We start from the raw sequence: 51,927 nt of genomic DNA on the forward strand, positions 1-51,927 counted from the left end.
GATCGGACCAGAGGATATTGGCATCGAACTGACGGATGGTTGCATGATGGAACCGGAAGCATCGGTATCCGCCATTGTATTCGCCCATCCGGAGGCAAGATATTTTAACGTATTATAAACAATAATTCTTATGCCTGCTGACTACTTTATCAGTAGGCTTTTTTCTTGTAAGCATGCTATATTGAAAATGTACAGAAAAATAAGAATTTTAACGAGGAGGCTTTAACAATGAATGTAAAAGAAGTGTTTCTCGAGCAGTTAAGCGCATGCCACAACCAGAACGCGTGGTTCGTTTCCCTGCACCACGCCATCAAAGACCTATCAACCGAACAAGCATCATGGAAACTGAATGATTCCTCTAACTCCATCTGGGAGATTGTCAATCACTTAAACTACTACAACGAAAGATACCTCTTACGATTACAGGGAGAAGACATTCCAAAAGGAGTCCACACGAACGATTATACTTTTCAACCAATAGAAACCGATTGGAAAACAGCTGTCGACCGCATGAACACCATCCTTTCAGATTGGAGCCGAGCCCTTGAGAACTGTGATGAGGCAGCACTGAACAAATGGGTCGGGGACATCACCCAGCTTACCATCCATAACGCCTACCATATCGGGCAGATTGTCCATATCAGGAAGCAGCAGGAAGCGTGGGATCCGAGTCAGGGTGTGCATTGATTGTTTTGGTTTGAGGAGGGCTTTGCTGATAGAACAATGGAATCAACACGCCTAGCATGGCACTCTTCCCCAGAAAAAAAGGCAGTGCAAAATCCACTGCCTTTATCATCAAAATCAATCCGCCCTCCGCTCCATCAGATTCAGCCCTATCCCCATGAACAGCACTCCCATGCAGAACAGCACCGATGCAGGAAGAAGGAATTGACCCAAGGACCAATCCAGGATGGTCGCGCCTTTCAGCATATCCATCCCGTACTTGATCGGGACAAGTTTGGACAGGGTGATCAGTATCTCGGATTGTACAATCTCCAGCGGCCAATAGGCTCCCCCGATCATCGCCATGCTGACGGCGATAAGCGGAATGATGGCATCGAGCTGGCGGGGGTTGGTCACGAGCCCACTGATCAATACTCCCAATGACACAAGCGCAAACAGATAAGGTATCACCGCAATCAGTACAAACGGATAGCCTCCGTACAAATCCACTCCTATTACAAATTCAAAGAAAGTGTAAATCAGAACAAGCTGCGCATACCCCAGCAGGAAACTGAATGCGAGATGCCCCAAATAAATCTGTGACTTGGAAAGCGGGGAAAGAATCAACCTGTTCCACAATCCATTCTGTTTTTGCTGTAAGATTGTGCTTACGGTAAAAGAAACCGTAAAGATGACGAAGAACAGGGAAAATCCGAATAAGGACTGAATGGAAGAATCATAGATAAAATCATCCTCCTGGAAGGACTTCGTGCTCACCGCATAGAGATCCTTATTGGAAGCGACCAGCTCCTTTAACTCCCCTACACTTTTTTCAAACGCCACTGAAGTCTCTTTCAACACCGCTTCTGTTTGCAAAACATTCCTGACATGTGCCTCCACAATCGAGATGTTCGCTGATTCTGCGGCAGTATAGATGGTATACTCCCCCTCTTCCAATTGAACGGCCATGTCTATTGCATTTCGTTCTATTTTTTCCACCAATTGCTTCTGGTCTTCTAGTTGGAAAACCATGCTTTCCTCTTTATTTAATTCCTCCAAGAGTGAGTTTGCCTCCTCTTGGGAGAGATTTTCCGTAAAAACCGGGACTTCCATTACAGAGGTCCGATTAACCTGGCCGGTTGCCACCGCAAATATCACTGTCAATACGATCATCCCAAGTACCGCGAATGGCTGACGCAGAAGATGGCGAATATGAAGCCATAGTATCGAGCGCATTTATCCTAACCTCCTTTTCGGGAACAGGGACACTGCAAGAACCAATAACAGTACTGCAGTCACACCTAAAGTGAGGAGCGGGTTCATGAGATCTCCAAGTGTTGCACCTTGCATAGCTTGAAGGTAACCCTGCAGTGCAGCACCATTTGGTGTGTAAGACCCTATTTTCCACATAACTTCCGATACATCATGCCACGGGATGAAACTGCCTCCCAAAAAAGCAAGGATGCTGACTAGAAAACCTGAAAACATGGTGGAGATCCGCTCTGTTTCAAAACGATAGTTCAGGGCCGTGATCAGGACCGCGAACGAGCCGATCACACAGCTGAACAAAAGCGTAATCAGCAGAAAATGAGCCACGTTCGGCCAATAAACCTTATACAAGAGTGCACTCAAACCAAAAAGCACACAAAGCTGAAAAAATACTACGAGTACCGCAGAAATCCATTTACTTGCCCCATACAACCATGGGGGCGCGTTTGCCAACAAGATCCGATCATACACAAAGGTCCTCTTTTCATGATAAGCATAACCTGCAACAAAGGAGACGACATACAGAGCAAACATCACACTCATCCCTACCGCAAAATAATCGAAGGAACCTATAGGCTCTTTCCCATCCAAGGTAACCTTTTCACCTTGGATTTCCTCCGCAAAAGTTGCAAAATCAGGCGGAATTTGACCTGACATTTGCGCATCCTTATTCAGCGCCGTAAACAAGCGCATCTGACTAGTGAAATTTTCTATCAGGTCGGAAATCACATTTGCTTCCAGGCCACGTTCCTCATTCAGAAAAAGCTCAAACTCTCTGTTTGCTTCTTCTTCGGCATCGAAAAATTGCCTCTTCCACATTTCATAGCGATAATTTTTTGGAAAAGACAGCACGGCCGCATATTTCTCCTTCTCGAGTGTTTCGGAGAGCGATTTTTCTTTCGTGACGCTCAAAAGCTCCGTCAGTTCCTCTTTCATGACCTTATCTACCAGAATCTCCGGCAGCGACGACTGCTTCGCCGCCTCTTTTATCTGCATTTGCGCCGCTTCCGGTATGTTCTGACCGGTCATCCATTCCCCGAGCAGCTGAAGATCTTCAGCTACATCCCCCTGGTCCACCACAGCCACCGCAATATCAAGCTTCGTTTCTTGGTTCGTCACCCCTCCAAGTGCAAAGCCGAGGATCGTGATCAGGATAAACGGCATCGCCACCAGGATCAACACTTCTTTTTTATCCCTTAATAGATGCAGGAGGTCTTTTTTAATAAAAGCTAACAGCATTGTCCATCCCTCCTAATCCCTTAATGTTCTGCCTGTCAGATGAAGAAACACGTCCTCGAGCGATGGAGCCTGGATCTGTATCCCTTTTAAGGTGGTTCCGCTTTGGTTCGCTATCGAAAATACGTCCTCAAGCAGATTGATTTCCTTTGGAGCAAGCAGGATGACTTTATGTTCCGTCGTGGTGACCCTCGATATGGCCGGGTGCGCCTGCAGCCTCTGAAGGAAATTCTCCTTCACCACTTCCACCTCGACTTCAATCGAGTGCTCGGAGGAGAGGATATTCTTCACTTCCTCATTCGACCCGGAAGCAATCACTTCCCCGCGGTCCATGATGTACAGCCGTCTGCAGAGGAACTCCACCTCTTCCATGTAATGACTGGTATAAAGCACGGTAATGCCTTTTTCCTCATTCAGTTTTTTGACTGTCTCTAGGATGTAGTTGCGTGACTGCGGGTCGATTCCCACCGTCGGTTCATCCATAATGAGCAGCTCCGGTTCATGCAACAGGGCAACGGCAATATTCAGCCTTCTTTTCATCCCGCCGGAAAAGTTTTTGACAAGCTCCTTTTGGCGATGCTCCAGGCCGACAAGTGTCAGCACCTCTTCTATCCGATTCTTTAGCTCCCGCTTAGGTAGCTTATATACCTTCCCGAAAAACTCCATATTCTCCCTTGCCGTCAGGTCCGGAAAAACCGCAATATCCTGCGGCACCACACCAAGTATCTCCCGCAAATGCTTCGGCTGCTCTTTCACACTTTCCCCTTTGAGCAGCACATCCCCTGTCGTCGGCTTAACCAGGGACGACAACATCGAGATTGTCGTCGATTTTCCTGCTCCATTCGGGCCAAGCAGTCCCACCGTCTCGCCTTTTTCCAAATATAAGTTCACGCCCTTGACCGCCTGCGTGTTTTTAAAGGTTTTTGTTAAATTGATCGCTTCTAACATCTGATAGCCCCCTTTGATACTCTTATCTTACTATCGGCTGATGGCGTGCTAACCTGTAAAAAGTCATTAGATGCTGCTTGCGGGGGTGACTTAAGTCATTTTTTATGTAATTGTTTGTTTTGGGCTTGATGGAAGCAGGTAATCAGGGGTTTTCTTTTTACTGCGGCGGCGGGTGCGCGGGAATCGGTCCAAAACAAGCATTAATCTGTCCAAATGGTGCATTTATCGATCCAAAAATGGAAGTTATCGGTCCAAAACGTTGCATAATCGATCCAAAACCTCTACCAATCGATCAACTTTACATTTCCTTCCAATAACCACGCCTAATTCAACGCCGATGCACAAAGTATCAAGCGCAAAAAAACACCGGAGTGCAACACATCACACTACACTCCGGTGTTCCCATATGAGCCGCCAACCGTACACGAGACACCCATCATACCAATCCATTACGAATCGCATAAATGGCCAGCTGGGTCCGATCTCGTAACCCGAGCTTCTGCAAAATGACGGTCACATGATTTTTCACGGTTCCTATCGATAGATGCAGCATTTCCGCTATTTCCTGATTGTTCTTCCCATCTCCGACCAGCTGCAGGATCGAGCGCTCCCGACTTGTCAGTTGCGTCAAGTCCTCCTGCGGCACCTTTGGCCTGATCAACCTTGGCACCACTTTTCCTGCAACCGAAGCATCAATGGAAATCCCACCATCCAGCACGCTTTCAATCGAAGCTATCAAGCTCGCCGCATCCGCATCCTTCAACAGATAGCCCATTGCCCCAAGCTTCAGTGCCTCCATCGCATACTCTTCATCCGCAAACGTGGTAAGAATAAGGATTTTCGCATGAGGATTTCTGCTTTTTATCCGCTTGGTCGCCTCGATTCCCGTCATCCCCGGCATCCTTACATCCATCAGCACCAAATCGATGACATGCTTGTCAAACGCCTCCACAGCTTCCTTGCCATTTGCAGCCTCTGCAGCCACTTTGAAATCGGCGTGCTGCTCGATCATCATTTTGATGCCTTGTCTGACAAGCGCCTGATCCTCTGCCAGTAAAATATGTATCATTTATGTATCCCCCTTCAGAGGAAAAATCCCTTTGATCGTAAAATCCCCATCTGTGACTACACGCACTATCCGGCCTTGGAGCGCCTCCAATCGTTTGCGCATATTCTTGATCCCGAAACCTTCCACAATTTGAAGCGGTCCATCGATTTTATTCACGACAGCAATCTGAAGGCTATGCTCCCCGATAATCTCCAATGTCACGGCAATTTCCCGCGAGCTCCCATGCCGCATCGCATTGGTCAATCCTTCCTGGACAAACCGGTAGATGGCAATATTCTGTTCATTTGTCAGCGGAACAGACAGCACGCCAGTTTTGGTTGTCAGCTGGACCCGCATCCGGCTTTCCGCCTCAAGCTTACGGATCAGGTGAATCACAGACGCAATCCCCTTCTCCTCTTCACCCTGCAATGCCTTCACCGCTTTTCTCATACCGTCCAGGCTTTCCCTAGCCAACTGCTTGGACTGTGCAAGAATTCCGCTCACATCCTCCGACTCCTTGGCAGACTGCTCCGCCACAGCAAGCTGCATCATCAGCGCCGTCAGCTGGTGCCCGACCGAATCATGAATATCCCTCGCAATCCGGTTCCGCTCCTCGACCCTTGCCACTTCCTCGTTCTCCGCCACCTGTCTTTTCAATAAGCGGTATTCCACCAAGAGGGCCTTCCACTCTTTATCTATTTTTTCGTTATCACTATAATAGGCTTGTAAAAGAGCCCCCAGCCCTATTAAAAGCAAGCTCAACATCGCATGAAATAGGCCCAGATCAGGCTGATCCAAATGGAAAAACACTGTTGAAAAAGGAAGCAGAACCGCAAGCAGGCCACTTATTTTGGATCTCGCAACCATGCCATCTACGATTAAAAAATAGAAGAGGAGCCAAGGGAGGAAAGCGGAAGGCTCCAGAACAAATATCTGCAAAACCGCAAGCAATGAGCTGCCAAGCGCATAGGCGGCCCATCTCCATTTCCATAATGGCAAAGTGAAATAGATTGCCAGAAAAGCCCCGGCTATAACGAGATAAGCAGGTAATGTCTCTTGGGAAAGAGTTTGATAGATCGGGATAAGCAGCAAGCACGTACAGATGAATGCAAGCTTCGCCCATAAAAGGATGCTACGCATAGGATTCACCTATAACCATCTCTATTCTCCCCTTTTAAACAAACGTTTGATTAACCGATCGCCCTCTTTATTTTTTTCATCGCCTGGTCGCTGGCTCTGTTGGAAAAGTGTTCTTCAAGTTCCCGCTTTGCCGCTTCCTTTTCCATCTTCAGCACTTCAATATTGTGCTTCTTCATCCATGCACCCATCGTTTCATAGGACGTGCTGCTCCAGCCGTTCTTCTCACCATTCCCATCATGCTTTTCCTTTGTACCTGACACCACAATATCCAGGCTTCCCTGCAGCTCCAATAAAGCCTGATCAAATGCCTTCTTTTTCTCCTTGTCCTTCATGCCCGCCTTCACCCGCAGCACCCTTGTATCGATTCCTTCCTCTTCTGAAATGATGGAATTTAGAATCAGCGCTTCCTTTGAGATGTTACCAGATTCATATCTATCCTTTACCGATCGGCTACTGCCAAGCGTCGCCACCATCAAAGGCAAAAGCCCCCTTGAGATAAACACTGCCTTCTTTTTCATGAACTTCCCGTAGGCAGCCACTCCCTCTGCAGCGAATCGGGTGCGCCATTTCCATGGATCTTGCGCTGTATCCGTGTACCAATTCTCTTTTTCCGTCACCCCACCTAAGGAAGGATAATCTTCAAACAGTCGTGCAAGCGGCAGTAATCCCCACTCATTTATTACGTCCACGGCTTCTTCATATGTATGAATAATAGGTTGTCCCATTCTAACGCCTCCTTTATTTTCCTTTTCCCTATAGACATATTTCTACAAAAAGAAGGGAGAGTCCTGCCACAGTCTTAATCAACGTTTGTTTAAGCGTTTAATGATGATGATTCTCTTCTGATGCAGGCCTCTTCCCTATGTCATCACTTAAGTGTAATCCGTAAACCAAATATCCTCCAAAAAGAAGCAGAGCCACGATCGGCTTCCATATCCACGCCACCTTTACTTTTTCTTTTTCCGAACGCAGAACGAAACCCAACATTATTGAACAGCAACACAACATCAGGAGTACCATCAGCATCGTCGCAGCTTCAGAAACGGCGAGCATCTCCCCAAGCATCGCTCCCATCATTCCGCCCATCAGCCCGGACATTGCCCCCTCCACTGTCGCGAGCAAACCGAAAAAGGCACCACAAAGTATGCCGGCCGTTACTCCGAGCAGCATGGAAATAATGGTCGATTCAAATAAATTACCTTTAAAAACGGCACCAGCAAGCACTCCAATCGTCAGCCCAATGGACATAGCTGACCCCATCGCCAGCACCATCCGCTGCATCGACCCCATTCTTCCTTTCTCTTTTATTGAAAAGACTAGGACCATCACGATAAACATACAGATGGAAAAAAGTATATATAGAAAAAAACCGTCCACGTTATCCCTCCTTACTTCACTTTATTCGGTACGCATATTGGACATGCATGTCAGGGTTTCTTTTTCCAATCTATTGTAAAAAGTACGTTTTATCTGATTGGTGAGGGGTAGAGGTATTAGGAAAGCAACTAACAAAGGAGAGATTTTTGATGAGCAAAGAACAATACGAAGCATGTATCCAAGCATGCCTGGAATGTCTGGAAGCATGTAATTCCTGTTTTGATGCTTGCTTGAATGAAGACGATGTAAAAATGATGGCAGGCTGTATCCGCTTGGACCGGGAGTGTGCGGATATATGCAGCCTTGCAGTGAAAGCGATGCAGACCAACAGCCCTTTTGTCAGTCAGATCTGCCAGCTTTGCGCGGAAATCTGTGAAGCGTGCGGGAATGAATGCAAGCAGCATGATCATGATCACTGCCAGAAGTGTGCAGAGACTTGCTTCAGATGTGCCGATGCTTGTAGAGGGATGGCTTCATAATCTCATCTTTAGAAGGAGCCTGAATGAATAGGCTCTTTTTCTTCCCCAAACTCCTGTAAATATCACTACCTCTGTATCTCATTCCGTATCGTTAGAACTTTTTCGCAAAGATTGCGGAATTTCCTACTGACACCATACCCGCTCTAAAAATATATATTTTTCCATTTATACCTTGCATTACAAGATAGCTCCGCATATAATAATGGTATCAGGCAATGCAAGGTAGCTGATACATGCAGGGTAGTACCTTGCAATTTACCGAATTTTTTTACGCAGCTACCTTGCATAACAAAGTACCAATGATGAGGTGAAAATATGGCAGCAAGAAGCCAGCTATTAAAAGGGATTTTGGATGCATGTGTGATGTCCATCGTCGAGGAGCAGGCCGTATATGGATACGAGCTATCACAGAGACTCCAGAAAGTCGGGCTGCCGGATATCAGCGAGGGGACCATCTACCCTGTTCTGCTCAGGCTGCAGAAAAACGGCTTCATACGAGGGGAAATGCAGCCTTCCGCATCCGGTCCCAACAGAAAATACTACTATCTGACAGACAGCGGAAAAGAAGAGCTCGACAGAATAGCTAACGAATGGATGTTGATTGCGGGGCCAGTAAGCAAACTACTGCAAAGAGGGGAAAACGATGCTTAAAACAAACACTACTAAATCCTATATTGAGGAAAACAATGAAAAACGAGAGCTTTTGAACAAAGAAAATCTAAAGCTGTATGAAGACTTCTTACTGTACATCCGAACAGACCTCCGAATTGCAGAACGCGAAGGAGAAGAGCTGTTGCTTGAGCTACTTGATCATCTCTTGATAGCTCAGCAGGAAGGAAAATCCGCATCCATCCTTTTCGGCGACGACCCTAAGGCTTATGCGGAAGAACTGATATCAGGCCTTCCAAGCGAGAAGAAACGCAAGGCCATCCCTTTCATTCTTTCCCAGGTTGCAAGCTCCTTAGCCTGGTTCGGTCTCATCCTTGGGTTGATTCATTTGATTTTGCCAAGATTTGTTGAGGTTCGGGATGCAATCTCCCTTGGTAATATGATGATTCTTGCTGTGGCAGTCATCATGTTTTCCGGTCTTGGTGTCAATGTCATTTTCAAGCTTTTGCGTTCCACTCTATTCAAAGAGAAAAAAGAAAAGCGCAGTGCATACTGGAAGGCCGGACTTTTTGGAGCTGCGGGAATGGCCTTTATTATGCTGGTTACCTGGCTCGCTCCTGACTTCGGGCCAAACCTTGACTTGGAATGGTGGGTGTACCTTGGGATGGGTGGAGTGTTCTTTCTGATAAGTAAATTGCTTCAACGGATATCAAATTAATCTATTATCTATAGCGCAAAAGAGCTATCGCCCAGTTGGCCAATAGCTCTTTCTTTTATTACAGTTTCATCGCTTCTGCTTCCACCCTATCCATGTATTCCTGCACGACCTTATTGTTTGCTTTCTCACTTCCAAGCTTCAGCATGGCCCGTCCGACAAAATTCACCCCTTTATTGTAGCCGGAATAAATGAACCTTGTGTTCGTTTCGTCGACTTTTTGCAGCTCAAAGGTCAGGTTGATTTCAAACGCTTTTCCGAGGGTGAAGCTGATCTGCTTGAGCTTTTTGTCTTCTTGGTCCTCATAGGCTAGGGTCTCTACTATATACGTTTCCACCCTTTTACCCTCGCGATATTTCTGCTGATGCTTCGCTCCGACTTCACCTTCTGTCTTCTCAATCAAAATATGCTCTTCCACTTTCGGCATCGTTTTCGTGATATTTTTATCCAAAAACAACTCCCATAGCTTTTCAATATCGACCGGGATCACCCGCTCCTCTTTCCACTGAATCATTCCTTTTCCTCCTTCCCAGATTCCAGGAACTCCTCAATCTCTTCTAATTTCAATTGAAGGTCCTCCATCTGCATCTGTATGTTATTTTTCTTTTGCTGAATCAACTCTTCCAAGTGAGCGAAGGACTCGTCCTCCATCACTGAAATCATTTCCTGTATCGTAAAACCGAACCGCCTCAACTTCCCCAAAAGAACTGCCAGAAAAAAGCTGCCATCATCGTAATAACGATAATTATTCTTCGGGTCGATGTAGGCGGGCTCGAGCAATTTCACCTCTGCATAATACCGGAGCGTCTCCTTGCTCAGCCCCGTCATCTCCGAAAACTCACTGACCTTATACATTCCTTCCCTCCCCCTCCTATCATAAACCGTGGGGTACACCACAGGGTCAACTATTATTTTATTATTTCTTTATTTTTGGGTGGGAAACCTTTAAAATTGATGATTATGTGTGATGGGTTTTACCCTATTCTCACTCTACTCGGACTTATTTTCATGTAACTCCGTTCTATCCTCACGTAACTGCCCCGGATTCTCACGTAAATCCGTCTGATCCTCACGCAATCCGCCTGCATTCTCACACTTCCCTTTTCCTCAAAAAAACAGGCAGCACATTACGCGCCGCCTGCCACACTATTACCTCAGTCCTTCTCCATTCCCGTATAAACAAACACCGCATCCCGTAAAAACGCTGCGCTACCAGGTTTTTTCTTGTCATAGTAAGCAGTGAATCGCTCATCATCCACATACATCTGAGCCAACCCTGCATGCGCCTCCTTGGAGTAGCTGTCCCAATATAGACCCAGCCACTTGTGATGCAGCGCAGCCGCTTTTTGTCCGAGATCTCCAGCAGGATCGCCCATCTGCATCGCCTCCTCCAGGACATCCAGGATCTCTTGCCCGAGTCTCTCCCCTTCAGCATGCTGATCCTTACTCATGCCTTTGAATTTTGCATTGGATTTTTCGACAGCCTCTTCCCCGTACTTCTCACGGATTTCCTTGCCATATTTCTTTTCATTTTCATCTATCTGCTTCTGCTTGAATGCTTCAAATTTTTCTTTATCACTCATTGTGACTCTCCCTTCCTGTGCGGCCAAAGTTTTATCAACATTAGCGATCAGTAGATTCAATTGCTCCCGTTTTGTCAGAAGTTTTTCACGGTGCTCTTTCAATGCATGCGCTGGGTCAAAGGTCGGAGAGGTCATGATTTTCTTGATGCTCAAAAGATCCACCTCCAGCTCCCTGTAAAAAAGGATTTGCTGCAGGCGGTCCACTTCCTTTTGACCGTATATGCGGTATCCGGATGAATTGATTCTTGCCGGCTTAAGAATCCCAATTTCATCATAATAGCGCAAGGTTCGACCCGTAACCCCTGCCATTTTTGCTAGTTTCTGCACGGTATATTCCATGTGCTCACCTCCTGACAATTTCACTATACACCTTGACGTAGCGTAAAGGTAAATAGGTTTTTTAAATAAATTATTTCGAATCTCGAATTAGTCCCAAATGACTATGCACCTGCATCAAAACTACTAAGAAACACAAGTTTGAATATTCAGTATTTTGCTCCTTTGGCTCTATATACCATTTTTGTCATTACTTTTATAATAATAACAGAAATAATATTTCAACTTTTCTGTCATTTACTGAAATATTATTTCAACAGTTTTGTAAGCGTTTACTAAAACAAAATTAGAAAGCGAGGGGCTACACATGAAATTTGGACAAGCATGTAAGTACATAATGATTACGGCATTATTGTTTTCCTTCACTCTCCCTCTTTTTACCGCGAAAGGGAGTGCAGAAATGGCTTACCAACCTAAACATGAGATGAGGGCAGCATGGATTGCCACCGTTCAGAACATCGACGTAAAAGCTGGCATGAATGAAGCGGATTATACCGCTTGGGTTGAGCAGACACTTGATTTCCTTAAGGGTAAGAATTTCAACACGATCATCTATCAGGTCAAACCTACCGCAGATGCATTTTATCCGTCTGAAATTGATCCTTGGTCCAAGTATGTGACCGGCAAGGCACAGGGAACGGATCCTGGCTATGACCCGCTTCAGATCATGATTGATGAATCCCATGCACGCGGGATCGAAGTGCACGCTTGGGTAAATCCATACCGTGTGACCATGCCGTTTGAAACATTGGACAGCCTGTCACCCGACAGTGTCGCAAAGGAGCATCCGGAGTGGATTGTAAAATATGGTTTCCAATATTACTTGAACCCTGGTATCCAGGAAGTACAAAACTATCTGCTTGATACTGTGGAAGAGCTTGTAAGCAATTACGACATTGAAGCGGTGCATATGGACGATTACTTTTATCCATATCGCAGAGCAGGAGAGGAATTCCCAGACAGAGCACAATTCGAGGCGGACCCGCGCGGATTTGATAACATCGATGACTGGAGACGCGATAACGTCAATACTCTAGTTGCAGCGATCAACTCCACCATCAAGGACACAAAGAGCTGGGTGCAGTTCGGTATCTCCCCGTTCGGAGTATGGAGAAATATCGCGATGGACCCGACTGGAAGCAACACCACGGCTGGACAAACAAACTATGATGACCTTTATGCCGATACAAGACAATGGATCAAGGACGGTAGCATCGACTATATCACCCCTCAGATTTATTGGTCTCGCGGATTTGCAGCAGCCGACTACTCCATCCTGCTTGACTGGTGGAGCAACGAGGTCGAGGAATATGCAAATAACCATCCTGTGAACCTGTATATTGGAACAGCGGATTATAAGGTTGGCGACAACTTCGATCAGAATTGGCATAATCCAAACGAGCTTCCTGGACAGATCCTGGACAACCGCCAGGACGTGAACACACAAGGACAGATGCATTTCTCCTTAAGACAAATCATTAAAAACAATCTAGGCTACGCAGACATTCTCACCAATGAAATCTATACGGAGCCTGCACTTGTACCTGCTACAGCATGGAATGGCGAGGAGCTTCCTAAGAAGCCGAACACGGTAATAGCGGAAAAGACCGAAGAAGGTATCACCCTGACCATTGATGATAAAAAGCATTCCGATGCAAGAAAATATGTCATCTACCGTTTCGACGGGCTTCAAGAGGGGGATTACAACAATCCAGCGAATATCGTGGATGTCGTCTATTCAGCAGAAGGTGTTACCACTTTTGTAGACAGCACAGTTGAAGAAGGCAAGCAGTACACGTATGGCGTGACCTCGCTTTCCAATACTGGTGTGGAAAGCAAGGATGCGAAGATTGTAAAAGTGGTAAAATAGTAGATTCATAGAAATAAGAGGCATTCCATATGGAGGCAATAGTCTTCCTGGGGTGTCTCTTTTTCCCTTTTCCAACAATATTTCTGACCTCCTACTTAAATAAATTGGGCAAAATGGTTACTCTAGACCTACCCATTATAGAGTTGGTATGATTATCAAGGACTTTAAGGGGGACACGAGAAAGAGGAAAAGTATCGGACTTTGAAGCTGGTGAACGGGGAGCAATAATCAGTATCCTTGCTTACTTGTTCCTTTCAATAATAAAGCCAGGAGAATTCCCCTAGCTTTATTGTTATTTTCCCGCCATTGCAAAAGTTTCCCTTGGCCGTGTCGCGTTATACCAATGTAAACAGAGGAAGACTATTAAAATAAGGTCCACAGCATCACCCCCATAATACATGAGCATCGCACCGGATTCTGCCTGGTCCTTCGGCACTCCCACTGGTGGATTCGCGTAGATGAATTTCGACAGGATACCGTGGGCTGCCAAAGCAGTTAATAGAATGATGGAACGGTAGATAAAACTTCTTCTATGTGGTGCTGGATCTATATAGATTATTGAAATGGTGAAAAGATAGCCTGCTAGAAAGACATGAAGATGGATTACTATATGAAGAAACATATTCTGATGCATCAATTCGTACAAGTCAGTCGTATAGAGAACCCACAGGCCGCCAACATTTAATAGGGTGGCCGTAACAGGATCACTTAGGATGAGTCCAAATCTGCTTTTCAATATACCGGTGAGCCCCCTTGCTCCTCTGACTGATATGGTCCTAAGCAAAAGTGTCATCGGGGTTGCTAATGCCATCAGCAGTGGAGCAAGCATCCCAAGAAGTAGATGGCCCAGCATATGGGCAGTAAAATCATTGTGCGCGCGATCTGCAACAGGGCCAAGCACGGTCAGGATTGCCAGCATGGCGCCAATAAAAAATAAAACCGTCCGGTAGATCGGCCATCTTTTATAGTGGCGGTTTGACAGAAGGACGCCAACTCCATAAAGAATGAGGATCACCACAAAAGGGAAAGCCAGAATCAGCTGTGGGACCATTTCTGATATTTGATTGATGGAATCACCATTTACATGATGATGATGCTCATCCATGTTCATAGGCAGACGTTCCCTCCGAAGTGTTCTCCGCTCGTGTGCGAACGGTTAAAATAGCACCAGCAATAGCCAGGACAACCGCGATAACAAGCCATATCAAATCATAGATCAGAACATTTTCAACGTAGCGAATCTGGTGGATCCTCATCAACTTGTGCTGTATCGTTCCATCATAAAATTGGAAACCACCCGCTCCAAGCAGCACACCTCCCATCCACCGTTTCACCCATAGGGCATGGCGCCTGCGAAGGTCGGCGAATAAAAACAAGCCACCAACGGTCGCAAACCAACTGAAAGCATGAAATATTCCATCAGAGACAAGGCCAATATCGGTAGTCGATTTATCGTAGAAATGATGCCAATGCAGCAGTTGATGGAAAATGGCCTCATCCAAAAAAGCCACTAGTCCGATGCCGAATAAAATCCCCGACAATAGATTGCGTTTCGAATATAGATTAGATTCTTTCATTTCATTTGTTCTCCCCTAGGGTTCGTCTTTACTTCTAGCTTTACCCTAGCAAAAGAACGGTAAACTATCTGAAAAAATGAAAAGACCAGAAAAATTTCTGGTCTTCCCCTAACTACTATTCCACCACAACCGCTGTTCCATAAGCTATTATCTCAGATGCATTTGCCATGATACTGGACGTCTCTAGGCGGACACAGATAATGGCGTTCGCATCTTTGGATTTTGCATCCTCGACCATTCTGGCAATTGCCTTCTGGCGTGCTTCTGTCATCATTTCCGTATATTCTTTGATCTCTCCGCCAACGATAGTTTTCAAGCCTGCGAGCAGGTCCTTGCCGATATGCTTGGACTGGACGGTATTCCCCCGTACAAATCCCTTCAATTCTTTGATTTCCTTGCCGGGTACCGATTCAGTAGTCACTATAATCATTCTTGTCATCCTCCTCTTTTTCCTTGTCCCGCTCCATGATCAACACAATAAAGAGCGCAACAATGGCTATTCCGTATAATATGTAAAAAATCACTGCAAGCAGCACACTAAAGAATAGCAGCACGATTCCCACAACCTGCCCTATCAACGCAACTGCCAATAATAGCTTTTTGAGATTCTCCACGTCTTCCATTTCCTCCCACTACTTTTAATGTAACATGAATCGGAATAGCGCTCTTCTTTTATTTGTCGACAAAATTGGAGTATTTCTGATTACCAGTTTCTGCGTCTTCGAAGTTCCGTTATATGTGCAAGATGATGCTTGCCGTGCCAGGCGTAAAGTCCAATGCTCCTAGCGAGGTTCATCTCGCCGGAATCAGGGTGATAGAAAGTTCTCGCCAAATCTTTCTCATCTAGCCTACGCAATAAGGCCACCCACCTTTCATGTAATGCATCCAAGAGCTGCAAGGAGACATCAATAGGCAGCCTAGAGTCTGTCAGTTCCGCCCATCTATCCTCCTGATAAGGCTTGATTGTCGGATTTTCTTCTGTAAGTGCAAGCTTGAATCGGATATAGCTGTTCAGATGGCTGTCGGGAAGGTGATGTACCACCTGACGGACCGTCCATCCTCCAGAGCGGTAGGCAGTGTCCAACTGTTGATCGCTTAGCTCAGCAACCGCTTTTCTCAGTTGCTGTGGTGCATCCTCTATTTCCTTGATCCACAATTCCAGTTTCTCTTTATCTGGCTCTGCATCCCATTCAAAAATACCGATCGGGTACCTTTCTTTCATTTTCCCATCCCCTTTTCAAGTCTATGAAAGCTCTACATCCCAGCGCTCCTCCACCAATCGTGAGCCGGTCCACTGATCATTCTCCTTTTCCTCTGTCAGGACAAACCCATATTTTCCGTACAGGTGGCGTGCTGCATTCAAAATATTGACCGTCCACAGGAATATCCTATGATACTCTTGATCCTTGCTGAACTTTATGGCTGTCTCCATCAATTTTTTTCCGATCCCCAATCCGTGATAGCTTTCATCAAGGACAAACCAACGAAGCTGAGCTGTTTTTTCATCGAATCTAGTGATAGCAATAGAGCCAGCTACTACTCCATCAACCTCTGCGACCCAAAGTTCACCGCCATCATGATCCATCATAAATTCAGAAAGGCCCTTCATCACATAATATTCAAAGAGCGGTCCGAAATTATAAGTATTTTTATAGAGTTTTCCATGGAGATGGGCGACATACCCTATATCACCAGCTTGATAGGAACGAATGATCACTTCAGGCTGTACGGTTTCTTTTTTCAATAAAATGGATTCTATCGTTTGCATGGACGTTGTCAGCCTTGAAAGATCGCTGTCTGGAATCATATGAAGCATCCTCTCTACTCCCTGATATGCTTGTTCCACCAACTCGGAGTAGATTTTCTTCCCGTAATCGGTCAAGTAGAGAAGAAATTGGCGTTTATCCTCTGGAGCCTGTTTTTTCAAAATGATATGTTCTTTCTCCAAACGCTGAATCATTCTGCTCATATAGCCACGGTCAATCCCCAAATCATCTCTTATCTCCGTTGCTGTACATTCAATCCTAGAGCTGATTTCAGTAATTACACGCGCCTCGGTAAGAGAGAAAGGCTGATTGTATATTTCCTGATCGATCCGCCCGAGAACTTTCGCATACTCCCTGTTGAATTTCCTAACCTTATCCACATATTGCTTTTTCACACTCTCGCCTCCATTTATCATGAATATTCTTTCTTTTTAGTATACAAAAAATAGTTGACTTAATCAACAATAATAAGTCAATTACGCCTTTTGCCTACACTGCGAGGTCTGCTTATTGGCACAAACATTGGGGAAAGCGGCTGGTTAACTTCGTCCTCGCAAACCTTATCTTCATTCGGAGGGGCAGAACGGGCTAATTTTAGCTTCACTTACATGAAAAATGCTTTGCCGGTTCAAGATAAGCTGGTATGAAACTTCTATTGGAGGGAATAACGATGCAAAATCAAATGAATCAGCAAGGCCAACCTCAGAACCAGATGCCCCCTGCCCAGCCGGTAAACCAAATGGGCGTCAGCACCAATCATGGTGGCCATGAATTGTATGATGCCCATGAGGTTATTGCCGGCATCATCAGTATGCTCGATCAGTACCAGATGTACGACCAGCATACAAAGGACCCTGAACTGAAGGATATCCTGCACCGCCAATCCGCATTCGTGACGCAGATGTACAATACAATTGTTGAAAGCTTTAACACCGGCCAGAAGCCATCTGTTTCCACACAGGTTTATAACATGACACAAAACCATGATCAGGTGGTATACGGTATTAAGCCCTCACAGCCGAAAACGCCAAACACGTCTGTACAGGACCTCTCAGACAATGGCCTATCCGCCTATATGCTCGGCCATACAAAAGGCTTGGCCACCCTGCTGGCTATGACTGCACTTGAAATGACCAATCCCGTATTGCGTCGCGTTATTGCCGACAGCGTGCCGAACTTTATTGAAATGAGCTATGAGATATTCCTCTATCAGAACAAGCACGGGTACTATCAGGTCCCGCAACTGAATATGCAGGATATGAATGCAATGCTGCAGAGCTATACGACGGTGCCGAATCAAGGAAATCTGCCACATTAAAAAAAGAGGTATCCGGAAATTGTGCTTTCCGGACACCTCTTTTTTTGTAGTACAGCATTATTTACTCTGTCTCCGGTACAAATCCATCGACTTGTAACCTTCCCCAATAATCGTTTCCATTTCCAGCAGGCGCTTCTCCTGCGTCTCTTTTCGTTTGGCACTGTATACATAGCGTGCCCAGTCCTTCTGATAACCGTAGGTGAGTTCATTGTATGCCTTTAATATATCCTCATTGTTTTTCAGATGTGCACGGATATCATCAATATGTACAATGTAGTCGTCCACACACTGGCTCTTCTTCGTGCTCTCTGCCTTTTTTGTTTTCTTCGGAGCCGCCTTTAGACCCACTACCGTAAATACCTCATTCAAGCTGACCATTCTGGAAAACTTCAGGATGCTCCAAGTAACATAGCCCTCTTCATCCATATTTGCTCCTTCGATAAAACGGTCTCGCTCGATGTAATCCTCGTATTTCGGATTGTTCTTTTTCGGATAGGCAAAAAAGACATAGCCATTATCCATTACGAGCTCCCGCTCCGCCAAAAGCTTGATGTAGCCGGCGAACTCCTCCATCGAATAGATAAAGAGAAAAATTAGATCGTACTTATCCTTTTGAATGGAAGCATCATGTTCATATTCCTTGAAATCTTCCAAGTCCTTCGGTGCTTCCAGTATAAGACGGCTGGAATATTTATTAAGATTCAATTTTTCGATTATCGTTTTGGTTGAATTCATCGTCAAAAGCCCCTTTGACCCCATATTATATTTTTATTCATTTTATCATGTTGAACAACTTGATTGCCGGAAATTTGGGTATTTTGCAGAAAAACAAAACGGTTGATTCTTGATCATCGAATTGAAATCAAGGATAGCCTTTTTTCTAATACCGGCAAATCGATCCCAAATAATGATTAATGCTCCTTTTCATCACCTCTGCATTCACCTGATTCGGCTGCATGATACCGTGAAGTGCAAGGCCGTCGACAAGCGCGTACAGGATTTCGATTTGTGCGTCCCTATCTATTTCTTCTTTTGCAAGACTTTTCTCTATCAGGGTATCAATGATAAGGGTTATGGCCATTTTCATTTCTTCATAGACTCGTGAACTTAATTCTTTAAGAGTGGAATCCGAAAGTGCTTTAATTGTGAATGCCATCCACACCTCCATTTCCGCACTTTTTTCTTCGTCCAGCGGCAAAAATTCATAAAGCAGTTTTTGTGCATCTTCCATGGAATCACCAGTAAATGTAAGTCCAGAGATTCTGTCTTTCACCTTTTGCGAAACAAAGCCCATCGAAAAAGCAAGCAGCTCCGACTGTGACCCGAAGTAATGCCGAAGCGAGCCGGCAGATACACCCGCTTCCTCGGCAATCTTTCGTACAGTGGCTCCCTCCATCCCTTCCTTTCGGATGATTCTCCATACTGCTTCTGCAACTAATTGTTTTTGTTTTTCATGATCTACTATTTTAGGCATGTATATATTATACCACATATTACCTTTTTTAATACAGTTGTGTTATTATCTTTTTAATACACTTGTATTAAAAAGGAGCGGTTAGAAATGATCGGTTGGCTTATCATTGCATGTGAAATTGGATTCTGGGTATTTATTCTTCTTGGTTTGGTTTCGAGATACATCTTAGTATGGAGAAAAACAGGTATCGTGCTGTTGGCAGGTACCCCAGTCATAGACCTTGTCCTGATTGTGGCCACCATCATCGATTTGAAAAACGGCCAGCAAGCCTCTTCCATCCACGGGTTAGCGGCCATTTACATCGGAATAACCGTTGCATTCGGGAAAAGAATGATTCGCTGGGCGGATGAACGCTTTGCCTACCGATTTTCAAACGGTCCAAAACCGCAAAAGAAGATCAACCACGGACCTATACATGCTAAAAAGGAACGCAATGGCTGGTTTCGCCACCTTCTCGGCTGGATAGTCGGAAATGCCTTTTTATTTGGGATGATTCTGTTTGTAGGAGATGCAGAGCGTACAGAGGAATTAGTCAATGTAATGAGAATATGGGCTTTGATTCTCGGGGCAGATTTCCTTTACAGCTTCAGCTATACCCTTTTCCCGAAGAAAGAGCCGGTAAACTCGGATAGAAGTTGACAGAATGCCTCCTTATAAGCTTTTGCGCCTCCCATATCTTGTGTTACAATATTGACTATCATAAGTGTGGGGGAAATAGTGAAACGCTTCCCCAACATCCAAATAAGGAAGGTTGAAAAACTTGGAACATTCTAACTTCATTAAAAATATCATAAAAGAGGATCTGGAATCAGGTAAACGGAACCATGTGATCACCCGCTTCCCGCCGGAGCCGAATGGTTACTTACATATCGGACATGCCAAGAGCATCGTCATCAACTTCGATCTTGCAGATGAATTCAACGGAAAAACGAATCTGCGTTTTGATGACACCAATCCTTTAAAAGAAGATACGGAATACGTTAAAGCGATCAAAGAGGACGTAAAATGGCTTGGATATGATTGGGACGGGCTATTCTTCGCGTCGGATTACTTTGAGGAAATGTACAACAGAGCAGTCCTACTCATTAATAAAGGAAAAGCCTATGTTGATGACCTTTCTCCGGACGAAATCCGTTCATACCGCGGAACATTAAAAGAGCCTGGTAAGGACAGCCCTTACCGCACACGTACGGTCGAAGAGAATCTGGACCTTTTCGAGCGCATGCGCAACGGTGAATTCGGAAACGGCGAAAAGGTGCTGCGTGCAAAAATTGACATGAAATCCCCAAACATCAACTTGCGTGACCCGGTCATTTACCGTATTTCTCACGCAACACATCATAATACGGGAGATAAGTGGTGCATCTATCCGATGTATGCGTTCGCTCATCCGATTGAAGATGCAATTGAGGACGTGACCCATTCCATCTGTACGATTGAGTTTGAAGACCAACGACCGCTTTACAACTGGGTGGTGGAAGAGACGGAAATGACAGCCTCGCCGCAACAGATCGAATTCGGCCGTTTGAATGTTACAAATGCGGTAATGAGTAAGCGTAAACTAAAGAAGCTTGTCGATGAAGGCTTCGTTGATGGCTGGGATGACCCGCGTATGCCGACAATCTCCGGCCTGCGCCGAAAAGGCTACACACCGGAAGCGATCCGCGCATTCGTCCGTGAAACAGGCGTTTCCAAAGGGTCCGGCTTTGTCGATTCTCAAATGCTCGATTTCTTCATTCGTGAGGACTTGAAGCTGAAGGCCCCGCGTACCATGGGAATACTTCGTCCTTTAAAAGTGGTGATCACCAACTACCCGGAAGGCCAAGTGGAAATGCTGGATGCGGAAATCAACCCGGAAAATCCGGAAATGGGCTCAAGACAGATTCCATTCGGAAAAGAAATCTACATCGAGCAGGATGATTTCATGGAAGATCCGCCAAAGAAATATTTCCGCCTCTTCCCTGGTAACGAGGTTCGCCTGAAACATGCTTATTTCATCAAGTGCGAGGATTTCATTAAAGATGAAGACGGCAATGTAGTGGAAATCCACTGTACGTATGACCCTGAAACAAAGAGCGGCACAGGCTTCACCGGACGAAAAGTAAAAGGCACCCTGCACTGGGTCGAAGCATCACAGGCAGTACCCGCAGAATTCCGCCTGTTTGAGCCGTTGCTTCTAAATGAAGAGCCGGAAGAAGCGGAAGTGAAGGATATAGCAGATGTAGAAGCAAATGATGATGCAGCTGTGGAAACGGAAAAATCCTTCCTTGACCATGTCAACCCGAACTCCCTTCAAGTGATGAACGGCTTTGTGGAACCAAACATGAAAGATGTCGAACCTCAAGACAAGTTCCAATTCTTCAGACACGGCTACTTTAATGTGGATCCTAAGCATACAACTAAGGACCAAATCGTGTTTAATGAGATTGTGTCGTTGAAGAGTTCATTTAAGTTATAGAATGAAAGGCCCCTGTTCAAAAAACAGGGGCCTTTTTGTGTTGCGGTTGTATGAGAGTCACACAATCCATTTTATATAAATGAAAAAGCCGACAATGATAATTATAAATAGCGCCATATAAATGAGGGTAAGGCGGGTAACATTCCCCTTGGTTTCATTTTGATATTCTTTATCCCCTTTTCCAGCTACCTGAATCGTGGCAAACAGCCCACCCAATAAAACTAGTACACTTAAAATCCCCAAAGCTAACATCATGTGCTCTCTCTCCATTCAGATATTGTTTCTATCTAAAACGTTAGCTTATTTGTGGTGGCTTTTCAATAAAACGCGCTTGGATTTTATCAAAAGTTAGCCGAGCATGTTGGAAGGAATATTTGTTTAACGAAAAAACAGAAACATTTGACCTACCAAGATAAGGTTAGGAATAAAAATATCCTCCAGTACAAAAAGTCTGGGGGCTATTTATTTCAATCCTTCATTAACTATTATGGTATAAACACCCAATTTTAAGTTATCTTATTATTAGTAGTAGCTCAACCACTTTTTGTAATTCCATGGCAATTTATTAAAAATATTCTGTATATTTCTTTTTATTTTGATGATTATTTAATATAATTACAATGTAAGAATTGATGTTGTCTCTATTTGCAGTTTCGTACGTTGAAAGGCATGAATGTTTGCTGTTTACTCTTCTCAAAACAGAAAGGGGAAAAATGTATGAGCAATGAGAACGTTGGAAAGTGCCCATTTACGGGTGAAAGTGGTTCAGAGAAACCGATTAGAGGAACGAAAAACAAGGACTGGTGGCCGAATCAGCTTGATCTGAATGTGCTTCACCAGCATGACACGAAGACAAACCCACTTGGGGAAGATTTTAATTATGCAGAGGAATTTCAAAAGCTGGATTATGCTGCCCTGAAGCAGGACTTGCATAATCTGATGACAGACAGCCAGGATTGGTGGCCAGCAGACTACGGACATTACGGCCCGTTCTTCATCCGTATGTCTTGGCACGCTGCAGGTACATACCGCCAAGTGGACGGTCGCGGGGGCGGGGGAAGCGGCTCCCAGCGTTTTGCACCACTTAACAGCTGGCCGGATAACGGGAACCTCGACAAGGCCCGTCGCTTGCTTTGGCCAATTAAAAAGAAATATGGAAATAAGCTCTCCTGGGCTGACCTGCTCGTTTTCGCCGGGAATGTGGCAATCGAATCCATGGGAGGAAAGACGATCGGATTTGGCGGTGGCCGTGAAGATATTTGGCACCCTGAAGAGGACGTGAACTGGGGGCCGGAAAAAGAATGGCTCGGTGATAACCGCTATTCCGGCGAGCGTGATCTCGAGAATCCGCTTGCTGCCGTACAAATGGGCTTGATCTACGTAAATCCTGAAGGTCCGAACGGAAAGCCTGATCCTGTTGCAAGTGCCCGCGATATCCGTGATACCTTTAAACGCATGGGAATGAATGATGAGGAAACCGTGGCACTCACTGCCGGCGGTCACACCTTCGGAAAAGCACATGGAGCCGGCGATCCATCTCATGTGACAGAAGAGCCTGAAGGAGCAGGCCTTGAACATCAGGGGTTCGGTTGGAAAAGCACACACGAAACCGGACATGGCGCTTTCACGATAACAAGTGGAATTGAAGGTGCCTGGACGCCGACACCGACTCAATGGGATATGAGCTATTTTGAAATGCTGTTCGGCTATGAATGGGAGCTGACGAAGAGCCCGGCTGGCGCTTACCAATGGGCACCGATTGATCCGGATGAAGATCACCTGGCACCAGACGCCCACGATTCGTCCAAAAAAGTGAAAACGATGATGACCACTGCAGACATGGCGATGCGCATGGACCCGGAATATGAAAAAATTTCTCGCCGCTTCTACGAAAATCCGGACGAGTTTGCCAATGCTTTTGCTCGTGCATGGTTCAAGCTCCTTCACCGTGATATGGGACCGCGCGACAGATATTTAGGACCTGAAGTGCCTGAAGAGGAATTCATTTGGCAGGATCCCGTTCCAAAGGTTGACTACACATTAACCAATGCTGAAATTGAAGATCTCAAAGGGAAACTTCTGAACTGCGGACTCTCTGTTAGCGAGCTTGTGAAAACGGCTTGGGCTTCTGCCAGCACCTATCGCCATTCAGACAAGCGTGGCGGCGCAAATGGTGCCCGTGTACGTCTTTCCCCACAAAAGGACTGGGAAGCAAACGAGCCAGAACAGCTTGGAAAGGCCATTAATGTCTTAGAAGACCTACAGAAGAGCCTAGATAAGAACATCAGCCTTGCCGATTTAATCGTCCTTGGCGGAAGTGCAGCCATTGAGAAAGCTGCAAAGGATGCCGGCTTTGATATTAAAGTTCCGTTTACTCCAGGTCGCGGTGATGCCACTCAGGATCAAACGGACGAAGAGAATTTTGAAGTGCTAGAGCCTGTATCGGACGCATTCCGCAACTACCATAAGAAAGACTATTCCTTAAAACCTGAAGAGTTCATGGTAGACAAAGCTCAACTCATGGACCTTTCTGCAAAAGATATGACCGTTCTTATCGGAGGGTTGCGTGTGCTGGGTGCCAACCACGGCGATACCAAACACGGCGTCTTCACCGAACGGGTAGGTACGCTCACAAATGATTTCTTTGTGACTTTACTTGATATGGGCGTTGAGTGGAAGCCAGTTGAAGGTGAAGGCTACTACGAAGCACGTGACCGCCGTACAGGCGAACTCGTCCGTACCGCTTCAAGAGTAGATCTCGTATTCGGTTCCCACTCCGTCCTCCGCGCACTCGTCGAAGTTTACGCGCAAGACGATAGCCAGGAGAAGTTTGTGAATGACTTTGTGGCTGCCTGGGTGAAAGTAATGGATGCAGATCGTTATGATGTGAAAGTGAAAAAATAATGCAAAAAAATTCGGATGGGGTTAAGAACCTTCATCCGGATTTTCTGTTTTTAAAAACAAAAAACGCCCCCACTAAAAGTAGAAACGTTTGTACTTAATTATTTCTATTCCCCACTGTCTTTATGTTCCGCATAATACTCATCAATCGCACGCAGCCAATTAGTGCGGGCTATTTTAGCAGCTGTTTCTTTATCCCGATTCTCAAATGCTTTTAGAATGCTCTCATGTTCTTCTATAGAGGTATCCGTAAGAATGATGGACTGATAAAAATAGAGACGCAGAACATGTGCCTGAAGATTTGACACTGAATTAGCGAGATACGGGTTTTGTGCATTATCTACAATAATATTATGAAACTGTTCATCCTGCTTTAAAGCCGAATAAAAATCACCTTTTTTAATGGCTTGAGCGAATGTAGCATTTATCTCACGCAATGCATCAATCGTATGTTGACTAATGATGGGTGTTGCAAGTTCAGCGGCCAGGGCCTGCAGAGCCCCTAATGGAGGCAGGATTTTCGTTATGTCTTCCTTTTTAACAGAGGTGACCTGAGTGCCTACCCCTGGAAACATTTCCACTAAACCTTGAACATTAAGTAATTGCAGCGCTTCCCTTATAGGCGTTCTGCTCACACCTAAAGCTTGTGCAAGTTCCGCATCATTCAGCTTTTCTTTCGGTTGAAGCGTTCCATCAATAATCCATTCTTGAATTTGAGCAAAGGCGCGCTTTTTTGCAGAAACACGAGTGGGGGAAGAATAGTTTGAAGGTATGGGCATTCTGAACAACCACCTTTATAAATTTCACAAAAAGATTAATGAATTTTAAGTTAGATATGTTAAAAGTGTATAGTATTCTGCTTTTAAATACAATATATTGCATGTAGCAAATCTACGTAATATATTGCATAAATATTTTGCATGTGATATCTTGTGTTATGCAATATATTACCTCGGTTAAATTAATTTTCTATATATTTACGTAGGAACAACTAGATCACTAGACCGCCAGGAGGACTTTAGATGAATAATAGAATGCCATTTTCATTTGTACTAGCTATTGGTTTTATGCTTTTTGCTTTATTCTTTGGTGCGGGGAATTTAATTTTTCCAGCCATGCTCGGTCAATCTGCAGGAACAAATATTTGGTCTGCTAATGCCGGCTTTATTGTAACTGGAGTTGGATTACCTTTACTCGGTGTATTAGCGTTAGGATATTCGGGGAAAAGTGATCTACAGTCTTTAGCAAGTAGGGTACATCCCGTTTTCGGACTTATCTTTACCGTTATATTATATCTAGCCATTGGACCTCTCTTTGCAATCCCAAGAACGGGGACTGCTTCCTTTGAAATGGGTATTAGACCATTTTTATCCGAAGAGAGCAGTAACCTTGGTCTATTAATCTTTACCCTTCTATTTTTTGGCGTTACCGTATTCTTTTCTTTGAAGTCTTCGAAAATAGTCGATATTGTAGGAAAAGTTTTAACGCCACTATTATTAATTTTCATAGGAATTTTAATTGCAACGGCATTTATATTTCCTATCGGTAGCTTCCAAGCACCTACAGAAAGTTATATAGATAGCTCCTTTTTCACTGGATTTCAAGAAGGATACCTTACCATGGATGCCCTTGCTGCCTTTGTATTCGGGATTGTTGTCATCAACGCCGTTAAAGAAAAAGGTGCGACAACTAAAAAGGAAATTATGATCGCTGTAACAAAAGCAGGCAGTATTGCTGCAGGACTTCTTGCCATCATTTATACTTCTCTATCTTATATTGGCGCTTCAAGTGTCGAAGCACTGGGGTTATTAGAAAATGGTGGAGCGGTGCTATCTGGTGCATCTAATCACTTTTTCGGAGCTTACGGTGGACTATTACTAAGCCTGATCGTTATTGGCGCTTGTTTAACCACAAGTATCGGTCTTATCATTTCTTGTTCTTCTTATTTCCATAGGCTATTGCCAAGTATTTCTTACAAAACTTTTGTCATTCTTTTATCCACAATCAGTGCCGTATTTGCAAACGTCGGCTTAACACAATTAATCGCCGTATCCGTACCGGTGTTAGTCGCTATTTATCCATTTGTCGTCTGTTTAATGGCCTTAACATTCTTACATTCATTCTTTGACGGAAGAAAAGAAGTGTATCAGGGAAGCATGATTTTCACGTCTATCGTAGCAATATCTGATGCATTAAAGGCTGCGGGTATGAGCATTGTGCCTGTAGAAAACCTTTTTAATACGATCCTTCCTTTATATGAAGTAGGCTTAGGCTGGATCTTCCCAGCGATTATAGGTGCTGTGTTAGGGTATGTTTGGGGGAATTTTATAAAAGAAAAGCCGCAAAGTGAACAGCTTGAGAGGAACGCGAGTTAATTATTCCATATTGAAAAGACTCAACCAAAACTTGAAAACAGATAATAAAGTTGTTTAATTTTGTGCCTACAAATGCAATAACCACCTATCGCTTAATTTGATAGGTGGTTTTAAAATTGTTTAAAAATGTTTCATTTTTGAGAGCTATTAGATTATATAAATAATAAAGTTGTTTAATTTAAATCCGAAATTTCATTTATAATTAATGTCAATATCATCTAAATCCATAGTTAATACTCCAGCTACTTTTAATATTCTAACTTTTTTCCCTTCATTTTTCTCTTGAAGATACCGTATTAATTCTTTAAAGATTCTCTTCATATTATTATGATAGAACCTCATCTTTTAAATCTACATAAATATCTTCATCAAGTTCATATGACTTTACTTTAAAAATAATTGCTGAGGGTATTGAATCTACAGCTCTTGAATATGAACCTCCTCCCCCTTTTCATTATATATAAACGCTCCAGAAGGGACTTCTCCTAGCGTGCTATATTCTAAATTTTTTCTTTCACCAAACTTTTTAACATCTCTCAATAATTGTTTTTTTACATTTTCAAAATCAATATTCTTTTCCTCGCTAATTTTTTTAGCTAACTCGTATACACTTATGGTTTTATGATTAAGCGAATTATATTTTTTATAAAAAACATCAAATACAATGTATTCAGCCAACTCTCCCAATGTTACTATTTCAGGGAACTCATAAATTGCATCATCTGCTTTTAGTTCTCGTAACGTTACTTCTATTTCTTCTAAAAGTATTTTTTGAGTAATCATACATTATTCCTCATTTAAGAATTTAACTCTTCATTCCCAATCTCCTGAATTTCTTAATCCCCTAGGCTGTTTTCGACCAAACTCTTCCCAATATTCAAGTCTAGAAATTAAAAATTCTTTTCTCTTTTTATCAATTTTGGAATTATTTATCGCCTCTATTTTGTTGTCTATTTTACTCAATTCTTCGGCATAGACTGGACCTAACCTAAAAGTTGGTGAAATAAATTTTGCAGTATATTTTCTGTTACTAACTTTACAAGTTACAGTATTTCTAGCCTTGATATTAGGTGATAACCTATCAAATGTCATATACGTTTCATTTTCACGGACTAATTGAGCTCTTTTTTGATTCAATTCTGGTTTCTCAATAAATTCGTTCCTAGATCCATAAATTAAAATATACTGTGGTCTTACACTTTTACCACTGACTATCTCTTTATCAATATCATAATATTGATAGAAAAGATTTTGATGTGTGGGATTCGATAACCACGTTTTCCAATCACTAAGTTGATTTTGTGCTTGAGTGAATTCTGCTGTTGGCACGCCGTTTTTTCTAAACCATCTTTTATTATGAGTTTCTATTTCTATAAAAATCGGATAGATATTTAAACTATCTGAAGCAATCCACAAAAAATCAGGTATCTTACTTGTCAATCCCTGTAATAATGGTTGGATAATTAAAGCATTGTTGTATGGGGAATGACCTGATTCCCCATATACACCAAAAGCTCCAGGTAAAAAAGCTGGGTTTCTCTCAAAAAAATCTTGAAAAACTCGTTCTTCATTACCGTTCTGTTTCAATAATTGTTCATATTCTTCTACCACTACTTTTTCATAAGTATCCCAATCTAATGCTTGAGGAGCATTGTTTATTAATTCATAAGCTTTTTTAAAGATAGACAAATTCTCTCTCTCCATTCTCTCTAATAGCTAGAACATTAAATTCAAAATCAACTCTACTTAACTGATTATTCACTTGATATGGCTGATTATTTCGTGTCATTCTTCCGCTTTCAGCGAATAAAAATAAATTCTTCTTAGCTCTAGAACATATAACATATAATAATTTATTGGATTCTTCTATTTCATTATTCCTCGGTTGATCAATTATTTGATTCCAATGTGGCAGATATCCTCTTAACAATCCAAATGCTATAACTGTATGAAATTCTTCTCCTTTAACACCTTGACAAGTGTTAATAACGACTCCTTCTTTTGTATTAAACATCTTTTTCATATAGTTTATATCTTTAGGTACATCGCGAAAATCTGAACTTTCATAACGACGTCTTAATCCATTAAAAAAATTATCCCATTGTTCTTTTAATAAATCACTTGAGCTATAATCAAAATCGAGTTTTTCAAATACATACTTAAAACTCTCTTCTAGAAATTCAACTGCATCTTCATTTTTTACATTTATTGAATTTATTTTTTTCAGTAATTTCCTACAGTTATCAGTGTCAACATCAATAATAATGCCACTCACCATAACTAGCTCTTCTAAAATTTCTTTTGCCCACTTCATCCTTACTAAGTACTTACTTGGCTCTTTAGTTATTAAAATAATTCTTGCTAATTTAAACCAAAAGTTATCTCGATTACGTGGTAAAAGAGTTAGCCCTGGGGCATCGAAGTCTATATCTGGTAAATTTGATTTCAACTTTCTAGCTATAAAAGATAGAAAACTCCATTGAGGTGCTAAGATACAAATTTCATTAGGTGGGACTCCCTTTGAAATTTCCACTTTTACAATTTCTGTTATCTTATCTATCAAATTATCTTTATGGGTAGTTCTATCAAATGAAATGATCCCGTCTTCATCACAATAATCTGCCAACGATTCTATTACTAAACCTGTACTTTGAAAATTACTATATAAATCTATTACACGTTGCGTCGACCTATAATTATCACTCAATCCCAATTGCTTTACACTGTATCCCCCAATTTCTTGGGTTATTTCCACAGGGGATTTTACAACACCTCCCAAGGATTTAAATATTGCTTGATCTGAATCCCCAACTAAGAAAATTCTACATTGTCCCTTGGATGCTTTAATTATCTTCCCAACAATTGCATATTGGAGATCTTGAGTATCCTGAAATTCATCAATAAAAAAATATTTAAAAATTTTCGAAAGATTAATTGAAATATTGGGGTATTTTTCAATTAAAGAATAAGAAAAATATAAGATCAAATCAAAATCTATTAATTTATTTTCTAATATAAATTTATGGTATGCTTCAGCAGCTTCATTAAATGTTTGTTCTACATTTACATAATTCCCATGTCTGTCTCTTCTGGTGATAAAATCGTTGTATAAAGGTATATCAAATTCATGTTTAAAAGTATCTTTTAAATTTTGTGTCTTAAATTCATCTAAGATAGAAAAATCCTTTTGAAGTTCCGGCAAATAAACTCCATATGGTTTAATAATCCATTGTAAACAAAATGAATGGATAGTACCTGTCCATAAATGAGATATATCTATTCCCATAGAATTTATTCGTCTATCAATTTCATCAGCGGCTCTATTAGTAAATGTTAATGCTGCAATTCTTTCAGTCCTTTTCTTTAATTTCTCAAGTTCATTCGCAATTTTCAATGTTAATACTCGAGTTTTCCCACTACCTGGACAAGCTAGTACAAGTGCATTTTCTTCTTCATCTATTGCGGCTTGTTGTAAAGGATTTAAATTAATATACATGTTCTGCTAATTCAACTCCTAAAAGTTTCACTAATATAACTAAATCATCTTCTCGTTCATCTGCACTGTCTCGACTTAACATATCCATTAATTCATCGAAGGTCATTTCATCAAGATCACCTTGGAGTTTAGTATACATTTTTCTAATTCGATACTGCGCCATTGCTCTTAAATGTTCCTTTGTTATATGTTCAGAGGTAAATGCTATTGCATTTAAAATATACTCTGGAATAAAAGTTTCATAACTAAGTGCTTCAGCAACTAATAAAGCGAACCACCCTTTACCTTCCTTATTAGCTAGTCTAAGTGCTTCTTTACCTACAAGTACTTCATCTTTTGAACTTAGCTTAGCTTTTGAATTTTCAATATCAGATTGGCGCTTATAAATTACAGGTAAAATTGATTTTATTTCATACGTGTTTGAATTTAACGCAAAATCAATTTCAAATGTATGTGGTGCATAAAAAACATTTACCCAAGGGTTACCTTGATACCTTTCATTCAGAATCTCCGCTCTTTCTTGACCTGCTGTTTGTGAATCTCTCATTTTCTTTTGCTCTTTAGTATCATCAGCCGGATTCTCTGGTAACATCTCTATTGCTTCATCAAAATCTGTAATAATAGCACATTTTCTTTGAATTCTTAAGTCATCGAATAAACTTGCAACATGTTCAAACACAGTACTACTCATGTTTATTACACTTATTCCTATTTCATCAAGATTAAGACCAAAAACTGCTTTAAACATTGCGGGAATTAATATAAGCTCCGCATCACCTTCAACTAATAAAACTCCTTTAGCAAATAATAAGTTTGATCTTGTTGCATCTAAGTACCTTTCAATTCTTTTACAAGTAAACGTATCTAAGCCGTTACTCGGCTGACAAACTTTGGTATAACCTTTTTCTTTTATTAAAATATTCATAGAATCTACCTTACTTGCAGAAGAAATATGAGTTGAATGTGTAGTTATAATTACTTGTGTATTTTCGAAATGATATTTCTCAAACAAGGTTTTTTGAACATGTGTATGAATATGTGCCTCTGGTTCCTCAATTAATAAAAAATGTGCTGCTTTTTCTTCTTGATCTTGATAAAATTCATACTCTAATAATTTTAAGGTAATATAAATTAGATTCGCACCACCTAAACTCAAATCATCTAATTTTCCTTGGTTGCTGCTAGAATCATCTCCAACCCATAAAGTTAATGATTGAAGCAATGTTTCAACTTCTTCTGGTAATTCAGATTTAATACTTACATTAGGTGAATATGTATATCCTAAAGTTCTATTTAATGAAGTTTTTATTTTGTTTGTTAATGAATCTATTTCATCCAATTCACTTATATCATTATTCAAATCCTGTACTTGCTTTTTTATCTTTTGTGCTTCTATAATTTCAATATCTTTAGTCGTTCCTCGTAACAGTTGTAGTAAAGGGCTACTCTTCTTTTGCTTTAACTCAGCTATAACATTTCTTAATGCTTTAACGAAAGTACATGAAACTTCTCTTTTTATCAATGTAATGTGTGGTGAGATATTTCCAAGAGTAAGATTATTATCCTCTTCAGGATTTGGGAAAATTCCCTGTTCAAAATCTCCAACCAAGGCTTTATATTGTTGCTCATCATTAAAATCTGCATTTACCCTACACGTAAATACACTTTCGTAATCGTTTAACGTAATTTCCTTTAAAAAAATTTCTAGGTTGTTTTTTATTTCTTTCTTATCCTCACCATTTTCTTGACTCTCTTCAATTTGTTTTGTAAATTCATACAATCTTTTTCTTACTAATTTATTTGGACGGTAGTATAAAGCATATGTACCTATCGATTCCTCATCACTTCTTATATCTTGTGAATGATGAGCCACAAAACTTACTGCTTCACTAGCATCTAAATCTTTAAAAGTAAGTTTTAAAACTATCCAATGTCCTTTCCATTTATGTAAATTTTGATTAAAATCCGTTTCTAAAAGCTTTGTAGCATTAATCGGTAAATTTTCATCTAAAAGTAACCGAATTGCATATAATGCATTGGACTTACCAGAACTATTCTCTCCAATTAAAGTGTTTACTCCTGGCTTAAACTTAAAAATAGAATTTTTGAAATTCCTGAAATTTGTAATTTCTATTTGAGAAATATACATTTAATCACTTCCTTTTTTATTTGAGCTTCATTTCTAACTTGCTTTTCCAATTAATATAATTATTGCTTGTGTGTTTTAACTTTTCACAATCTAAATTTTTTAAAATCTCTTTATTCCATGAGCCACTACTTGTTACTAAATTCATTAATAATTTTTTTAATGCACTCTCATCAAAATTAGATTGATAGATAATCAATGTCGATAGTAACTTGCCGTCAGGAGTGGATATCTCAATTACATATTGAAATTTATTTGTTAATCGATTTTTCACTTTAACAACACAAGCACATCTTCTTAAACTTTCATTTATAAACGAAAATTTCCTTCCTAATGGCAAATAAACTAAATTCATTGCAACTTGATATTTGTAAGCATCTTTAGCCAACAATTGAATCATCTTTATAAACTTCTCTAATCCTTGTCCTCTAATATCCTTCGTAACCTCTAACGTCTTAAAATCAATTGGTTGAATAGTTCCTCCATAAACTGATTCATCAAGTCCTACTATTTGTTGCTGTTTTTGAATGCCGCCACCTTGTCCTTCGTTCGATATATAGATATCACCTTGATTCACTTCTTGAGTATCACCATACACTTTATGTACGTTTGCAATAATCCCAAATTGAAAATGCGTACTTTGTAAATCTTCTATTGGTTGATTTGCATCCTGCTTAGAACGCTTAGTAGGATCATTACTTAATATATTTTCAACTGCATCCTCTTTAAGTGATTTTCGATATTTACGTTCACCTGGTGCATCTATCCTTTTCTTAAAAGCTTTATGTTTAACTTCGATATCTGTAAAGGTAGTCCCTTCCATATCAGAACCTAACCATTGTAAAATCAAATACTTATCACCTTTTTGTATTCCTCTAAATTGAATATGTGTATTTAAGATATCCGGGAGCCTTACTTTTAGTTTCAACTCTTCATTATTATTTACTTTAAATGAAAGTAGTGTATAAATAGATTCAAATGTAGCTTTGATTTCTGGGCTAAAATATAACCATGCAAAATAACGAATAAAATCCTCATCTTTTGCAATGTTATTAGAAATGTCATCATCTAACTCTAAATAAGCTTTCGTATAATTTAACCTTGAATCCTTTACTAACCATTCCAAACCATTCGGTTGCATCATAGCGTTAGTTATCATTTTATTAACAGTAAACACAGCACGAATAAATTCAAATTGTGGAAGGTAATATGTTTTACCTTCCACAGTAAATTCAAATACTAACTGGCTCATAAGTTCTTGTTTAGCATGTAAAAAGTAATTAACTTCTTTACATGCATCTAATGAATTAATGACCTTACATTGATTTAACTCAGGAATTTTCACATCATAAATAATCCCCGTCGTACTAGATTCTAATATTTCACCATCTTTATAAAACGCCCCTACCTTCAGTAATGGCAAGGCCGCAATAGGAAATTCTAAAATTTCAATTTGACTATTAAATTCAAAAGCAGCTCTAATTCGCCATTGTCCCTCAGTTATTTTTACATTACCTATCCACTTCAAAACGATCTCTTCATCCCTATCAAATGTCCATGGTCTTAGTTTCAATCTACATTTCTCCTATTTGATAAAGTCTAATTTCATTTCTTAGAGCCGTTTCGACTGTTATCTGTAAATCTTCTCTAAGCCCTGCTAAACGTCGAACTTTCCACTCTACTATATGCTCTTCATTTTCTATATAAAGCTTCTTACAAGCCCATTTAATACGATGAATTTGATATTGCTCACGCGTTTCTAAATTTTTATCCAGATACGTTTTTGTCTTTGGTAATTTATCTAATAGCTTCTCTATCAGTGACAATTGCCCAATCATTTTTCCTACTCTACTTTTATTTACATACACCGGCTTTTCAGTGGCATATAATTCTTCAACAGCTCGCTTTACCTGAACCAATACTTCTAAATCTCGTTTTTCCCAATCTACTCGATTATTTGAAGTTGCTTTTACAACTATCTTTGAAGAATGTTCTTTTAACCAATCTTTGTTGTTTCGGTAGTGCCAAGCATATAACGCTGGAGCTTCTTTTCTTAGCTGAGTAATTGCGAAGCTAGGGTATTTACTAAGTAGATTGATCCATTCAATTTCCTTTTCATTTTTTAAATCGAATGCTAATGATTTAGTCTCTAAGTTATTAATCTTCTGTTGCTGAACATACTTCCTCACTGTTGCATAATCACAATCTAAAATTTGTGCGATACGATAATAACTTAACCCACTAGCAACTAATTGTTTTACTTTCGATAGCCATACATCTCCATATACTTTGATTCTTCCTATCTTAAACGCATCTTTTTCATCCTTATCTGGCCCGCGCCGCGAATAAATAAATCCACAGTCGCAACTAAATGTCCCAACAGGCTTTCTTGTATCTGTACAAGTTGTAATCGTTAAATCTGTTATTACACGCTTTTTATAATGATTAGCTGTTGGATTTAAACAATAATGCGGTGTTTGTCCAAACGGCTCATATCGCTGTCCCTTAAATTGTTCTAAATCTTCTATAGATATGTTTAAAAAGTCCGATAGCAATAGGTGTTGTACAGGATGAAATGCTTTACGATGCTTTCTAACAATACTTCTTATCCATGTCGTATCTGAATGTTCATCAAAATCACAGCCTAATAATGTTAGAAATTCTTCACCGTAATATCTTTTGAATTGCTGTGAAAAATATTGTTGATGGACTTTCCCTAAGTGATTAGCGTATCCGTTAATTTGCATTAAATATTTATAAATAGCTGATAATGCTTCTGTTTCAATTGTTTCTTCAAGATTTATTAAATTAATGCTTTCCTCTGAATGTCTCTTCAAATGTTGTTCAGTCTTTGGTGAATATAAATTAATTAAATGTGGTGATGTTAAATCAGCTCTTTCAGCTGAAATAAATTCATGTTTATGTGGGTTGCGTAATTCAATAGTTGAATTGTTAAGTAACTCTTGATGTATATGACAGTGATGTACTTTCGGTAATTGATGGCTAATATGCCAATAAGCTTCGCCATACTTTTCTTTATCTTGCTTTGCACAACTAGGACAAAAGCGAAGATACTGCCACTCTTTTATTGTGGATGCAGCAATGCCTAGGAACATATGAATTGCCCCCGGCTTGCCACCGTACTTTAGATAATCCATTGCTCTTTTCTTCATATCATTTGTTTGAAAAAATGTGTAGTAATGATATAAAGTATGATTACTAATCAAATCATTTATTTTTGGAGGATTAAAATGAGCGATTCTTTCATAAAATCTATTTAAATTATTAGGCAGGTCGACTACAGCTACCGAACTTATATTTCCGAATAATTCTTGCATTGTTTGTTTTGGACTTTCATTACTAGAATGGTCATGATAACGTGCAAACCAACTATACAACAATTCATCTGGATAGAGTTCTGGGAAGTAACTGAGCATATTTTTTCTACCTCCTAAATCGCAAATTCATCCAATGGCGACTTTACATACCCCGCTTCCTTCAATGCTTCATAGTTTGATTGTTTATTTTTCTTTGCTTGTTCTACGATTTTCAATAACGTTCCTTTTTGTTTCTTGGCTACTTTTTCTTTTGGCATATTTAATTCTTCTGCTACAGTAATAGCCATTTTCATTTGTGAAGATAAATCTATATCTCCATGTTCATTTATTGTCTTTGTTACTGCTTTTTGCGCTATTTCAACATCGATTCCTAATGCTATTAACGAACTCATAATAGTCTCTACATAAGTAGATTGCTTTTCATGACGTTTTTGAGCTTGTAACTCTTTTTTCTTCTGAATAGTTGCTCTTAAATCGACTTTAGATTGCCTTAATACCAAATATTCTTCAATATCCATCGGCATAATATCAGCATACTTTTCCAATTCTGATGTTCGTCCATCTCTTAACGCATTCAACATAGGTTGTACGAGCTTTAAATCATCTTTTGCTACTTGTTTAATGGCTGCTACAGTAATAACCTCTGCACCTGTTTCAATAGCTCTACCCTGTGCTAATGCAAACAGTTTAACTGCAATATCTACTATCCCTTGGCTTTCGTCATACAAAGTTTGATTTAATTCATCCGTCAAATCTTTTCTATTTTGAATCCATTGATACTCCCATAGACTTTCAATCAATAAATCCCAATCGTCATCCTTTTTCATTTGCTGCCAAACCATATCGCCTTGTCCACTACCTCTACGCGCTTGACGAAAATCTTGTTGTAATACTGCTTTTGCTCTCATCGTTCCAATTAATATTACAGGTACACCAACCTCATTAATTAACGTAACGAAGAAGTTCATCATCTTCTCCGAATTATTATCTCTTGTAGCTAATAAATGCTGAATTTCATCAATGATGATCGCTCCGATACAATGTAACCTAGCAATCTGACCCATTCTAGTTACCATAGAGCTAATGGAATTTCGGCGACTGCCAAACTTCTCATAATAATTCGTCCCAAGAAGGTGATCCATTTTTAAGAAGAAATCTAAGCATAACGATTTTAATGAACCATCATGCGGACAGTTAAGCTTAATCCATACAACTTGCATTAAATTTAACGGATGTTCGTGCAAGATTACTTGCGGATAAAGCGACAAAATACGTTCTATAGCTGTTGTTTTACCTATACCTGAAAAGCCCATTAAGGTCATACTCGACGCTGTTGAGCGAATATCTTGAGATCCATTTAATGCACGATTGTAATCTGGTAATCTAGGATTTCTGCTAACATATCCATGACGAAGTAACCTTGAAAATCGTTGTTCTAAATCCAAGTGTTGCATAACGGGTTGAAAAAACTTATTGATACGAGGAATCGCATGATAACGTATGTGGGTTGGCAAACTCACCTCATGTTCCTCATAAGGTGGATAATAGCTTAATTTATCATATGCTTCTTCTGGTGAAAGAATAGGCGGTAATGCTTCAATTAACGGATTCCCTCTGAAATCAATTACTTCTTGCTCTTTATATACGGCCGGCGTGATATTTCGGAAGTTTGATTGTTCACTCATTCTTATCTTCCTTTCTACGCTTTAAAAATTCTCGCACATTAGGTCGCTTAAAGTCTGTTTCAGCAACCGTTTGAGGAAATGGAATGACCTCTGTAGATTCTACTTGTTTTTCAATAATTGGCTTAGATTCAACTTTACGCTGTCTATCTTTTTCAGCTTTCCGATTATCTCGAATAGCCCCTACTTGTTCGGCTTTACTTAATGTTGTATCCTGTTGAGCTTTTTTCTCTTTTTCAGCTTGCTTGATAATTGCTTCAACATCGGCAATATAATCTATCTCTTTTTGAAGCTGCTTGTGATTTTGCCCTTGCTCAATTCGTTTTTCTTGCTGTCTCCAATATGTTATTTCATCTAAACTTAAACCCTCATATCTTTTAGAGACTTCTAACATATGACATTCTTCAAAATAACCTATTGATTCATCTATTACAAAAACATGGCTCATATTTCTCGGATCATAAGCTAACTCTACTTTCCATGAGCCTTTCATTCGTGCATTTTCAAACCAGTTTTCTTTAATCGCTTTATCACTGCTATAAGAAATCCCTTTAAACTGAATACCTTTATGATTTACAGTAGCTTTGCCTCTCGGTAGTAGCTGTAGCTTCACTAGTTTTTCAGAAAAAACTCGTAGCTTCCCTGTACGATTTTGAATACCCCAACGCCATAGCTCTATAGGAATAGGTTGAACATCATCGGCAACTAAATCTCTATCTCTCACGTATGATTTTAAGTAATGTTTCGTATTATATTGTAGAATCTGCTTAATTAAAATATGTGTAAATTCCTTCAACGTAAGTTTTGCATCTAAACGATAATCCTTTGCTCCGCGCTCTTGAAAATCCACGTCAATATAACCGGGAAGTAATGGCTTCACTTTCTTTTGAATTAAATCAAATTGCTTTTCAACGATACCTTTCCAATCTGCTCGATATGAAGCTGCATTTTCAACATGTAAATTAAATGCTTTTACCAGTCGTTCAACATTGTATCCTTCAAATTCACCTTTATCTGCTAACAAAATTTCTGGTAGATGGCGACTTGACCAATCATCTTCATTTATTTCAATGCCAAACTCTGCACAATAGGTCTTTTTATTAGCAACAACATTTGTTAATGCCATCATAGCTCCAGCCCATGATGGACCCTCTAACCCTACATACATACCGACTGCCATTCTGCTAAAAACGTCCATTACTAAATAAACAACAGGGCGTCCAATAATCCAATTTCGATTTACTTCAGAGACTAAATAAACATCAGCAATTGTTGCATCAATTTGATAACGAGAGCCTGGTCCGAATACTTCTGATAGAGACGTATTTAATACCGCACGATGATCTTTATTGAAACGCTTTCCACCTTTTCGCGCTGTTAACACTTCTGGAGCATCGTATTCCTTCTGATACCAGTATTTAAATTGTGTAAATGTCGGAATAGCATCTTCGTCCTTTAACAGCACCTTCTCAACACCGTTTTCGTAATATATGTTCTCTGCATAAAATTCCTTCAACATAAACTTATATGCTGCTGTTAAACTATTTTGCTTAGAAGTTAGGTAGTATTTTTCAATTGCTAATCTAAAAATCTTCTTTGTTGCTTCATCTACATTTATACCCTTAACCCCATAAACAGGAGGTCTCCCTCGCTTCGTTTCACCAGCTTTTCGTTCCTTACCTTTTGCACCTGAATTTTTATAATCTGGTAATAAGGCATCTACCGTTTTTCCTCTAGACCAATATTTATATAAATACTTGCGGACGGTTGGATATGTTACATCATGCTTCTCTTGCACTTCTTTTATTAACTTTGTTCGAAAAGATCTTTCATAGATAGCTGGCTCTTTTTTTACGATATCTTGAATAATTGCCCATGCAGCATCTCTCGTTTCATAATGCTTACTTTCATAATCGTTAGATACAATGATGTCATAGGAGTTATCGATAACCTTTCTCCAATCTCCTATTATGATTAAATCCGTCATTTCAGAAACTAACTTCTTTTCAGGAAATGCTTTTGGGTTGTTAAGCTCTAAAAAATACATAATTGAATTGCCTGGATCTAGCCAAAGAATTCTATATAAACTTTCTTGCTGATAATCTTGTAAGATTTCATTCACATAAAAATTCATTAAGCCCACCTCTTGTTAACATCAAAGTAACTCATAAGGAAGATGTTACCGACATCTTCCTTTAAGTCGATTTTTTGATTCATATCAACTTTTAATAACTTCTTTGCTAACGCATGTTTGTATAAACTAATTGCCGTTCCCATTTCAAAGTTATGTTTTTCATCGAATGCTTGTAAATTTTTAAGTAATGCACCGTTGAAGCTATGCCACTCGTTCATAAGCAAATCTATTTTTTCTCCTTCATCAACAAAATAGGCATCTCGTAAAAACTTTAAATTGCTAAGTAAAGTTTGCGGCATCTCTTTTTCCGTTACTATTGCCCAATCAATACCTTGTCCTTCCCAATAGCACTTCTCTATTTCGAATTTTTCGATAACTCTTTCGTCATTGAGGTCTTTTTCTAGCTTAAGAGTTCTAGCTTTATAGACCACTGAAGAACCCTCACGTACGGTTAGGAAAAAGTCAGTAGTCATTACAATAGGTGTATTTGTTTTAGAATCGGTAGGATGTTTTATACCTAAATCGTCTGCCACCTGTAAAGTTACCTCTCGATCTAAAGGAAATTGCTCACGGATATCTATTACATTATCTGCCCAATCACAAAAGCAAAGGTAATTAAACTCTAAATCTGATAATAAATGATGCTCACGTGAAGTTTTCCATCCTATAAAGCGATGAACGCGCCCTGTAGATGGAACGTCTTGAATCATTAACCAAGGCTTGTAAAGAGCAAGTTCTCCTTTCCCTCTACCTTCCTTGATATACCGAGAGATTTTTGCTTCAGTCCAACCAATTTGACGTCTTGGCATATGCTCCCCCCATTTAGAAAAAATCTAGAAATACAATGCCTAGGACTGCTGATAAAGCTGCTCCTACTGCTAAAGAAATTAACGCAAATATCCAATGATCTTTTATAGATTCGAATATCCCTTGTGGTGTAAATCCATAAATATGATGCCATTTACTTTTTGTTTTTAGACTCTTATCAATAACTCGTTCAAGTATTGAGTGAAAGATATCCACTTTTCTAAGTGTTGAGCGATGTAATTCGACGTACTTTAATTCTTCAAAAGCTTTTGCCTCTTCTGCACCGCTTAAAAAATCTTTTTTAGTAATATTATTTAGTTCTATCAACTTTTCAAGTCGAGGGTGATCTGCGTAATCTGCATATATATCCATTAGTTTTCTTGCTAAATCAAATTTCTGAGAATCAGGTATTGAAGTTGGTTTTCCACCTAATACACTAAATCTATGATCTATAGCTTGAAATCCATAGTTAATATCCCTCATATTCCAATGAACCCAGTTGTAGTTCAAATGAGTTTTAACAAATTTATAAAATTCACCTAACATAATTTTTTCAAGTTCATCATAGTGACTTTCAATTTCTGATAAATAGCCTTTCTTCTCTGCAACCTTATGGATAGAAAAAGTTTCAGTTTGTCCAGTATTAAAATACCTAACAGCTATAGAAGTAATTCTAGGTGTTCGACCATCTTTAATGTCATAGAAACTCTCACACGAGTAATGAATAATTAATAAATGGGCTGCATTATCTACTAAATTGCGAATTTCATTTAAAGCTTTTCTTCTTTTGTTTAACCTTTGCTTAGTATTAGCCATCATTTCCCTCCAAAACAAAAACATCCGTTCGCTTATTATAATTATAAGCGAACGGATGTTAAACTTCCATATTTAAACAACTTTATTGTTTTTAAACAACTTTATTATTTTTTAAACAACTTTATTATCTGTTAACAAAACTGGTTGAGTCTTTTTTAATTATTATTCTACCGTAACACTCTTCGCAAGGTTACGTGGCTTATCAACATCACAATCTCTGTGAAGAGCTGCATAGTAGGAAATCAATTGCAACGGAATAACAGATACTAATGGAGACAGCAATTCGTTTACTGTTGGTACAACGAAGCTATCTTCTTCTGTTTCCATGCCTTTCATGGAGATGATACAAGGGTTGGCACCGCGTGCTACTACCTCTTTGACGTTACCGCGGATGCTTAGGTCTACGTGTTCTTGTGTAGAGATCGCGATAACTGGTGTACCTTCTTCGATCAGGGCGATGGTTCCATGTTTCAATTCTCCTCCAGCGAAGCCTTCCGCTTGGATGTAGGAGATCTCTTTTAGTTTCAATGCACCTTCTAAGCCAACATAGTAGTCCATTGTACGGCCGATGAAGAAGCAGTTTCTAGTTGTAGATAAGAATTTGCGTGCAATGTCTTCAAGTTCTTCTTTCTGATCACAAAGTACTTCCATCGCGTTTGCCACGATTCCAAGGTCTTGGACAAGGTCAAACTCAAGGTTGTAGCCTTTTGACTCAGCAAGTACTGCTGCGAAGATTGAAAGTACACCCAGCTGAGCTGTATAAGCTTTTGTAGATGCAACTGCAATTTCAGGACCTGCGTGCAATAGCAACGTAAAGTCTGCTTCACGTGAAAGCGTGGAGCCTTGTACGTTAGTTACAGTCAATGCCGGATATCCTAATTCTTTCACCTGTACAAGAACTGCACGGCTGTCCGCTGTTTCTCCACTTTGAGAGATGAAGATGAATAGCGGTCTTTCGGATAGGATTGGCATGTTGTAGTTGAACTCACTTGCTACATGCACTTCAACAGGTACCTTCGCAAGCTTCTCGATCATCTGTGCACCGACTAGACCTGCATGGTAGCTTGTTCCTGCTGCTACGATGTAGATGCGGTCTGACTGGTTCACTGCTTTGATGATGTCCGCATCGATCGTTAATGTGCCATTCTCATCTTGATATTTTTGGATGAGCTTACGGATTACCAACGGCTGCTCATCGATTTCTTTTAACATGTAATGTGGGTATGTGCCTTTTTCAATATCACTTGCATCCAATTCTGCTGTGTATGGAGCGCGCTCTACAATTTCACCGTTCAACTTTTTGATCGTTACCGCTTCTTTGCGTACGATTACCATTTCTTTATCCATCAGTTCAACAAATTGGTCGGTTACCTGGATCATCGCCATTGCGTCACTTGCTACTACGTTAAAGTCGCCTTTACCTACACCAACAAGTAATGGGCTCTTGTTTTTCCCAACATAGATGGTTTCCGGATCTTCGTTGTCCACTAACGCAATCGCATAAGAACCTTTCAGGATCGCAAGCGTGTTGCGCAGGGCAACTTCGATATGCTGTCCTTCGTTTGCAAACTTTTCGATGATCTGAACGACTACTTCTGTATCTGTTTCGGAAACAAGTTCCACGTCATTAAGATATTCACGTTTAAGGATTGCATAGTTCTCGATGACTCCGTTATGCACAAGTGTAAAACGGCCAGAAGTACTTTGGTGTGGATGGGCATTTACTTTGCTTGGTACTCCGTGAGTTGCCCAGCGAGTATGACCGATTCCAACTGTTGCTGCAACACTCGCGTCCACTACTTCACGAAGATCGGCAATACGCCCTTTTTCCTTGAATACGTGTACGCCATTTTCGTTCATGACAGCAATTCCAGCTGAGTCATAGCCGCGGTACTCCAGCTTCTCCAAGCCTTTTAAAAGAATTTCTTTTGTATCTTGTGTTCCAATATAACCTACGATTCCGCACATAATTTGATTTCCTCCCTAAAGTAGCAGGGACAGGAAAGCACACCATAGAAAGGGGACTGTCCTGCCCCCACATTACCTTTTTGCATTATTATTGGCTGTTTCGCATACATTGTTGCTTTTTACGTATCCAATATAAACACGTAATAAACCTTGCTTTCGTGCTCTTTTCCCATTTAACAGATATTTTTCCTTTGAATGTTAAGGGGAGAAATGCTGTAAAAAATCCAAAAGCCGATTTTTTACGGACGAAAGCAACAAACTTTTTGAAAAGAGCCTTATTATTTTTCAATCATAGTACAAGTCTTTGTACATAAAGTTGCCTTTATGCTTTAAACCTGTCTCTAATCGGTTGTGATTGGCAACCGGGAGGCATCCGCCGATACATCGATAAACCTCCACCTCGTCAACTAAGCATTCTATACCCGTTCGTCGCTTAGTTCAGGCGCTTCTGGTAAAAAAATTTCCGCTACGCTCCTTTCCCTTCTTGAGTTACAACAAATAATATCTTACCTTCCTTTGGCCAGTCCGTCAATCATTATGTTAATTATCTTCCAGTTAAAAGAAGCAATTATATGTCCCTATTAAATACCGCTGTTGATTTCCGCACTAGGCTGCGCTTTCCGCGGGGCATTTTGTGGAGCCTCCTCGGCTTCGCCTGTGGGGTCTCCCCTAAACGCAACACCCGCCAGAGTCTTCGCCTATTGCTCCAATCAACAGCTAGTGACCCTGATAATCGACTCTATTCTTTAACATAATACAACCATAATAAAAGATATGCACACACCGCGTTTTACGTGCGATGTATGCATATCTTTCGCGTTACTCGTCTATATTATTCGATGCCCATTTCTGCACGAACTACCGCTACAATCCGCTCTACATACTCATTGCAAAGTTCTTGTGTAGGCGCTTCTGCCATGACACGAACCAAAGGCTCCGTACCGGATGGACGGACAAGGATACGGCCGTTTCCTTCCATTTCCGCTTCGACTTCCGCAATCACAGCAGCCACTTTCTCGTTTTCCGTTACATGGTGCTTGTCTGACACTTTTACGTTAACAAGAAGCTGCGGGAATTTCGTCATCTCCGCTGCTAGCTCGGATAGGCTCTTCTTTGTCAGCTTCATGATATTTACAAGCTGAAGTCCTGTCAGCATTCCGTCACCTGTTGTATTGTAGTCAAGGAAGATGATATGTCCGGACTGCTCACCACCTAGAAGGTAGTTGCCCTTTTTCATCTCTTCTACAACATAGCGGTCCCCGACTGCAGTCTGTTTTGTTTCCACACCAGCCGCTTCAAGCGCTTTGTAGAAGCCAAGATTACTCATAACTGTGGATACCACTGTGTTATGACGCAGGCGTCCTTGCTCGCTTAAATATTTTGCACAGATGAACATGATCTGGTCGCCATCGACGATCTGACCCTTTTCATCCACTGCAATGATACGGTCGCCATCTCCATCAAATGCGAGACCGATATCCGCACCTTTTTCCACTACCAATTCAGCAAGCGTCTCCGGATGTGTGGATCCGACACCGTCATTGATGTTCAACCCGTTCGGAGAAGATCCCATGGTGGAAATATCCGCTTCCAGGTCTGCAAAAAGGTGGGTTGCGTGGGAAGATGTTGCACCATGCGCACAGTCCAGTACGATATGTATGCCAGAGAAATCCTCATCTACGGATTGTTTCAGGAATTGAAGGTACTTTTGTCCACCTTCGAAATAATCGTTCACTTGCCCGAGATCTGCCCCTACAGGACGAGGAAGATTATCTGTTGCCTCATCAAGGAGTGCTTCGATTTCCGCTTCCTGATCATCGGATAATTTAAAGCCATCCGGACCGAAGAATTTAATCCCGTTGTCCTGTACCGGGTTGTGAGAGGCGGAGATCATGACACCAGCCTGCGCTCCCAATGCTTTTGTGAGATGTGCAACACCCGGAGTGGAAATGACGCCGAGGCGCATGACTTCCGCACCGATGGATAATAGTCCTGCAACTAGCGCTCCTTCAAGCATATGACCGGAAATTCGTGTATCGCGGCCAATTAATACTTTTGGACGGGAATGATCTTTTGTCAGAACATACCCTCCAAAACGTCCCAATCTAAATGCCAGTTCAGGCGTAAGTTCCGAGTTGGCAACCCCACGCACTCCATCTGTTCCAAAATACTTACCCATAAGTAAATCGCTCCTTTTTCCTACTCTATAATTTCTACTAATCTAATTTTCACGTTTCGCTTCGGCAGGTCCCAGGACACATTTTGCGGACCGTTAATCTCAAGAGGCAGCTCATGCTCACCTTCTCCAAGGTCTGTCACATTAATGTACATTTCCATATCCGTGCTTTCCAAGCCTTCGAGCACACTTGGTGCACCACGGACTGTCAGATCCATCTGGCCACTCTCCGGGTCTACCATTTCAAGCTCCATATCTTCCGGTAATCCAATATATTCAATAGGTACATTAGTGAACGTTTTTTGCTCTTCCTTTTCTACCTCTACCTTAATATTGATTTTTTCCGGAACCACACGCTTTACCCCGTCAGGTACAGGAACATCCACTTCAATGGTGGTGCTTTCTGTTATTTCAGTAAGATCAAGGTCAATGTTATCAATGTACTCCAACCCATCAATTACACCTTTTGGCCCGTAGACCGTCACTTCACCCGGTACTGCTTCCACCTTGGTGATGCTCAGGTTTTCCTTCAGCGAGCCTTTGCGGTTTATTTTTAAAGGCACCGTTTTAAAAGGACTGGTAACAGGAACATTAACGTCCACGACAGCCGGCTCGACCTCCACATTCAAGGTATTCCCTTCGCTGTCGTATACCGTCACTTTAGATTGCTGGTTGATTGACTCATTGACGCCCTTCAGGTCGACTCGTGCCTTCACTAGCGCGATGCTGTCAATCAATTCACGGGAACCTGTCACCTTCACGATGTTCGGTTTCACAATCGGTTGTTCCGGCTGATAGCCTTCTTCGATTTGCCCCCTGTTAATAAAGTCGACTTCAACAGGGAAATCCTCGGTTACTTTTTCCTGGATGGTAACGGTCGCGAATCCAGGCTCTACTGTCACATCCAGCTTATCTGAAATATTTCTCCATTGTAAGGGCACTTGGTGTGTTCCAAGTTCCAGATCGCTTAAATCCAGATACACCTCAAAATCCCTTTGCAGTGCAGTTGGTTTCACTGTACCGGTAGGCCCTTCCATTGTCACTGCCACGCTTTGCGGAAGCCCGCTAACGACGAGATTGTCCCGATCATAATAGGTCTCAACCGGAACATCGGTCACTGTTTCCACATCTACATTTGGTGAACTCGGAAAAGGAGAAGCAGTATTATTCCGCTGCTGGGTGGACGTTGTATCAATGTTCACGGACATGTATAGCATGAAAGCCAAAAGCAAAGCAATTATCTTCATGATCCATCGATTGCTGATAAATCTATCCATCCTTCTTCACCCTCCATTGCCAACGTGTTGAGGAAGCAGTCTTAAAGCTTGTATCCATTTCCTTCATCAACAGGTCGCTGAAGATCTCCGGCTCTAAATCGCGGTGCAGTTCCCCGTTTTTCGTGACGGAAATTGCACCGGTTTCTTCTGATACGATAACGGTGACACTATCTGTCACTTCACTGATTCCGAGTGCCGCTCTATGTCTTGTCCCAAGCTCCTTGGAAATAAAGGGGCTTTCGGATAGAGGCAAATAACAAGCTGCCGCAGCAACCTGATTTTTCTGCAGAATGACCGCTCCATCATGAAGAGGCGTATTCGGAATGAAGATATTGATCAGAAGCTCAGATGAAACCTTTGCATTCAAAGGTATCCCTGTTTCTATGTAATCCCCCATTCCTGTTTCCCGTTCGATGGTGATAAGTGCTCCGATACGGCGTTTTGCCATATACTGCACTGATTTTACGACAGCCTCCACCATCTTGGCATGCTCTTCCTCATCCGGAATGCCGCTTCTTGAGAACAATTTCCCACGCCCCAATTGTTCAAGGGCACGACGCAGCTCAGGCTGGAAGATGATGATTACCGCCAGGAAACCCCAAGTCAACGCCTGGTCCATCAGCCACTGCAGGGTGCTCAGCCCCAAAAAGCTACTGATGATCCTGACAACGACAATGACCGTAATCCCCTTCAACAGCTGGACCGCCTTTGTACCGCGTATCACCATGATGAGTTTGTAAATCACAAACCAGACCAATAATATATCAATCACATTCGCTAAATAACCTAAATATGGTATATCTCCAAAAGGTATCTCAAAAGGCATCCTATCACTTCCTTTGTCAGTACGAGATTTATGTATCAAGTACGAAAACCGTAACTATGTCATTATAGCATAAATTCAATTATAGTTAATATAACCAGAAAACATGCAAAAAAGATGCTTGATCACTCAAGCATCTCCTTAGCTTACTCTGTAAAAATACCAACAACCTCTTTAAACCCGTCCTTCATGGTAAACCAGATCCATTCAAAGACCTGGTTGATTTCTTCAATTTCACCTGTTACCTGTCCAGCGGAAGCCAGATAGTTTTCGCCATTTATGATCTCGCCATTGATGACAGTAACATTGCCGTTCACTTCCCCTTCGACACGGAGATTGCCGTTTTTCACCACGACATCCCCCTCGACGATCTCACCTTTAGGCACGACCACTGTATTATCCTCGACAACCAGACCGGACTGATTGGTGAAAGATACCTTATCCTCCTGCCAACCGCCGAACATGCTCCCAGCCATCAGTACAAAGAAGATCGCTGCTGCCACAAAAACCGGATGCGTTCTCATCCAGCGGTTCATTCCAATTCTTTTCTTCTCTTTCGGTAAACTATTCATCACTCTCTGCGTGAAATCATTAGGTGCTGTTATATGAGAGGTGCTTTGTACAAGTGCGATCGCCTTCTCCAATTCATGAAATTGCTGGTAACAACCCTGACATTCTTGAAGGTGGTTTTTTAGCTCCTTTTCTCGGTCTTTCTCTAGATCACCATCTAAATACTCATGCATATACTGGACGATTTGTTCCGGACATTTCTTCATTTTCTTTTACACCTCCAGAATTAAACATGGCGCAATTGCTGCCTCAGTGCTTCTCGCCCTCTGTGTATTCGTGTTTTTACAGTCCCAACAGGTATTTCAAGTATTTCGCTGATCTCAATCAAGGAGAGCTCATCAATATACTTCAGGACGATGACGGAACGATATTTATCGGGAAGCTTCAGTATCTGCTTTTGGATTTCCCCTTGCAACTCCATGCTTTCCACTTCTTCCTCGGGCAGCGCAATGTCGGCTGCTACCTGCGAATACATCGTCAGCCCATCCGTTCCAGCCACTTCCGCATCTAAATAATAGTCTGGCTTTTTCTTGCGAATTCGATCAATCGTCAAATTAGTCGCGATCCGATATAGCCATGTGGAAAACTTCCGGTTTGTATCATAACTGTTGATATTAATATATGCCCGGATAAACGCCTCCTGTGCAACATCCTCCGCTTCGTGCGCATTCCCGGTCATCCGATAGACAAGTTGAAAAATCTTGTCCTTAAAAATCTCCACAATTTCACCAAACGCATCCTGATCGCCTTTTTTTATCTGCTTGATTCTCTTTTTTATAAGTTCTTCCATTCCGTTCCCCCGTTGTCTGGCGGTCGTCTCTATCTACGAGCCTAGCCTAAAAAAGGTTTCATTATTTCTATAATTATATTTTAACAAAAAATAACTAAAAATGTTTCAAAAAGGATAAATCAGGGTATTATTTACTAAAATTACTGTTACCAGCCCATTAAGAGAGGTGACTATCCAATGTCCATCCAAGCAGCAGTCCACTTAAAAGAAGCCATTGAGAGAAAAAGAGAAGAAATGATCCGTCTTTCCTCCACCAATCATCTTCAATCAAAGGAAGTAATAGATGCAAGCACCTCGCTTGATTCCCTGATCAATCAATATCTGTACCTTCAAATAAACCGAAAACCAGCAACGAATTAACGTTGCTGGCTTATTTTTGTTTCTAAAGAAGCTTTTCGCCAAATAGAGAACCCATTAAGGCTACTGCCACAGACGCCGTTTTATTCCGTTCATCAAGGATCGGATTCACTTCTACAAACTCTGCAGAGGTTAAGATATTTGCCTCTTCTAGCATCTCCATCGCCAAATGGCTTTCACGATAGGAGATTCCACCCATCACCGGTGTCCCTACACCAGGTGCATCATGGGGATCCAGGCCATCGAGATCAAGTGAAAGATGCACCCCGTCCGTTCTGTCCTTTAAGTAGGCAATTGCTTCTTCCATGACAGCCGTCATTCCCATACGATCTATCTCATGCATGGTAAACACTTTTATTCCTTTTTCCTTAATCAGTACCTTTTCCCCTTCATCCAGAGAGCGAGCTCCAATGATCACGATATTTTCCGGCTTCAGCTTCGTGCCAATACCGCCTATCCCGGTCAAAGCCGGGTCTCCCAAACCTAGGCTGACCGCAAGTGGCATTCCATGAATATTACCGGATGGAGAGGTCTCCCCTGTATTTAAATCGCCATGGGCATCGTACCAGATGACTCCCATGTTCGAATAATTCTTTGCAAGTCCCGCAATCGTCCCAATCGCAATACTGTGGTCGCCCCCTAATACCAACGGAAACTTCCCTTGTTTGACGACTTCGTCCACTCTTGAAGCAAGCGTTTCACTCGCCTCCGCAACTGCTTTCAAATTCTTCAGGTTACTGTCACCGGAAGACGTTCTTTCTCTGGATCCTATCTCTATATCTCCTAAATCTTCAATTTCAAGGTTAATCTGTTCCAACCTTTCTACTATTCCTGCGTAACGAATGGCGCTAGGACCCATATCCACTCCACGACGTGTTTGCCCTAAGTCCATAGGCACCCCAATTATACTGATATTCTTTTTCATGAACAGTGTCCTCCCTTTTCCCAAAGCTCTTTTCATAAAAATTGTTGCTTTTCGCTGCTAGTAAAAAATCGGCAATTGGATTTTTTACCTCTTTATCGTAAATTTTGCTAACCCTCTATCTTTCATCTCTCAGGAAAAGAGCACGATGATACGTGCAATACGGGGTATCAATCAATACGAAAAGCTACAATCTATGCGAAAAAGCCTTCCCTATTACATTTATTGTATAGTGAAAAGGGTCTATGACTCAACTCGACATAAATTTGAATATATATGCAGTTTAGAATTGTTAAATTCTTAATTTCGTTTGGTAAGAGCAGCGAAATACAAAAAACCTTAGATCCGCTAAGGAATCTAAGGTTTGATTTATGGTATGTATTCTATTGAAGATTGGTGGAGCCTAGCGGGATCGAACCGCTGACCTCCTGCGTGCAAAGCAGGCGCTCTCCCAGCTGAGCTAAGGCCCCTAAAACAAACAGAAGTATCAGGAATACTTCTGCATCTGGTGAAAATATATGTGCCATGAAGGACTCGAACCTTCGACCCTCTGATTAAAAGTCAGATGCTCTACCGACTGAGCTAATGGCACGTTGGCTGGGCTAGCTGGATTCGAACCAACGCATGTCGCAGTCAAAGTGCGATGCCTTACCGCTTGGCTATAGCCCATTAATGAAATGGCATTTCATATTAAAATGCCTTCTATGTAGTCATTACCCGAAAAGAGTATTTCCTAACTTCAATTATTATTTCTAATACATGAAAGTTTATACTGCTTTTCAAACAAAAACTTCGGAATCTACATTTCGAAGTTAAATGGTGGAGGGGGGCAGATTCGAACTGCCGAACCCGAAGGAGCGGATTTACAGTCCGCCGCGTTTAGCCACTTCGCTACCCCTCCAAGGGATATGAAATTATTTTCACTATGTGAAATAATGGTTGATTATTTTCACTGCGTGAAAAAATCATGGTGGAGGATGACGGGATCGAACCGCCGACCCTCTGCTTGTAAGGCAGATGCTCTCCCAGCTGAGCTAATCCTCCATTGTATGGAAAGTTATTTTCACTATCGTGATTATGGTAAGTTATTTTCGCTAGCGCGAAAAAACTTAAGTGACCCGTACGGGATTCGAACCCGTGTTACCGCCGTGAAAGGGCGGTGTCTTAACCGCTTGACCAACGGGCCTATATAATATTCTCTAAGCTTCCAACCGGATTCGAACCGGTGACCTCTTCCTTACCATGGAAGTGCTCTACCTGCTGAGCTATGGAAGCATGGCTCCACCAGTAGGATTCGAACCTACGACCCTTCGGTTAACAGCCGAATGCTCTACCGCTGAGCTATGGTGGAACGATTCTAGCCTGGCAACGTCCTACTCTCACAGGGGGACAGCCCCCAACTACCATTGGCGCTGAAGAGCTTAACTTCCGTGTTCGGTATGGGAACGGGTGTGACCTCTTCGCTATCGCCACCAGACTATTA

Annotated in this window: 49 protein-coding genes, 8 tRNA genes and 1 rRNA gene (1 of these 58 cut by a window edge); 12 read left to right on the top strand and 46 right to left on the bottom strand. The window is 41.3% G+C overall.

Annotation, left to right across the window (positions count from 1 at the left end; translation table 11 throughout):
- Together metH and ACQCT5_RS19655 are read left to right on the top strand one after the other, a co-directional pair.
- On the top strand, window positions 1-118 hold the final stretch of the coding sequence (gene metH / locus ACQCT5_RS19650; protein ID WP_499644403.1) for a methionine synthase. It extends 3,338 nt beyond the left edge of the window; only the last 118 of its 3,456 coding nucleotides appear in the window; its start codon lies beyond the left edge, outside the window; it ends in the stop codon at window positions 116-118.
- A 110-nt stretch (window positions 119-228) separates the two neighbouring features.
- A complete protein-coding gene (locus ACQCT5_RS19655; RefSeq protein WP_499644405.1) occupies window positions 229-687 on the top strand; it encodes a DinB family protein in 459 nt (152 codons plus the stop codon).
- Between the two features lie 114 nt (window positions 688-801).
- Here the strand turns inward: ACQCT5_RS19655 and ACQCT5_RS19660 are convergent, their stop codons facing one another.
- The 7 genes from ACQCT5_RS19660 to ACQCT5_RS19690 form a co-directional block, all read right to left on the bottom strand.
- Complete coding sequence (locus ACQCT5_RS19660; protein WP_499644407.1) at window positions 802-1,899, bottom strand: ABC transporter permease; 1,098 nt, start codon at window positions 1,897-1,899, stop codon at window positions 802-804.
- The gene (locus tag ACQCT5_RS19665) at window positions 1,900-3,171 is read right to left on the bottom strand and encodes an ABC transporter permease (protein WP_499644409.1); all 1,272 of its coding nucleotides are present in this window, start codon (window positions 3,169-3,171) and stop codon (window positions 1,900-1,902) included.
- A 12-nt stretch (window positions 3,172-3,183) separates the two neighbouring features.
- Window positions 3,184-4,116 (bottom strand): ABC transporter ATP-binding protein, encoded by a 933-nt coding sequence (locus tag ACQCT5_RS19670; protein ID WP_499644411.1) that lies wholly within the window; start codon window positions 4,114-4,116, stop codon window positions 3,184-3,186.
- A 436-nt stretch (window positions 4,117-4,552) separates the two neighbouring features.
- Complete coding sequence (locus ACQCT5_RS19675; protein WP_499644413.1) at window positions 4,553-5,185, bottom strand: response regulator transcription factor; 633 nt, start codon at window positions 5,183-5,185, stop codon at window positions 4,553-4,555.
- Window positions 5,186-6,304 carry a sensor histidine kinase gene (locus tag ACQCT5_RS19680; protein WP_499644415.1) on the bottom strand — a complete coding sequence of 373 codons (1,119 nt, stop codon included), beginning with the start codon at window positions 6,302-6,304 and terminating at the stop codon, window positions 5,186-5,188.
- Between the two features lie 50 nt (window positions 6,305-6,354).
- Window positions 6,355-7,029: an AlkZ-related protein gene (locus tag ACQCT5_RS19685; protein WP_499644417.1), complete on the bottom strand. Its 675-nt coding sequence runs from the start codon at window positions 7,027-7,029 to the stop codon at window positions 6,355-6,357.
- Between the two features lie 97 nt (window positions 7,030-7,126).
- Window positions 7,127-7,681 carry a hypothetical protein gene (locus ACQCT5_RS19690; protein WP_499644419.1) on the bottom strand — a complete coding sequence of 185 codons (555 nt, stop codon included), beginning with the start codon at window positions 7,679-7,681 and terminating at the stop codon, window positions 7,127-7,129.
- Between the two features lie 149 nt (window positions 7,682-7,830).
- Here ACQCT5_RS19690 and ACQCT5_RS19695 point away from each other — a divergent pair, with 149 nt between their 5' ends.
- The 3 genes from ACQCT5_RS19695 to ACQCT5_RS19705 all read left to right on the top strand — a co-directional run bounded on the left by ACQCT5_RS19695 (window position 7,831) and on the right by ACQCT5_RS19705 (window position 9,487).
- Window positions 7,831-8,160: a four-helix bundle copper-binding protein gene (locus ACQCT5_RS19695; RefSeq protein ID WP_499644421.1), complete on the top strand. Its 330-nt coding sequence runs from the start codon at window positions 7,831-7,833 to the stop codon at window positions 8,158-8,160.
- Between the two features lie 315 nt (window positions 8,161-8,475).
- Window positions 8,476-8,811: a PadR family transcriptional regulator gene (locus ACQCT5_RS19700; RefSeq protein ID WP_499644423.1), complete on the top strand. Its 336-nt coding sequence runs from the start codon at window positions 8,476-8,478 to the stop codon at window positions 8,809-8,811.
- Complete coding sequence (locus ACQCT5_RS19705; RefSeq protein WP_499644425.1) at window positions 8,804-9,487, top strand: DUF1129 family protein; 684 nt, start codon at window positions 8,804-8,806, stop codon at window positions 9,485-9,487. The genes ACQCT5_RS19700 and ACQCT5_RS19705 overlap by 8 nt, the downstream gene beginning before the upstream one ends.
- A gap of 58 nt (window positions 9,488-9,545) precedes the next feature.
- On the opposite strand, the gene ACQCT5_RS19710 is transcribed toward ACQCT5_RS19705, so the two are convergent.
- The 3 genes from ACQCT5_RS19710 to ACQCT5_RS19720 form a co-directional block, all read right to left on the bottom strand.
- Entirely contained in the window at window positions 9,546-9,998 is a 453-nt protein-coding gene (locus ACQCT5_RS19710) for an SRPBCC family protein (RefSeq protein ID WP_499644427.1), read from the bottom strand.
- The gene (locus ACQCT5_RS19715) at window positions 9,995-10,339 is read right to left on the bottom strand and encodes a MerR family transcriptional regulator (protein ID WP_499644429.1); all 345 of its coding nucleotides are present in this window, start codon (window positions 10,337-10,339) and stop codon (window positions 9,995-9,997) included. Before ACQCT5_RS19715 ends, ACQCT5_RS19710 begins: the two co-directional genes overlap by 4 nt.
- A 299-nt stretch (window positions 10,340-10,638) precedes the next feature.
- On the bottom strand, window positions 10,639-11,406 hold the full coding sequence (locus ACQCT5_RS19720; RefSeq protein WP_499644431.1) for a MerR family transcriptional regulator: 768 nt from the start codon (window positions 11,404-11,406) through the stop codon (window positions 10,639-10,641).
- Between the two features lie 304 nt (window positions 11,407-11,710).
- On the opposite strand from ACQCT5_RS19720, the gene ACQCT5_RS19725 reads away from it, so the two are divergent.
- Complete coding sequence (locus ACQCT5_RS19725) at window positions 11,711-13,273, top strand: glycoside hydrolase family 10-like protein (protein ID WP_499644433.1); 1,563 nt, start codon at window positions 11,711-11,713, stop codon at window positions 13,271-13,273.
- Between the two features lie 292 nt (window positions 13,274-13,565).
- Here the strand turns inward: ACQCT5_RS19725 and ACQCT5_RS19730 are convergent, their stop codons facing one another.
- The 6 genes from ACQCT5_RS19730 to ACQCT5_RS19755 all read right to left on the bottom strand — a co-directional run bounded on the left by ACQCT5_RS19730 (window position 13,566) and on the right by ACQCT5_RS19755 (window position 17,011).
- Window positions 13,566-14,384, bottom strand: a complete 819-nt coding sequence (locus ACQCT5_RS19730; RefSeq protein ID WP_499644435.1) for a cytochrome c oxidase assembly protein — start codon at window positions 14,382-14,384, stop codon at window positions 13,566-13,568.
- Window positions 14,371-14,850, bottom strand: coding sequence for a DUF2243 domain-containing protein (locus ACQCT5_RS19735; protein ID WP_499644437.1), 480 nt, complete (start codon window positions 14,848-14,850; stop codon window positions 14,371-14,373). Before ACQCT5_RS19735 ends, ACQCT5_RS19730 begins: the two co-directional genes overlap by 14 nt.
- A gap of 115 nt (window positions 14,851-14,965) precedes the next feature.
- A complete protein-coding gene (locus ACQCT5_RS19740) occupies window positions 14,966-15,280 on the bottom strand; it encodes a YbjQ family protein (RefSeq protein ID WP_499644439.1) in 315 nt (104 codons plus the stop codon).
- Window positions 15,261-15,464 (bottom strand): hypothetical protein, encoded by a 204-nt coding sequence (locus ACQCT5_RS19745; RefSeq protein WP_499644441.1) that lies wholly within the window; start codon window positions 15,462-15,464, stop codon window positions 15,261-15,263. Before ACQCT5_RS19745 ends, ACQCT5_RS19740 begins: the two co-directional genes overlap by 20 nt.
- Window positions 15,465-15,553: 89 nt before the next feature.
- Window positions 15,554-16,072 (bottom strand): YfiT family bacillithiol transferase, encoded by a 519-nt coding sequence (locus ACQCT5_RS19750; protein ID WP_499644443.1) that lies wholly within the window; start codon window positions 16,070-16,072, stop codon window positions 15,554-15,556.
- A 21-nt stretch (window positions 16,073-16,093) separates the two neighbouring features.
- Window positions 16,094-17,011, bottom strand: coding sequence for a bifunctional helix-turn-helix transcriptional regulator/GNAT family N-acetyltransferase (locus ACQCT5_RS19755; RefSeq protein ID WP_499644445.1), 918 nt, complete (start codon window positions 17,009-17,011; stop codon window positions 16,094-16,096).
- Between the two features lie 275 nt (window positions 17,012-17,286).
- Between ACQCT5_RS19755 and ACQCT5_RS19760 the strand changes: the two genes are divergently transcribed.
- Window positions 17,287-17,934 carry a spore coat protein gene (locus tag ACQCT5_RS19760; RefSeq protein ID WP_499644447.1) on the top strand — a complete coding sequence of 216 codons (648 nt, stop codon included), beginning with the start codon at window positions 17,287-17,289 and terminating at the stop codon, window positions 17,932-17,934.
- 57 nt (window positions 17,935-17,991) lie between these two features.
- On the opposite strand, the gene ACQCT5_RS19765 is transcribed toward ACQCT5_RS19760, so the two are convergent.
- Window positions 17,992-18,669 carry a YdeI/OmpD-associated family protein gene (locus tag ACQCT5_RS19765; protein ID WP_499644449.1) on the bottom strand — a complete coding sequence of 226 codons (678 nt, stop codon included), beginning with the start codon at window positions 18,667-18,669 and terminating at the stop codon, window positions 17,992-17,994.
- A 145-nt stretch (window positions 18,670-18,814) separates the two neighbouring features.
- The gene (locus ACQCT5_RS19770; RefSeq protein ID WP_499644451.1) at window positions 18,815-19,408 is read right to left on the bottom strand and encodes a TetR/AcrR family transcriptional regulator; all 594 of its coding nucleotides are present in this window, start codon (window positions 19,406-19,408) and stop codon (window positions 18,815-18,817) included.
- An 87-nt stretch (window positions 19,409-19,495) separates the two neighbouring features.
- On the opposite strand from ACQCT5_RS19770, the gene ACQCT5_RS19775 reads away from it, so the two are divergent.
- Window positions 19,496-20,047, top strand: a complete 552-nt coding sequence (locus tag ACQCT5_RS19775; RefSeq protein WP_499644453.1) for a hypothetical protein — start codon at window positions 19,496-19,498, stop codon at window positions 20,045-20,047.
- Between the two features lie 121 nt (window positions 20,048-20,168).
- Window positions 20,169-21,866 carry a glutamine--tRNA ligase/YqeY domain fusion protein gene (locus tag ACQCT5_RS19780; RefSeq protein ID WP_499644455.1) on the top strand — a complete coding sequence of 566 codons (1,698 nt, stop codon included), beginning with the start codon at window positions 20,169-20,171 and terminating at the stop codon, window positions 21,864-21,866.
- Window positions 21,867-21,923: 57 nt separating this feature from the next.
- Here the strand turns inward: ACQCT5_RS19780 and ACQCT5_RS19785 are convergent, their stop codons facing one another.
- Window positions 21,924-22,121 carry a hypothetical protein gene (locus ACQCT5_RS19785; protein WP_499644456.1) on the bottom strand — a complete coding sequence of 66 codons (198 nt, stop codon included), beginning with the start codon at window positions 22,119-22,121 and terminating at the stop codon, window positions 21,924-21,926.
- Between the two features lie 462 nt (window positions 22,122-22,583).
- Here ACQCT5_RS19785 and katG point away from each other — a divergent pair, with 462 nt between their 5' ends.
- On the top strand, window positions 22,584-24,770 hold the full coding sequence (gene katG / locus ACQCT5_RS19790) for a catalase/peroxidase HPI (protein WP_499644458.1): 2,187 nt from the start codon (window positions 22,584-22,586) through the stop codon (window positions 24,768-24,770).
- A 104-nt stretch (window positions 24,771-24,874) separates the two neighbouring features.
- Here katG and ACQCT5_RS19795 read toward each other — a convergent pair whose 3' ends face one another.
- Entirely contained in the window at window positions 24,875-25,546 is a 672-nt protein-coding gene (locus ACQCT5_RS19795) for a GntR family transcriptional regulator (protein WP_499644460.1), read from the bottom strand.
- A gap of 243 nt (window positions 25,547-25,789) precedes the next feature.
- Here ACQCT5_RS19795 and brnQ point away from each other — a divergent pair, with 243 nt between their 5' ends.
- On the top strand, window positions 25,790-27,142 hold the full coding sequence (gene brnQ / locus ACQCT5_RS19800; protein WP_499644462.1) for a branched-chain amino acid transport system II carrier protein: 1,353 nt from the start codon (window positions 25,790-25,792) through the stop codon (window positions 27,140-27,142).
- A 417-nt stretch (window positions 27,143-27,559) separates the two neighbouring features.
- Here the strand turns inward: brnQ and ACQCT5_RS19805 are convergent, their stop codons facing one another.
- The 16 genes from ACQCT5_RS19805 to sigW form a co-directional block, all read right to left on the bottom strand.
- Complete coding sequence (locus ACQCT5_RS19805) at window positions 27,560-27,925, bottom strand: hypothetical protein (protein WP_499644464.1); 366 nt, start codon at window positions 27,923-27,925, stop codon at window positions 27,560-27,562.
- Between the two features lie 30 nt (window positions 27,926-27,955).
- Entirely contained in the window at window positions 27,956-28,831 is an 876-nt protein-coding gene (locus ACQCT5_RS19810) for a Shedu immune nuclease family protein (protein ID WP_499644466.1), read from the bottom strand.
- Complete coding sequence (locus tag ACQCT5_RS19815) at window positions 28,818-30,638, bottom strand: UvrD-helicase domain-containing protein (RefSeq protein WP_499644468.1); 1,821 nt, start codon at window positions 30,636-30,638, stop codon at window positions 28,818-28,820. The genes ACQCT5_RS19810 and ACQCT5_RS19815 overlap by 14 nt, the downstream gene beginning before the upstream one ends.
- Entirely contained in the window at window positions 30,628-32,787 is a 2,160-nt protein-coding gene (locus ACQCT5_RS19820; RefSeq protein WP_499644470.1) for an ATP-dependent nuclease, read from the bottom strand. Before ACQCT5_RS19820 ends, ACQCT5_RS19815 begins: the two co-directional genes overlap by 11 nt.
- A gap of 16 nt (window positions 32,788-32,803) precedes the next feature.
- Window positions 32,804-34,357, bottom strand: a complete 1,554-nt coding sequence (locus tag ACQCT5_RS19825) for a Tn7-like element transposition protein TnsE (protein ID WP_499644472.1) — start codon at window positions 34,355-34,357, stop codon at window positions 32,804-32,806.
- Window position 34,358: 1 nt separating this feature from the next.
- A complete protein-coding gene (locus ACQCT5_RS19830) occupies window positions 34,359-36,221 on the bottom strand; it encodes a TnsD family transposase (RefSeq protein WP_499644474.1) in 1,863 nt (620 codons plus the stop codon).
- Window positions 36,222-36,235: 14 nt separating this feature from the next.
- Window positions 36,236-37,807: an ATP-binding protein gene (locus tag ACQCT5_RS19835; protein ID WP_499644476.1), complete on the bottom strand. Its 1,572-nt coding sequence runs from the start codon at window positions 37,805-37,807 to the stop codon at window positions 36,236-36,238.
- On the bottom strand, window positions 37,800-39,938 hold the full coding sequence (locus tag ACQCT5_RS19840) for a Mu transposase C-terminal domain-containing protein (protein WP_499644478.1): 2,139 nt from the start codon (window positions 39,936-39,938) through the stop codon (window positions 37,800-37,802). The genes ACQCT5_RS19835 and ACQCT5_RS19840 overlap by 8 nt, the downstream gene beginning before the upstream one ends.
- Window positions 39,938-40,747 (bottom strand): TnsA endonuclease N-terminal domain-containing protein, encoded by an 810-nt coding sequence (locus ACQCT5_RS19845; RefSeq protein ID WP_499644480.1) that lies wholly within the window; start codon window positions 40,745-40,747, stop codon window positions 39,938-39,940. Before ACQCT5_RS19845 ends, ACQCT5_RS19840 begins: the two co-directional genes overlap by 1 nt.
- 13 nt (window positions 40,748-40,760) lie before the next feature.
- Window positions 40,761-41,561, bottom strand: a complete 801-nt coding sequence (locus ACQCT5_RS19850) for a hypothetical protein (RefSeq protein ID WP_499644482.1) — start codon at window positions 41,559-41,561, stop codon at window positions 40,761-40,763.
- 162 nt (window positions 41,562-41,723) lie between these two features.
- The gene (gene glmS / locus ACQCT5_RS19855) at window positions 41,724-43,529 is read right to left on the bottom strand and encodes a glutamine--fructose-6-phosphate transaminase (isomerizing) (RefSeq protein ID WP_499644484.1); all 1,806 of its coding nucleotides are present in this window, start codon (window positions 43,527-43,529) and stop codon (window positions 41,724-41,726) included.
- Window positions 43,530-44,361: 832 nt separating this feature from the next.
- On the bottom strand, window positions 44,362-45,708 hold the full coding sequence (gene glmM / locus ACQCT5_RS19860) for a phosphoglucosamine mutase (protein WP_499644486.1): 1,347 nt from the start codon (window positions 45,706-45,708) through the stop codon (window positions 44,362-44,364).
- A gap of 20 nt (window positions 45,709-45,728) precedes the next feature.
- Window positions 45,729-46,982, bottom strand: coding sequence for a CdaR family protein (locus tag ACQCT5_RS19865; RefSeq protein WP_499644488.1), 1,254 nt, complete (start codon window positions 46,980-46,982; stop codon window positions 45,729-45,731).
- Window positions 46,975-47,796 carry a diadenylate cyclase CdaA gene (gene cdaA / locus ACQCT5_RS19870; protein WP_499644499.1) on the bottom strand — a complete coding sequence of 274 codons (822 nt, stop codon included), beginning with the start codon at window positions 47,794-47,796 and terminating at the stop codon, window positions 46,975-46,977. Before cdaA ends, ACQCT5_RS19865 begins: the two co-directional genes overlap by 8 nt.
- Window positions 47,797-47,951: 155 nt before the next feature.
- Window positions 47,952-48,581, bottom strand: coding sequence for a zf-HC2 domain-containing protein (locus ACQCT5_RS19875; protein WP_499644490.1), 630 nt, complete (start codon window positions 48,579-48,581; stop codon window positions 47,952-47,954).
- Between the two features lie 20 nt (window positions 48,582-48,601).
- Window positions 48,602-49,165, bottom strand: coding sequence for an RNA polymerase sigma factor SigW (gene sigW, locus ACQCT5_RS19880; RefSeq protein ID WP_499644492.1), 564 nt, complete (start codon window positions 49,163-49,165; stop codon window positions 48,602-48,604).
- Window positions 49,166-49,342: 177 nt separating this feature from the next.
- Here sigW and ACQCT5_RS19885 point away from each other — a divergent pair, with 177 nt between their 5' ends.
- Complete coding sequence (locus tag ACQCT5_RS19885) at window positions 49,343-49,525, top strand: aspartyl-phosphate phosphatase Spo0E family protein (RefSeq protein ID WP_386642781.1); 183 nt, start codon at window positions 49,343-49,345, stop codon at window positions 49,523-49,525.
- A gap of 22 nt (window positions 49,526-49,547) precedes the next feature.
- Here ACQCT5_RS19885 and rocF read toward each other — a convergent pair whose 3' ends face one another.
- The 10 genes from rocF to rrf form a co-directional block, all read right to left on the bottom strand.
- Window positions 49,548-50,447: an arginase gene (rocF, locus tag ACQCT5_RS19890; RefSeq protein ID WP_499644494.1), complete on the bottom strand. Its 900-nt coding sequence runs from the start codon at window positions 50,445-50,447 to the stop codon at window positions 49,548-49,550.
- A gap of 391 nt (window positions 50,448-50,838) precedes the next feature.
- Window positions 50,839-50,914 (bottom strand) — tRNA-Ala (locus tag ACQCT5_RS19895).
- Between the two features lie 49 nt (window positions 50,915-50,963).
- Window positions 50,964-51,036 (bottom strand) — tRNA-Lys (locus ACQCT5_RS19900).
- 2 nt (window positions 51,037-51,038) lie between these two features.
- Window positions 51,039-51,113 (bottom strand) — tRNA-Gln (locus ACQCT5_RS19905).
- A 148-nt stretch (window positions 51,114-51,261) separates the two neighbouring features.
- Window positions 51,262-51,345: transfer RNA gene (locus ACQCT5_RS19910), tRNA-Tyr, on the bottom strand.
- A gap of 67 nt (window positions 51,346-51,412) precedes the next feature.
- Window positions 51,413-51,488, bottom strand: a tRNA-Val gene (locus ACQCT5_RS19915).
- Window positions 51,489-51,558: 70 nt separating this feature from the next.
- A tRNA-Glu gene (locus ACQCT5_RS19920) sits at window positions 51,559-51,630 on the bottom strand.
- A 16-nt stretch (window positions 51,631-51,646) separates the two neighbouring features.
- A tRNA-Thr gene (locus ACQCT5_RS19925) sits at window positions 51,647-51,719 on the bottom strand.
- Window position 51,720: 1 nt separating this feature from the next.
- Window positions 51,721-51,795: transfer RNA gene (locus ACQCT5_RS19930), tRNA-Asn, on the bottom strand.
- Window positions 51,796-51,804: 9 nt separating this feature from the next.
- A 5S ribosomal RNA gene (gene rrf, locus ACQCT5_RS19935) occupies window positions 51,805-51,921 on the bottom strand.
- Window positions 51,922-51,927 lie beyond the last annotated feature (6 nt).

The sequence above is a fragment of the Sutcliffiella halmapala genome (assembly GCF_050107295.1).
GTDB classification, from domain to species: Bacteria; Bacillota; Bacilli; order Bacillales; family Bacillaceae_I; genus Sutcliffiella_A; species Sutcliffiella_A halmapala_A.

Excerpts from the sequence above, each read along its gene's own strand:
- ACQCT5_RS19655 (WP_499644405.1), top strand. The coding sequence starts at position 229 with ATGAATGTAAAAGAAGTGTTTCTCGAGCAGTTAAGCGCATGCCACAAC.
- ACQCT5_RS19660 (WP_499644407.1), bottom strand. The coding sequence starts at position 1,899 with ATGCGCTCGATACTATGGCTTCATATTCGCCATCTTCTGCGTCAGCCA.
- ACQCT5_RS19665 (WP_499644409.1), bottom strand. The coding sequence starts at position 3,171 with ATGCTGTTAGCTTTTATTAAAAAAGACCTCCTGCATCTATTAAGGGAT.
- ACQCT5_RS19670 (WP_499644411.1), bottom strand. The coding sequence starts at position 4,116 with ATGTTAGAAGCGATCAATTTAACAAAAACCTTTAAAAACACGCAGGCG.
- ACQCT5_RS19675 (WP_499644413.1), bottom strand. The coding sequence starts at position 5,185 with ATGATACATATTTTACTGGCAGAGGATCAGGCGCTTGTCAGACAAGGC.
- ACQCT5_RS19680 (WP_499644415.1), bottom strand. The coding sequence starts at position 6,304 with ATGCGTAGCATCCTTTTATGGGCGAAGCTTGCATTCATCTGTACGTGC.
- ACQCT5_RS19685 (WP_499644417.1), bottom strand. The coding sequence starts at position 7,029 with ATGGGACAACCTATTATTCATACATATGAAGAAGCCGTGGACGTAATA.
- ACQCT5_RS19695 (WP_499644421.1), top strand. The coding sequence starts at position 7,831 with ATGAGCAAAGAACAATACGAAGCATGTATCCAAGCATGCCTGGAATGT.
- ACQCT5_RS19700 (WP_499644423.1), top strand. The coding sequence starts at position 8,476 with ATGGCAGCAAGAAGCCAGCTATTAAAAGGGATTTTGGATGCATGTGTG.
- ACQCT5_RS19705 (WP_499644425.1), top strand. The coding sequence starts at position 8,804 with ATGCTTAAAACAAACACTACTAAATCCTATATTGAGGAAAACAATGAA.
- ACQCT5_RS19710 (WP_499644427.1), bottom strand. The coding sequence starts at position 9,998 with ATGATTCAGTGGAAAGAGGAGCGGGTGATCCCGGTCGATATTGAAAAG.
- ACQCT5_RS19715 (WP_499644429.1), bottom strand. The coding sequence starts at position 10,339 with ATGTATAAGGTCAGTGAGTTTTCGGAGATGACGGGGCTGAGCAAGGAG.
- ACQCT5_RS19720 (WP_499644431.1), bottom strand. The coding sequence starts at position 11,406 with ATGGAATATACCGTGCAGAAACTAGCAAAAATGGCAGGGGTTACGGGT.
- ACQCT5_RS19725 (WP_499644433.1), top strand. The coding sequence starts at position 11,711 with ATGAAATTTGGACAAGCATGTAAGTACATAATGATTACGGCATTATTG.
- ACQCT5_RS19730 (WP_499644435.1), bottom strand. The coding sequence starts at position 14,384 with ATGAACATGGATGAGCATCATCATCATGTAAATGGTGATTCCATCAAT.
- ACQCT5_RS19735 (WP_499644437.1), bottom strand. The coding sequence starts at position 14,850 with ATGAAAGAATCTAATCTATATTCGAAACGCAATCTATTGTCGGGGATT.
- ACQCT5_RS19740 (WP_499644439.1), bottom strand. The coding sequence starts at position 15,280 with ATGATTATAGTGACTACTGAATCGGTACCCGGCAAGGAAATCAAAGAA.
- ACQCT5_RS19750 (WP_499644443.1), bottom strand. The coding sequence starts at position 16,072 with ATGAAAGAAAGGTACCCGATCGGTATTTTTGAATGGGATGCAGAGCCA.
- ACQCT5_RS19760 (WP_499644447.1), top strand. The coding sequence starts at position 17,287 with ATGCAAAATCAAATGAATCAGCAAGGCCAACCTCAGAACCAGATGCCC.
- ACQCT5_RS19765 (WP_499644449.1), bottom strand. The coding sequence starts at position 18,669 with ATGAATTCAACCAAAACGATAATCGAAAAATTGAATCTTAATAAATAT.
- ACQCT5_RS19770 (WP_499644451.1), bottom strand. The coding sequence starts at position 19,408 with ATGCCTAAAATAGTAGATCATGAAAAACAAAAACAATTAGTTGCAGAA.
- ACQCT5_RS19775 (WP_499644453.1), top strand. The coding sequence starts at position 19,496 with ATGATCGGTTGGCTTATCATTGCATGTGAAATTGGATTCTGGGTATTT.
- ACQCT5_RS19785 (WP_499644456.1), bottom strand. The coding sequence starts at position 22,121 with ATGATGTTAGCTTTGGGGATTTTAAGTGTACTAGTTTTATTGGGTGGG.
- katG (WP_499644458.1), top strand. The coding sequence starts at position 22,584 with ATGAGCAATGAGAACGTTGGAAAGTGCCCATTTACGGGTGAAAGTGGT.
- ACQCT5_RS19795 (WP_499644460.1), bottom strand. The coding sequence starts at position 25,546 with ATGCCCATACCTTCAAACTATTCTTCCCCCACTCGTGTTTCTGCAAAA.
- brnQ (WP_499644462.1), top strand. The coding sequence starts at position 25,790 with ATGAATAATAGAATGCCATTTTCATTTGTACTAGCTATTGGTTTTATG.
- ACQCT5_RS19805 (WP_499644464.1), bottom strand. The coding sequence starts at position 27,925 with ATGATTACTCAAAAAATACTTTTAGAAGAAATAGAAGTAACGTTACGA.
- ACQCT5_RS19815 (WP_499644468.1), bottom strand. The coding sequence starts at position 30,638 with ATGTATATTAATTTAAATCCTTTACAACAAGCCGCAATAGATGAAGAA.
- ACQCT5_RS19820 (WP_499644470.1), bottom strand. The coding sequence starts at position 32,787 with ATGTATATTTCTCAAATAGAAATTACAAATTTCAGGAATTTCAAAAAT.
- ACQCT5_RS19830 (WP_499644474.1), bottom strand. The coding sequence starts at position 36,221 with ATGCTCAGTTACTTCCCAGAACTCTATCCAGATGAATTGTTGTATAGT.
- ACQCT5_RS19835 (WP_499644476.1), bottom strand. The coding sequence starts at position 37,807 with ATGAGTGAACAATCAAACTTCCGAAATATCACGCCGGCCGTATATAAA.
- ACQCT5_RS19840 (WP_499644478.1), bottom strand. The coding sequence starts at position 39,938 with ATGAATTTTTATGTGAATGAAATCTTACAAGATTATCAGCAAGAAAGT.
- ACQCT5_RS19845 (WP_499644480.1), bottom strand. The coding sequence starts at position 40,747 with ATGCCAAGACGTCAAATTGGTTGGACTGAAGCAAAAATCTCTCGGTAT.
- ACQCT5_RS19850 (WP_499644482.1), bottom strand. The coding sequence starts at position 41,561 with ATGGCTAATACTAAGCAAAGGTTAAACAAAAGAAGAAAAGCTTTAAAT.
- glmS (WP_499644484.1), bottom strand. The coding sequence starts at position 43,529 with ATGTGCGGAATCGTAGGTTATATTGGAACACAAGATACAAAAGAAATT.
- glmM (WP_499644486.1), bottom strand. The coding sequence starts at position 45,708 with ATGGGTAAGTATTTTGGAACAGATGGAGTGCGTGGGGTTGCCAACTCG.
- ACQCT5_RS19865 (WP_499644488.1), bottom strand. The coding sequence starts at position 46,982 with ATGGATAGATTTATCAGCAATCGATGGATCATGAAGATAATTGCTTTG.
- ACQCT5_RS19875 (WP_499644490.1), bottom strand. The coding sequence starts at position 48,581 with ATGAAGAAATGTCCGGAACAAATCGTCCAGTATATGCATGAGTATTTA.
- sigW (WP_499644492.1), bottom strand. The coding sequence starts at position 49,165 with ATGGAAGAACTTATAAAAAAGAGAATCAAGCAGATAAAAAAAGGCGAT.
- ACQCT5_RS19885 (WP_386642781.1), top strand. The coding sequence starts at position 49,343 with ATGTCCATCCAAGCAGCAGTCCACTTAAAAGAAGCCATTGAGAGAAAA.
- rocF (WP_499644494.1), bottom strand. The coding sequence starts at position 50,447 with ATGAAAAAGAATATCAGTATAATTGGGGTGCCTATGGACTTAGGGCAA.